Annotated in this window: 49 protein-coding genes (1 of these 49 only partly in view); 20 read left to right on the top strand and 29 right to left on the bottom strand. The window is 71.1% G+C overall.

The features are described 5' to 3' along the window. Positions 1 to 985: the 3' portion of an adenylate/guanylate cyclase domain-containing protein gene (locus tag ACZ4TR_RS42000; protein WP_465293774.1), read on the top strand. Its footprint begins 122 nt before the window's first position; only the last 985 of its 1107 coding nucleotides appear in the window; its start codon lies off the left edge, out of view; its stop codon occupies positions 983 to 985. A 483-nt stretch (positions 986 to 1468) separates the two neighbouring features. On the opposite strand, the gene paaE is transcribed toward ACZ4TR_RS42000, so the two are convergent. From paaE to paaZ, 6 genes are read right to left on the bottom strand one after another with little or no spacing between them, the layout of a single operon-like run. Continuing rightward, complete coding sequence (paaE, locus tag ACZ4TR_RS41995; protein WP_465293772.1) at positions 1469 to 2518, bottom strand: 1,2-phenylacetyl-CoA epoxidase subunit PaaE; 1050 nt, start codon at positions 2516 to 2518, stop codon at positions 1469 to 1471. A 1-nt stretch (position 2519) separates the two neighbouring features. Next, entirely contained in the window at positions 2520 to 3008 is a 489-nt protein-coding gene (gene paaD, locus ACZ4TR_RS41990; RefSeq protein WP_465293770.1) for a 1,2-phenylacetyl-CoA epoxidase subunit PaaD, read from the bottom strand. Further along, positions 3002 to 3859, bottom strand: coding sequence for a 1,2-phenylacetyl-CoA epoxidase subunit PaaC (paaC, locus tag ACZ4TR_RS41985; protein WP_465293768.1), 858 nt, complete (start codon positions 3857 to 3859; stop codon positions 3002 to 3004). Before paaC ends, paaD begins: the two co-directional genes overlap by 7 nt. Next, positions 3856 to 4170, bottom strand: a complete 315-nt coding sequence (gene paaB / locus ACZ4TR_RS41980) for a 1,2-phenylacetyl-CoA epoxidase subunit PaaB (protein WP_364513487.1) — start codon at positions 4168 to 4170, stop codon at positions 3856 to 3858. Before paaB ends, paaC begins: the two co-directional genes overlap by 4 nt. Positions 4171 to 4208: 38 nt before the next feature. Then, positions 4209 to 5144, bottom strand: coding sequence for a 1,2-phenylacetyl-CoA epoxidase subunit PaaA (paaA, locus tag ACZ4TR_RS41975; RefSeq protein ID WP_465293766.1), 936 nt, complete (start codon positions 5142 to 5144; stop codon positions 4209 to 4211). Beyond that, positions 5141 to 7171 (bottom strand): phenylacetic acid degradation bifunctional protein PaaZ, encoded by a 2031-nt coding sequence (gene paaZ, locus ACZ4TR_RS41970; protein ID WP_465293764.1) that lies wholly within the window; start codon positions 7169 to 7171, stop codon positions 5141 to 5143. Before paaZ ends, paaA begins: the two co-directional genes overlap by 4 nt. Positions 7172 to 7336: 165 nt before the next feature. Between paaZ and paaI the strand changes: the two genes are divergently transcribed. From paaI to ACZ4TR_RS41955, 3 genes are read left to right on the top strand one after another with little or no spacing between them, the layout of a single operon-like run. Then, entirely contained in the window at positions 7337 to 7753 is a 417-nt protein-coding gene (gene paaI / locus ACZ4TR_RS41965) for a hydroxyphenylacetyl-CoA thioesterase PaaI (RefSeq protein ID WP_465293762.1), read from the top strand. After that, the gene (paaK, locus tag ACZ4TR_RS41960; protein ID WP_465293760.1) at positions 7750 to 9027 is read left to right on the top strand and encodes a phenylacetate--CoA ligase PaaK; all 1278 of its coding nucleotides are present in this window, start codon (positions 7750 to 7752) and stop codon (positions 9025 to 9027) included. Before paaI ends, paaK begins: the two co-directional genes overlap by 4 nt. Further along, on the top strand, positions 9024 to 9617 hold the full coding sequence (locus ACZ4TR_RS41955) for a TetR/AcrR family transcriptional regulator (protein WP_465293758.1): 594 nt from the start codon (positions 9024 to 9026) through the stop codon (positions 9615 to 9617). Before paaK ends, ACZ4TR_RS41955 begins: the two co-directional genes overlap by 4 nt. A gap of 43 nt (positions 9618 to 9660) precedes the next feature. Here the strand turns inward: ACZ4TR_RS41955 and ACZ4TR_RS41950 are convergent, their stop codons facing one another. Further along, a complete protein-coding gene (locus ACZ4TR_RS41950) occupies positions 9661 to 9972 on the bottom strand; it encodes a hypothetical protein (RefSeq protein WP_364513358.1) in 312 nt (103 codons plus the stop codon). Between the two features lie 192 nt (positions 9973 to 10164). On the opposite strand from ACZ4TR_RS41950, the gene ACZ4TR_RS41945 reads away from it, so the two are divergent. Then, positions 10165 to 10836, top strand: a complete 672-nt coding sequence (locus ACZ4TR_RS41945) for a TetR/AcrR family transcriptional regulator (RefSeq protein WP_465293756.1) — start codon at positions 10165 to 10167, stop codon at positions 10834 to 10836. On the opposite strand, the gene ACZ4TR_RS41940 is transcribed toward ACZ4TR_RS41945, so the two are convergent. After that, a complete protein-coding gene (locus ACZ4TR_RS41940) occupies positions 10757 to 11812 on the bottom strand; it encodes an AraC family transcriptional regulator (protein ID WP_465293754.1) in 1056 nt (351 codons plus the stop codon). The genes ACZ4TR_RS41945 and ACZ4TR_RS41940 overlap by 80 nt on opposite strands. A 79-nt stretch (positions 11813 to 11891) precedes the next feature. Here ACZ4TR_RS41940 and ACZ4TR_RS41935 point away from each other — a divergent pair, with 79 nt between their 5' ends. From ACZ4TR_RS41935 to ACZ4TR_RS41915, 5 genes are all read left to right on the top strand, one after another. After that, entirely contained in the window at positions 11892 to 12989 is a 1098-nt protein-coding gene (locus ACZ4TR_RS41935) for a winged helix DNA-binding domain-containing protein (protein WP_465293752.1), read from the top strand. Between the two features lie 76 nt (positions 12990 to 13065). Further along, positions 13066 to 14529 carry a flavin-containing monooxygenase gene (locus tag ACZ4TR_RS41930; RefSeq protein ID WP_465293751.1) on the top strand — a complete coding sequence of 488 codons (1464 nt, stop codon included), beginning with the start codon at positions 13066 to 13068 and terminating at the stop codon, positions 14527 to 14529. Next, a complete protein-coding gene (locus tag ACZ4TR_RS41925) occupies positions 14529 to 16187 on the top strand; it encodes a GMC family oxidoreductase N-terminal domain-containing protein (protein WP_465293749.1) in 1659 nt (552 codons plus the stop codon). Before ACZ4TR_RS41930 ends, ACZ4TR_RS41925 begins: the two co-directional genes overlap by 1 nt. Before the next feature lie 434 nt (positions 16188 to 16621). Next, positions 16622 to 16942, top strand: a complete 321-nt coding sequence (locus ACZ4TR_RS41920) for a hypothetical protein (RefSeq protein ID WP_465293747.1) — start codon at positions 16622 to 16624, stop codon at positions 16940 to 16942. Between the two features lie 24 nt (positions 16943 to 16966). Continuing rightward, positions 16967 to 17407, top strand: coding sequence for a barstar family protein (locus tag ACZ4TR_RS41915; protein WP_465293745.1), 441 nt, complete (start codon positions 16967 to 16969; stop codon positions 17405 to 17407). A 49-nt stretch (positions 17408 to 17456) separates the two neighbouring features. Here ACZ4TR_RS41915 and ACZ4TR_RS41910 read toward each other — a convergent pair whose 3' ends face one another. Further along, entirely contained in the window at positions 17457 to 18926 is a 1470-nt protein-coding gene (locus tag ACZ4TR_RS41910; RefSeq protein ID WP_465293743.1) for a chitinase, read from the bottom strand. 150 nt (positions 18927 to 19076) lie between these two features. Here ACZ4TR_RS41910 and ACZ4TR_RS41905 point away from each other — a divergent pair, with 150 nt between their 5' ends. Next, positions 19077 to 21470, top strand: coding sequence for a Tex family protein (locus ACZ4TR_RS41905; protein ID WP_465293741.1), 2394 nt, complete (start codon positions 19077 to 19079; stop codon positions 21468 to 21470). Between the two features lie 300 nt (positions 21471 to 21770). On the opposite strand, the gene ACZ4TR_RS41900 is transcribed toward ACZ4TR_RS41905, so the two are convergent. From ACZ4TR_RS41900 to ACZ4TR_RS41880, 5 genes are all read right to left on the bottom strand, one after another. Further along, the gene (locus tag ACZ4TR_RS41900; RefSeq protein ID WP_465293739.1) at positions 21771 to 22373 is read right to left on the bottom strand and encodes an ArsR/SmtB family transcription factor; all 603 of its coding nucleotides are present in this window, start codon (positions 22371 to 22373) and stop codon (positions 21771 to 21773) included. A gap of 149 nt (positions 22374 to 22522) precedes the next feature. After that, complete coding sequence (locus ACZ4TR_RS41895; RefSeq protein ID WP_465293737.1) at positions 22523 to 22948, bottom strand: hypothetical protein; 426 nt, start codon at positions 22946 to 22948, stop codon at positions 22523 to 22525. Continuing rightward, positions 22945 to 23733 (bottom strand): 2-keto-4-pentenoate hydratase, encoded by a 789-nt coding sequence (locus ACZ4TR_RS41890; RefSeq protein WP_465293735.1) that lies wholly within the window; start codon positions 23731 to 23733, stop codon positions 22945 to 22947. The genes ACZ4TR_RS41895 and ACZ4TR_RS41890 overlap by 4 nt, the downstream gene beginning before the upstream one ends. After that, entirely contained in the window at positions 23730 to 24176 is a 447-nt protein-coding gene (locus ACZ4TR_RS41885) for a nitroreductase family deazaflavin-dependent oxidoreductase (RefSeq protein WP_465293733.1), read from the bottom strand. Before ACZ4TR_RS41885 ends, ACZ4TR_RS41890 begins: the two co-directional genes overlap by 4 nt. Further along, the gene (locus ACZ4TR_RS41880; protein WP_465293731.1) at positions 24176 to 25882 is read right to left on the bottom strand and encodes an acyl-CoA dehydrogenase; all 1707 of its coding nucleotides are present in this window, start codon (positions 25880 to 25882) and stop codon (positions 24176 to 24178) included. Before ACZ4TR_RS41880 ends, ACZ4TR_RS41885 begins: the two co-directional genes overlap by 1 nt. 237 nt (positions 25883 to 26119) lie before the next feature. Between ACZ4TR_RS41880 and ACZ4TR_RS41875 the strand changes: the two genes are divergently transcribed. After that, a complete protein-coding gene (locus ACZ4TR_RS41875; RefSeq protein ID WP_364513404.1) occupies positions 26120 to 27661 on the top strand; it encodes a DEAD/DEAH box helicase in 1542 nt (513 codons plus the stop codon). 110 nt (positions 27662 to 27771) lie between these two features. Then, on the top strand, positions 27772 to 28068 hold the full coding sequence (locus ACZ4TR_RS41870) for a hypothetical protein (protein ID WP_465293729.1): 297 nt from the start codon (positions 27772 to 27774) through the stop codon (positions 28066 to 28068). A gap of 1 nt (position 28069) precedes the next feature. Here the strand turns inward: ACZ4TR_RS41870 and ACZ4TR_RS41865 are convergent, their stop codons facing one another. The 3 genes from ACZ4TR_RS41865 to ACZ4TR_RS41855 are packed head-to-tail and all read right to left on the bottom strand — an operon-like array spanning position 28070 to position 30822. Continuing rightward, positions 28070 to 28963, bottom strand: a complete 894-nt coding sequence (locus tag ACZ4TR_RS41865; RefSeq protein WP_465293727.1) for an ABC transporter permease — start codon at positions 28961 to 28963, stop codon at positions 28070 to 28072. Then, complete coding sequence (locus ACZ4TR_RS41860; protein ID WP_465293725.1) at positions 28950 to 29741, bottom strand: ABC transporter ATP-binding protein; 792 nt, start codon at positions 29739 to 29741, stop codon at positions 28950 to 28952. Before ACZ4TR_RS41860 ends, ACZ4TR_RS41865 begins: the two co-directional genes overlap by 14 nt. Before the next feature lie 19 nt (positions 29742 to 29760). After that, positions 29761 to 30822 (bottom strand): ABC transporter substrate-binding protein, encoded by a 1062-nt coding sequence (locus ACZ4TR_RS41855; protein WP_465293723.1) that lies wholly within the window; start codon positions 30820 to 30822, stop codon positions 29761 to 29763. 230 nt (positions 30823 to 31052) lie between these two features. Between ACZ4TR_RS41855 and ACZ4TR_RS41850 the strand changes: the two genes are divergently transcribed. Further along, positions 31053 to 31439 (top strand): hypothetical protein, encoded by a 387-nt coding sequence (locus ACZ4TR_RS41850; RefSeq protein WP_364513416.1) that lies wholly within the window; start codon positions 31053 to 31055, stop codon positions 31437 to 31439. Between the two features lie 88 nt (positions 31440 to 31527). Here ACZ4TR_RS41850 and ACZ4TR_RS41845 read toward each other — a convergent pair whose 3' ends face one another. From ACZ4TR_RS41845 to ACZ4TR_RS41835, 3 genes are read right to left on the bottom strand one after another with little or no spacing between them, the layout of a single operon-like run. Further along, on the bottom strand, positions 31528 to 32523 hold the full coding sequence (locus tag ACZ4TR_RS41845) for an S-adenosylmethionine:tRNA ribosyltransferase-isomerase (protein ID WP_465293721.1): 996 nt from the start codon (positions 32521 to 32523) through the stop codon (positions 31528 to 31530). Further along, positions 32520 to 33185 carry an SDR family NAD(P)-dependent oxidoreductase gene (locus ACZ4TR_RS41840; protein ID WP_465293719.1) on the bottom strand — a complete coding sequence of 222 codons (666 nt, stop codon included), beginning with the start codon at positions 33183 to 33185 and terminating at the stop codon, positions 32520 to 32522. The genes ACZ4TR_RS41845 and ACZ4TR_RS41840 overlap by 4 nt, the downstream gene beginning before the upstream one ends. A 44-nt stretch (positions 33186 to 33229) precedes the next feature. Further along, entirely contained in the window at positions 33230 to 34597 is a 1368-nt protein-coding gene (locus tag ACZ4TR_RS41835; protein ID WP_465293717.1) for a purine-cytosine permease family protein, read from the bottom strand. A gap of 169 nt (positions 34598 to 34766) precedes the next feature. Here ACZ4TR_RS41835 and ACZ4TR_RS41830 point away from each other — a divergent pair, with 169 nt between their 5' ends. Continuing rightward, entirely contained in the window at positions 34767 to 36272 is a 1506-nt protein-coding gene (locus tag ACZ4TR_RS41830) for a sensor histidine kinase (RefSeq protein WP_465294125.1), read from the top strand. A 54-nt stretch (positions 36273 to 36326) separates the two neighbouring features. Here the strand turns inward: ACZ4TR_RS41830 and ACZ4TR_RS41825 are convergent, their stop codons facing one another. Beyond that, positions 36327 to 38258, bottom strand: coding sequence for a S53 family peptidase (locus ACZ4TR_RS41825; protein WP_465293715.1), 1932 nt, complete (start codon positions 38256 to 38258; stop codon positions 36327 to 36329). 303 nt (positions 38259 to 38561) lie between these two features. Further along, positions 38562 to 39704, bottom strand: coding sequence for an ROK family transcriptional regulator (locus tag ACZ4TR_RS41820; RefSeq protein WP_465293713.1), 1143 nt, complete (start codon positions 39702 to 39704; stop codon positions 38562 to 38564). A 58-nt stretch (positions 39705 to 39762) separates the two neighbouring features. Here ACZ4TR_RS41820 and ACZ4TR_RS41815 point away from each other — a divergent pair, with 58 nt between their 5' ends. Further along, the gene (locus ACZ4TR_RS41815) at positions 39763 to 41001 is read left to right on the top strand and encodes an amylo-alpha-1,6-glucosidase (protein WP_465293711.1); all 1239 of its coding nucleotides are present in this window, start codon (positions 39763 to 39765) and stop codon (positions 40999 to 41001) included. Here ACZ4TR_RS41815 and ACZ4TR_RS41810 read toward each other — a convergent pair. From ACZ4TR_RS41810 to ACZ4TR_RS41795, 4 genes are all read right to left on the bottom strand, one after another. After that, entirely contained in the window at positions 40980 to 41564 is a 585-nt protein-coding gene (locus tag ACZ4TR_RS41810; protein ID WP_465293709.1) for a discoidin domain-containing protein, read from the bottom strand. The two genes, ACZ4TR_RS41815 and ACZ4TR_RS41810, sit on opposite strands and share 22 nt — an antisense overlap. A 302-nt stretch (positions 41565 to 41866) precedes the next feature. Next, entirely contained in the window at positions 41867 to 42493 is a 627-nt protein-coding gene (locus tag ACZ4TR_RS41805) for a TetR family transcriptional regulator (RefSeq protein WP_364513460.1), read from the bottom strand. A gap of 24 nt (positions 42494 to 42517) precedes the next feature. Next, positions 42518 to 44089, bottom strand: a complete 1572-nt coding sequence (locus ACZ4TR_RS41800; protein ID WP_465293707.1) for an alkaline phosphatase D family protein — start codon at positions 44087 to 44089, stop codon at positions 42518 to 42520. Between the two features lie 35 nt (positions 44090 to 44124). Then, positions 44125 to 44781, bottom strand: coding sequence for an SH3 domain-containing protein (locus ACZ4TR_RS41795; protein WP_465293705.1), 657 nt, complete (start codon positions 44779 to 44781; stop codon positions 44125 to 44127). A 110-nt stretch (positions 44782 to 44891) separates the two neighbouring features. Here ACZ4TR_RS41795 and ACZ4TR_RS41790 point away from each other — a divergent pair, with 110 nt between their 5' ends. The 4 genes from ACZ4TR_RS41790 to ACZ4TR_RS41775 all read left to right on the top strand — a co-directional run bounded on the left by ACZ4TR_RS41790 (position 44892) and on the right by ACZ4TR_RS41775 (position 52108). Continuing rightward, the gene (locus ACZ4TR_RS41790; protein ID WP_465293703.1) at positions 44892 to 47825 is read left to right on the top strand and encodes an AfsR/SARP family transcriptional regulator; all 2934 of its coding nucleotides are present in this window, start codon (positions 44892 to 44894) and stop codon (positions 47823 to 47825) included. 78 nt (positions 47826 to 47903) lie between these two features. Next, positions 47904 to 49118 (top strand): hypothetical protein, encoded by a 1215-nt coding sequence (locus tag ACZ4TR_RS41785; RefSeq protein ID WP_465293701.1) that lies wholly within the window; start codon positions 47904 to 47906, stop codon positions 49116 to 49118. 505 nt (positions 49119 to 49623) lie between these two features. Next, on the top strand, positions 49624 to 50859 hold the full coding sequence (locus ACZ4TR_RS41780) for a glycoside hydrolase family protein (RefSeq protein WP_465293699.1): 1236 nt from the start codon (positions 49624 to 49626) through the stop codon (positions 50857 to 50859). A gap of 232 nt (positions 50860 to 51091) precedes the next feature. Next, positions 51092 to 52108 (top strand): autoinducer 2 ABC transporter substrate-binding protein, encoded by a 1017-nt coding sequence (locus tag ACZ4TR_RS41775; RefSeq protein WP_465293697.1) that lies wholly within the window; start codon positions 51092 to 51094, stop codon positions 52106 to 52108. On the opposite strand, the gene ACZ4TR_RS41770 is transcribed toward ACZ4TR_RS41775, so the two are convergent. From ACZ4TR_RS41770 to ACZ4TR_RS41760, 3 genes are all read right to left on the bottom strand, one after another. Further along, positions 52105 to 53670: an esterase-like activity of phytase family protein gene (locus tag ACZ4TR_RS41770; RefSeq protein WP_465293695.1), complete on the bottom strand. Its 1566-nt coding sequence runs from the start codon at positions 53668 to 53670 to the stop codon at positions 52105 to 52107. The genes ACZ4TR_RS41775 and ACZ4TR_RS41770 overlap by 4 nt on opposite strands. A gap of 397 nt (positions 53671 to 54067) precedes the next feature. Further along, positions 54068 to 55369: a DUF6923 family protein gene (locus ACZ4TR_RS41765; RefSeq protein WP_465293693.1), complete on the bottom strand. Its 1302-nt coding sequence runs from the start codon at positions 55367 to 55369 to the stop codon at positions 54068 to 54070. Beyond that, complete coding sequence (locus ACZ4TR_RS41760) at positions 55366 to 56130, bottom strand: bestrophin-like domain (RefSeq protein ID WP_465293691.1); 765 nt, start codon at positions 56128 to 56130, stop codon at positions 55366 to 55368. The genes ACZ4TR_RS41765 and ACZ4TR_RS41760 overlap by 4 nt, the downstream gene beginning before the upstream one ends. Positions 56131 to 56610: the final 480 nt, after the last annotated feature.

The following is a 56610-nucleotide window of genomic DNA, read 5'->3' as shown; positions in this document are numbered from 1 at the left end:
GCTTTGGCGCGCCCTGGGGTTCGCGACGGTGCGCGACGACGAGGTCGTCTTCACGGACGCGGACGTCGAGGCGATGCGGACGGCGGACCAGCTGGTCCAGTCGGGGCTGATCGACCCGAGCATCGAGGTGTCGGTGACGCGCGCGCTCGGGCAGCACCTGTCGCGGCTGGCCGAGTGGCAGGTCGACATGCTCTGGGAGCTGGTCAAGGAGCAGCCGGAGCTGGGCCGCAGCGAGCGCCAGGTGGCCCGCCTGGTCGACCGGCTGCTGCCGGAGCTCGAGCGGGTGCAGAACTTCGTCTGGCGCCGCCACCTGGCGGCGTACGCGGGGCGAGCGTTCGCGGCGGCGGGCGACAACGTCGAGGCGCGCACGGAAGTGGTCGGGTTCGTCGACATGGTCGGCTACACGCGCCTGACGCGCCAGATCGACGAAGAGGAGCTGAGCCGGGTCCTCGACGCGTTCGAGCTGCTCGCGGCGGAGACGATCGCCGAGCACCACGGCCGCGTGGTGAAGATGATCGGCGACGAGGTTCTGTTCGTCGCGGACGCGGCGGTCGACGCGGCGGAGATCGCCCTGGCGCTGACGGAGCGCACATCGGCGGACGAAAGCCTGCCGGCGGTCCGCGCGGGGATGGCTTCGGGCCGGATCCTGTCGCGCTTCGGCGACGTGTACGGCTCGGTGGTCAACCTGGCGGCCCGCCTGACCTCGGTGGCCCGCCCGGGCACGATCCTGGTGGACCGCGAGCTGGCTTCGGAGCTTTCGGAGGAGAAGGCGTACGAGCTGCGGCCCCGGAGGCCGGTGACGGTCCGGGGCTACAACCGCCTGCGCCCGGCGGCGCTGCGGCGGGCGAGTGAGGCGCCGACGGGGATGTTCGCGAGTTCGCAGCAGCTGGCGGCGGAGATGCTGGGGTTGACTGACCCGGCTACCGAGCCTGCGGGCGAAGAGACCGAGTCACGCTCTCGCCGCCGGCGGCGGCGTATTCGCTGACCTCGCGGCCCGGGGCAGGCGAGTCCGAAAGACCCCGGCTTCGCCCGAGTAAGAAAAGACCGAGCTGCTCTCTTCCGGCCGCCGACGGCGGCGTGCCCGCTGACCTCGCGGCCGCCGGCAGGCCCTTCCAGTGAGGTGCTCACGAAGGCGAAATGGCGCCGCTGGATCGCTGCGGCGGCGTACCGCTGGCCGCACAGCCACCTGGTAAACAGGCCCGGCCGCTCCCAGTGAGGTCCTCGCGAAGGTGAAAGGGCGCCCGCTGGATCGCTGTGGCGGCGGCTCGAACGTCTTGAATGACTCATTCCTGGCGTCGGATGAGATGAATGAGTCATTCAAGACACCGCAACCCGGCAGGCAGCCCCCGCCGCTCCCAGGGGGGCGTCCCCAGGCCAAGTCTACCGGCGCCACCCGACGGAACTCGGGAAAAAGCCGTTGGGCGGCACGGTTGTCCACAAGTCGGCCGGCCTGTGGACAACCAGGGCCTCAAGCGTCGAAGTCGACCGTGATCGTCTCCGAGACCGGGTAAGACTGGCATGTCAGCACGAAACCCGCCTCCACCTCCGCCTCCTCCAACGCGAAGTTGCGCCGCAGGTCGACCTTGCCCTCCGTGACCCGCGCCCGGCACGTGCCGCACACCCCGCCCTTGCACGCGAACGGCAGGTCCGGGCGGAAGCGCTGGGCACCGTCCAGTACCGAGGACGTCCGCGGCAACGTCGTCGTCGACGCGCGGCCGTCCAGGACCACGCGGACCTCCGACGACTCGCCCGCCACCGTCGGGTCGAGGTGCTCCACCGGTGTGGGTGGTGTGTCGACGTAGAACAGTTCCTGGTGCACCCGGGAAGCGGGGACGCCGAGCGAAACCAGAAGTTCACGGGCGCCGGAAACCATCTCGAAGGGGCCGCACAGCCACCAATGGTCCACAGAGGACACCGGAATCAACGATGAGAACAACGAGCGCAGCTTCGGCACGTCCAGGCGTCCCGTGAACAGCTCCGCCTCGCGGGGCTCGCGGGACAGCACGTGGATCAGCTCCAGCCGCGAGGGCGCCCGGTCCTTCAGGTCCGCCAGCTCGTCCGCGAACATCACCGTGTCCGTGCGGCGGTTGCCGTACAGCACCGTCACCGTGGCCGTCGAAAAGCGCAGCAGCGACGACACGATCGACAACACCGGGGTGATGCCCGAACCCGCCGCGATCAACACGTGGTGGCCGCCGGCGGACAGGTCCGGCGTGAACGATCCCGTGGGCGTGGCCACCTCGATCGTGTCGCCCGGGCGGACCTCGTTCACCAGCCAGGACGAGAACAACCCGTCCGGGACCAGCCGGACGCCGACCCGGGGTGCCGTGCCCGCCGCCGCGCAGATCGAGTACGAGCGGCGTTCGTCGCGGCCCTCCACCGATCGGCGCAGCGTCAGCGACTGACCCGGTTCGAACGCGAATTCGGCGGCCAAGGAATCGGGCACGTCGAACGTCACCGCGACCGCGTCCTCGCACAACCGCGTGACGTCCGCGACCTTCAGGGGGTGAAACGCCACCTCAGATCTCCTTGACCTGCTCGAACGGCTCGGCACACGCACGGCAGCGCCGCAGCGCCTTGCACGCCGTCGCACCGAAGCGGGACTGCTCTTCCGTGTCCTCGGACCCGCAATGGGGGCAAGAAACCCGCGACACGGGCGCCGACAGCGTCAGCGGGATCGGCCCCGACCGCCGCGGCGCCGCGCCCGGCGGGGCGATGCCCGCCGACGCCAGCTTCCGGCGCCCCGAAGGCGAAATCCAGTCCGACGACCACGCCGGCGACAGCTGCGTCCGGATCTCGACGTCCGCGAAGCCCGCCGAGACCAGCGCGTGCTCCAGGTCGTCGCGCATCGTGTCCATCGCCGGGCAGCCCGTGTACGTCGGCGTGATCGCGACGACCACGCGGCCGTCCACTTCGGACACCGAGCGCAGCACACCCAGGTCGGCCAGCGTCAGCATCGGCAGCTCGGGGTCGGTCACCGTCGCGGCGACCGCTTCCGCCGTCACCATTTCGCGTCCGGCATCGCCCGGGCGACGCTCTGCAGCTCCGCCAGCAGGAACCCCATCTGCTCGGTGTGGACGCCGTCGCGGCCCGTCCGGCCCGAAACCCCGGCCAGCTCGCCGGTCGACGGCCGAACCAAACCAGCCGCGGAAAGCGCCTGGTCCAGCACCGCATCGAACTCCGGCCGCAGCGTGGCCGCGTCCACCAGCTCGACCGGGTGCGTGCGGAACAGCTCCCCGACGTACGGCCAGACCGCGTCGAGCCCTTCCTGCATCCGCTCGTGCGACAACGGCGTCCCGTCGCCGAGGCGGACCAGCCACTGCGCCGCGTAGTCGCGGTGGTAGGTCACCTCCTTGACGCCCTTGTCCGCGATCGCCGCCAGCACGGGGTCCACCGACGGCACCAGCCGCTGCAGCAGCGCGAGGCGCCACGTCGAGAACACGAACAGCCGCGCGATCAGGTGCCCGAAGTGCCCGCCGCCGAGCTCCGCGAGCCGGACGTTGCGGAACTCGTTCTCCACGCGGGAGAACGCGAACGAGTCCTCCGTGCGCGAGGAACCGTCGGCCTTGCCGGCCCGCGCGAGCAACAGCCGCGCCTGGCCGAGCAGGTCGAGCGCGATGTTCGCGATGGCGACCTCGTCCTCCAGCTCGGGCGCGTTGGTGCACCACTCCTGCAGCCGGTGGGAGAAGATCAGCGCGTCGTCGCCCAGCATCAGGCAGTAGGCGGCCAGTGCGGCACCGTCGACCCCGGACGGCACCGAGGTGTCCACTCCGGACAGTGGGTCCTCGAAGCCGGTGCCGAACGCCCAGCGGGCGTCGTTCTCCTCGGTCAGCGACTCGTAGACGTTGTCGAAACTCATATGTGCGGCACCTCCTCGGGAATGTCGTAGAACGTCGGGTGCCGGTAGACCTTGTCCCCACTCGGCGCGAAGAACGGGTCCTTCTCGTCCGGTGACGACGCCGTGATGTCCGACGCGCGGACCACCCAGATCGACACGCCTTCGTTGCGGCGCGTGTAGAGGTCACGCGCGTGGTGCAGCGCCATCCGGTCGTCGGCCGCGTGCAGCGAGCCGACGTGCACGTGGTTCAGCCCGCGCTTGCCGCGGACGAACACTTCGTACAGCGGCCAGTCGTGCTTGACCGGGCCCGGCGCGGCGGGGACGCCTTCCAGCGGGACGGCCCCGTGGCCGCCTTCGGCAGTCAGGTCGGTCACTTGCGCTCCTCGTTCTTGGCCGCGTGCGCGACCGCGGCTTCGCGGACCCAGGCACCTTCGTCGTGCGCACGACGGCGGTGCGCGATCCGCGAAGCGTTGCACGGGCCGTTGCCCTTCAACACGTTCTTGAACTCGTCCCAGTCGACCGCGCCGAAGTCGTAGTGCCCGCGCTCGGCGTTCCAGCGCAGGTCCGGGTCCGGGAACGTGACACCCAGCGCGGCAGCCTGCGGCACCGACATGTCGACGAAGCGCTGCCGCAGCTCGTCGTTGGTGTGCCGCTTGACCTTCCACGCCATCGACTGCGCGGTGTTCGGCGAATCGGCGTCCGGCGGGCCGAACATCATCAGCGACGGCCACCACCAGCGGTTCACGGCCTCTTGGACCATTTCACGCTGCTGCGAAGTGCCCTTCATCATCGTCATCAGCAGCTCGTAACCCTGCCGCTGGTGGAACGACTCCTCCTTGCAGATGCGGATCATCGCCCGCGCGTACGGCCCGTAGGACGACCGGCACAGCGGCACCTGGTTGCAGATCGCCGCGCCGTCGACCAGCCAGCCGATCACGCCGACGTCGGCGAACGTCAGCGTCGGGTAGTTGAAGATCGACGAGTACTTCTGCTTTCCCGTGATCAGCTTGTCGGTCAGATCCGCGCGGTCGGCGCCCAGCGTCGCCGCCGCCGAGTACAGGTAGAGCCCGTGGCCGGCCTCGTCCTGGACCTTGGCCAGCAGGATCGCCTTGCGCCGCAACGACGGCGCCCGCGTGATCCAGTTGCCCTCCGGCTGCATGCCGATGATCTCCGAATGCGCGTGCTGCGCGATCTGCCGGATCATCGTCTTGCGGTAGCCCTCGGGCACCCAGTCGCGCGGTTCGATGCGCTGGTCACGCTCGATGGTGTGCTCGAAGTGTTCTTCCAGCGACACAGTGGCGGTCACGGCTGCTCCTTCGACACGAGGGTCAGGACGTCGTACTTGGCCACGGACTCGCCGTCGCCGTTGGTGACGTCGGCGTCCCAGCGGACCTCGCCGTACTCCTGGTCGATCCGCGGGGTGATCTGCTTGGCGGTCAGGGTCACGGTCAGCGAGTCGCCGACCTTGACCGGCGTCAGGAACCGCAGGTTCTCGAGGCCGTAGTTGGCCAGCACCGGGCCCGGCTCGGGCGAGACGAACAACCCCGCCGCGAACGAGACCACGAGGTAGCCGTGCGCGACGATCCCGCCGAACAGCGGGTTCGCCGCCGCGGCTTCGGGGTCGGTGTGGGCGTAGAACGTGTCGCCGGTGAACTCGGCGAAGTGGTCGACGTCCTCCTGGCTGACCGTGCGCGGCCCGGCGACGACCGAGTCACCGATGCGCAGCTCCGCCAGGGACTTCCGGAACGGGTGGACGTCGCCTTCGGTGCGCGGCGCGCCGGTGACCCAGCGGCCGGTGACCGCGCTCAAAACCGCAGGCGAGCCCTGCACGGCGGTGCGCTGCATGTGGTGCAGGACGCCGCGGATGCCGCCCATCTCCTCGCCGCCGCCGGCGCGGCCGGGACCGCCGTGGACCAGCTGCGGCATCGGCGAGCCGTGCCCGGTCGACTCCTTGGCGTCGTCGGCGTCCAGGACCAGCAGCCGGCCGTGGAACGGCGCCGCGCCGAGCACGACCTCGCGGACGAACTCCTTGTCGGCGCTGACGATCGACCCCGCCAGGCTGCCGCCACCGCGCGCGGCGAAGTCGACGACCTGCTCGGTGGACGTGTACGGCATGAGCGTCGAGACCGGGCCGAACGCCTCGACCTCGTGCGGCTCCGAGCGCTCCGGGTCCGCCTTGAGCAGCACCGGCGAGATGAACGCGCCACGCTCGGCGTCGGCGTCGACCACCGAGACCTTTTCGGGGTCGCCGAACACGACGCTCCCGGCGTCCAGCAGCGCCTTGAGCGACCGCCGGACCTCTTCGCGCTGCTCCAGGCTGGCCAGCGCGCCCATCCGGACGCCCTCGGCCGTGGGGTTGCCGACGGTGACCTTCGCGAGCCGCTCGGATGCGGCGGAGGCGACGTCGTCGAGCAGCGCGGCCGGGACGAACGCGCGGCGGATGGCGGTGCACTTCTGGCCCGCCTTGACCGTCATCTCCGAGGTCAGCTGCTTGACGAACAGGTCGAACTCCGTGGTCCCGCGCACCGCGTCCGGGCCGAGGATCGAGCAGTTCAGCGAGTCGGCCTCGGCGTTGAACCGCACCGAGTTCCGCACGATCGCCGGGTGCGCGCGCAGCTTCTGGGCGGTGGAGGCCGAGCCGGTGAAGGACACCAGGTCCTGCGCGGTGACGTGGTCCAGGAGGTCGCCGACGCTGCCGGCGACGAACTGCAGCGCCCCCTCGGGCAGGATGCCGGACTCGATGATCAGCTCGACCAGCCGCGCGGTCAGGTACGCCGTCGAGCTGGCCGGCTTGACCAGGCTCGGCACCCCGGCGAGGAAGGCGGGCGCGAACTTTTCCAGCGGCCCCCACACCGGGAAGTTGAACGCGTTGATCTGGACCGCGACGCCCCGCAGCGGGGTCGCGATGTGCTGGGCGACGAACGTGCCGCCGCGCGAGAGCGGCTCGACGGCACCCTCGACGTAGACGGTGTCGTTCGGCAGTTCGCGCTTGCCCTTCGAGCCGTAGCTGAAGAGGACGCCGATGCCGCCGTCGATGTCGAACTTCGAGTCACCCAGCGTCGCGCCGGTGCGCGCGGAAAGCGCGTACAGCTCCTCGCGGTGCTCTCGCAGGTGCGAGGCCAGCGCCTTCAGCAGGGCCGCGCGCTGGTGGAACGTCAGCTCGCGCAGCGCCGGACCACCGACAGCGCGGCCGTACTCCAGCGCGGCCGCGAAGTCGACGCCCGCCGAGGAGATGCGGGCGACCTCCTCGCCCGTGGCCGCGTCGTGCAGCGGGACACCTTCGTCCGCCGCCGTGTGCCAGCTCCCGGAGACGTAGCTGCGCAGCAGTGCCATCAGGTCCCTCTCGCCGAATTACCTACCGGACGTTCAGTTAATCGCATGGTAGCCGCCGGACTCGAAGATCGGAAGACCTCGGCGCTTGACACGGCCCCGACCACTGCCTTTACTGAGCGACACCGCGAGGTGACCGTCCATTCGGTCAGTCAGGAGAGCGAGCGCATGACCAACGCCGCCCACACGATGTTCGCCGCCGACGAGGCTTCGCGCGCGCTGGGCATCGAGCTGGTCGAAGCGGGCGACGGCCGGGCCGTGGCGACCATGACGATCACCCGCGCGATGGTCAACGGCCACGACATCGCCCACGGCGGGTACGTCTTCCTGCTCGCCGACACCGCCTTCGCCTGCGCCTGCAACACCCACGGGCCGGTGACGGTCGCCGCGGGCGCCGAGATCTCCTTCGTCGCGGCCGGCCGGCTCGGCGACCACCTCGTCGCCACGGCCACCGAGCGCACCCGCTACGGCCGCAACGGCATCTACGACGTCACCGTGCACCGGGAGACCCCCGGCGAACCCGAGGTCGTCGCCGAATTCCGCGGCCGCAGCCGCGTCCTCTCCGCGAAACGAGGCGAAGCATGATCGAGGCGAACATCTCCGCCGACGAGCTGGCCGCGCTCCAGCTCGAACGTCTGCAGTGGACACTCAGACACGCGTACACGAACGTGCCCGCGTACATGAAGAAGTTCGACGAGGCCGGCGTCCACCCGGACGACTGCAAAGAACTCGCCGACCTGGCGAAGTTCCCCTTCACGACGAAGCAGGACCTGCGGGAGAACTACCCGTTCGGCATGTTCGCCGTGCCGCAGGACCAGGTGCGGCGCATCCACGCCTCCAGCGGCACCACCGGCAAGGCCACCGTCGTCGGGTACACCGAGCAGGACATCGACACCTGGGCGACGGTGATGGCCCGGTCGATCCACGCCGCCGGCGGCCGCCCCGGGCACAAGGTGCACGTCGCGTACGGCTACGGCCTGTTCACCGGCGGGCTGGGCGCGCACTACGGCGCGGAAAAGCTGGGCTGCACCGTGATCCCGGCGTCCGGCGGCATGACGGCGCGCCAGGTGCAGCTGATCACCGACTTCCGGCCCGAGGTCATCATGGTGACGCCGTCGTACATGCTGACGCTGCTCGACGAGTTCGAGCGCCAGGGCGTCGACCCGCGGGCGAGTTCCCTGAAGGTCGGCATCTTCGGCGCCGAGCCGTGGACGGAGCAGATGCGCGCCGAGATCGAGGAACGGTTCGCGATCGACGCCGTCGACATCTACGGGCTGTCCGAGGTGATGGGGCCGGGCGTCGCGCAGGAGTGCGTCGAGACGAAGGACGGCCTGCACATCTGGGAGGACCACTTCTACCCCGAGGTGATCGACCCCTTCGACGAGCACGTCCTCGGCGGCGGCGAGACCGGCGAACTGGTGTTCACGTCGCTGACCAAGCAGGCGCTGCCGATCATCCGCTACCGCACCCGCGACCTCACGGCGCTGTCGCCCGGCACCGCGCGCCCGGCGTTCCGGCGGATGGACAAGGTCACCGGCCGCACCGACGACCTGATCATCCTGCGCGGGGTCAACGTCTTCCCGACGCAGATCGAGGAGATCGTGCTGCGGACGGCCGGGCTCAGCCCGCACTTCCAGCTCGTCCGGTCCACGCGCGGGCGGCTCGACCACCTGACCGTGCTGGTCGAGGCGCGCCACGACGCTTCGGCCGCTTCGCGGGAGCAGGCCGCTGCTTCGCTGATCGCCGGCGTGAAGGACGGCGTCGGCGTGACCGTGTCGGTGGACGTCGTCGACCCGGACACCCTGGAGCGGTCCATGGGCAAGATGCGGCGGATCATCGACCGGCGGGACAAGCCGTGACGACGCCCCGGCGCGGGCGGCCCGGCTACGACCTCGAATCGCTGCTGCAGGTGGCGGTGAAGCTGTTCAACGAGCGCGGGTACGACGGCACGAGCATGGAGGACCTCTCCCGCAAGCTCGGCATCACGAAGTCGGCGATCTACCACCACGTGCCCAGCAAGGAAGAACTGCTGCGGCTGGCAGTGGACCGGGCGCTGGACGGGCTGTTCGCGGTCGCGGCGGAAACGACCGAACTGGACGGGCGCGCGATCGACCGGCTGGAGCACCTGGTGCGCGGCAGTGTGCTGGTGCTCGCCGACCGGCTGCCGTTCGTGACGCTGCTGCTGCGCGTGCGCGGCAACACGAAGGTGGAGCGGGCGGCGCTGGCCCGCCGGCGCGAGTTCGACCTGCTGGTGACGGACCTGGTGAAGCAGGCGGAAGCGGAGGGCGACATCCGCCCGGACGTCGACCCGGCGGTGACGGCCCGGCTGATCTTCGGCATGGTCAACTCGCTGATCGAGTGGTACAAACCGCGCCGCGGCTCGTCGGCGGCCGAAGTGGCGGACACCGTGTGCAAGGTGGCGTTCGAAGGCCTGCGCACCGGGTCGTGAGTGAGAAACAGTGCTCTGACCCGGTTTCTCACTCACGACCGGTTCAGTCCTCCGCATTCTGGGGCGGACGCCCCGCTTGCCAGAGAAGGGCTTCGCGCAGCTGCTCGATCAAGCGCTCGTCGTCCGCTTCGGACGGGTCGACACCGAGGGGGAGCCAGCGCTCGGACACCTTCGACCCCTCGTCGTAGCCCGTGATCACGATTCCCGAGTACGACAACGACTCTTCGTCCGCGCAGTCCCCGTCGGGAAGGGGTTCGTCCGCTTCGAAGCACTCGTCGAAGCTGACGTGGCGATGCTGCAGGCGGACGCTCACCCAACGCCCGGCCGGCCGGATCGGCGCGTCTTCTTCGCTCATCTGCTCCCTGCCCGGTCGCGGGTCCCTGCCGTCTCGTCGCATCCGGACGCCGGGAAGTTACCGGTGGGTTGTTCCGGTTGCGTAACGACGAAGGACGGCGCGAAACACCCGTTGCCCGCCACCGGAGCCACTCTCTTGACGAGAAGTCAACTACTTGTTGACAGCGTGCCGATCCCCCGCGAGGCTGAGCGGATGACCAGTGGGACCCGGCCGCGGCGACGCCGCCTCGAACCGGCCGAACGGCGGGCGGAGATCCTCGCCGCCGCGCGGCGCCTGTTCGGCGCGGGCAGCTACGCGTCGGTGTCCACATCGGACATCGCCGAGGCGGCCGGGGTGGCGCGCCCGCTCATCAACCACTACTTCGGCGGCAAGCGCGAGCTGTACCTGGAAGTGGTGCGGCAGCTGATGATCGTGCCCGCGCCGGTCACCGAAGCGCTGCCGGACACCACGATGGAAGACCGGCTGTCGATCGGGGTCGAGCGGTGGATCGACGTCGTGGACCGCAACCGCGACGCCTGGCTGACCGTGATCGGCCCCGAGTCCGCGGGCCGCGACCCCGAGATCGAGCGGATCATGCTGGAGGCCGACGAGATCGCCGCCGACCGGGTGCTCGAAGCCGCGCTGATGACCGACGTCACCGACGGCCGCGAGGAACTGCGTGCGATGATCCGGTCGTTCGGCGGGATGCTGCGGGCCGCGTCGCGCGAATGGCTGATCCGCGGCACGCTCGACCGCGCGGCGCTGCGCACCTTTCTCACCGATTCGATCCTCAACCTGCTGAAGCTCACCTACCCGGCGGTGCTTGCCGAGCGGCCCGGAAGCGCCGGGCGAACGCCGCCGGCGTCATCCCGGTCCAGCGCTTGAACGCGTAGATGAAGCTGGACGCCTCGGCGTACCCGAGCCGGTACGCGACGTCCTCGACCGACAGAACGCCGGTGTCTAGTAGCTCCTCCGCCAGCGCCTGGCGGACCTCGTCGACGAGCGCGCGGTAGCTGGTGCCGGATTCGCTGAGCCGCCGCCGCAGCGTGCGCGTGCTGAGCGTCAGCTGGCGGGCGATCTCGTCCATCCCGGCGTCGACCCCGCCGAGCCGGACCAGCCGTTCCCGGACCTGCTGCGAGATGCCCGATCGCCGGCGTTTGCGCGCGACGAGCGCTTCGCACTGCGCGGCGCACAGCGCGACGGTCTGCTCGTTGGCCTGCGGCAGCGGCAGCGTCAGCAGCGCGGGGTCGAGCGTCGCGCGGCACGCGTCGGCGCCGAACCGCGGCACCACCCCGAACGCCGCCCGATAAGGCTCCACTGTGGACGGACCGTGCCGGAACGTCAGGTCGTCCAGCACGATCTCCGGCAGCAGGTCCCGCATGACCGAGAAGATCGCGGCCAGGTCGCGCAGCACGAGGAAGCGGGCGACGTCGGCGGGCACGCGGCGGTCGTCGAGCTCCAGCGTCAGCCGGCCGTCCTCCAGCTCGACGTGCGGGATGCAGAAGGCGAAGCTGAGGTCGAAGTAGCGCAGGGCGAACAACATCGCGTCCCGCAGGGTCGGGCTGCTGATGCAGGCGAACCCGAAGATGCCGAAGGTGGTGACGCGGTAGCGCCGCCCCAGCTCCAGGGCCGTGGCGTCCGAGCCGTCCAGCTCGACCAGAGCGCGGACGACGGCCAGTTCCTGACGCGCGTCGACCTGCACCGACGGGTCGGCCAGCAGCTCCGGCGACAGCGTGGTCGCGGCCAGGAGCCTCCCGGCTGGCAGGTCGCGGTCGGCGGCGAACCGGGTCATCAGCTCGATGCTCGCCGTGCCGCGCGGGAAGTCCCAGTCCCCGACGGCGGGCGCGGCGAGCTCGGCCATGGCCGGAAGTATGGATGACGGCCGTTCGGGCGTCGAATCGAGGACCGGAACTGTCCGGGGTGATCGTTAAAGTGACGGCGTGGAGACCTTGAGCAGGCGGGCCGTGAACCGCGCGACGCTGGAGCGCCAGCTGCTGCTGCGTCCCGCCGACATGTCCGCCCACGACGCCGTGGCGCACCTGGCCGGACTGCAGGCGCAGGCCCCGTTCCCGCCGTACTACGCGCTGTGGTCGCGGCTGCGCGGGTTCGAGCCGCAGGAGCTGGCCTCGCTGCTGGAGGAGCGGCGCGTGGTGCGGATCGCGCTGATGCGCGGCACGGTCCACCTGGTCACGGCGGCGGACGCGCTGGCGTGGCGGCCCGTGGTGCAGGTGCTCTACGACCGCGACCTGAAGACGAACACCCAGCACGCCCGAGAGCTGGCCGACCTCGACCACGTCGAAGTGGCCTCGGCGGCGCGGGAGCTGCTGGCCGCTTCGACGTTGTCCAGCACGGCGCTGGGAGCCGAGCTGGCGCGGCGGTGGCCGGACCGCGCTCCGGCGTCCCTCACGCACCTGGCGCGGGGCCGGCTGCCGCTGGTCCAGACGCCGCCGCGCGCGATCTGGGGCAAGGCGGGGCAGACGACGTACGCGTGTCTCGACGAGTGGGTGGGCGCGCCGCTCCCCGCGCCTTCGCCTGCTTCGCTCATTTCGCGGTACCTGCGGGCGTTCGGGCCGGCGACGGTGGCCGACGTGCAGGCGTGGGCGGGCATCACGCGCCTCGGCGAGGTGGCTTCGTCGATGGACCTCCGGCGGTATCGCGACGAGGACGGCCGGGAGCTGCTGGACCTGCCGGAGCTGTCCGTGCCGGACGAGGACGTCCCGGCGCCGCCCCGGCTGCTCGGGCCGTTCGACCAGCTGATCCTTTCGTACGCGGACCGGACGCGGGTGATCTCCGACGACTACCGCAAGCGCGTCATCACCCAGAACGGCCTGGTCAAGGGCACGCTGCTGGTCGGCGGCCAGGTACGCGGCTTCTGGGAGATCACGAAGGCGAAGAAGGCGGCGGCCGTCGACCTGTCGCCGTTCGAAAAGCTGGCGAAGCGCGACCTCGCGGCGTTGGAAAGCACCGCCGGCCGCCTGCTGACCTGGGCGGAGCCCGGCGCGGAGACCCGGGAGGTGCGCGTTCACCCGCCCGCGTGACGGGCTGGCCGGAATTCTCGATCGAGTGACCGTTCGTGGCCTGTTGTCACAGGCGTCCGCTGCGTAGCTTTTTCGCATGAGCAGTTCGGCGAAGGGGCCATCGGTGCTGATCGTGGGCACCGGGTTCGGCGGTATCGGGACGGCGATCGAGCTGAAGCGGGCCGGGTTCACCGACTTCACGATCCTGGAGAGCGCGGCCGAGCCCGGCGGCGTCTGGCGGGACAACACCTACCCCGGTGCCGCGTGCGACATCCCGTCGCCGCTCTATTCGTACTCGTTCGAGCCGAACCCGCGCTGGCCGAAGCGGTTCTCCTACCAGCCGGACATCCTGGCCTACCTGCGGCGCGTCATCACGAAGTACGGGCTCGAACCGCACATCCGGTACCGGACCGAGGTCACCGGGGCCGCGTTCGACGAGGAGCGCGGCGTCTGGCGCGTCGAGACCCACGGTGGCGAAACGTACGAGGCCACCGTCTTCGTGCCCGCCGTCGGCCAGCTGTCGCGGCCGGTGCTGCCCGACATCCCGGGCCGCGAGAGCTTCGCCGGCGACGCGTTCCACTCGGCGCGCTGGGACCACGACGTCGAGCTGGCCGGCAAGCGCGTCGCCGTCATCGGGACCGGCGCCAGCGCGGTCCAGTTCGTGCCCGAGCTGCGCAAGCACGCGAAGCACGTCACGGTCTTCCAGCGCACGCCGCCGTACGTCATGGCGAAGTCCGACCCGGCCTACCGGCGCTGGCAGCACTGGCTGTTCGAGCACCTGCCGCCCACGCAGCTGCTCGGCCGGCTGCGGATCTTCCTGCTCGCCGAATACGCGACGTACGCGATGACCAAGCACCCCGTGCTGGCGAAGATGTTCGAGCTGCGGACGGCGCAGCTGCGGCGTCGTCACATCAAGGACCCGGAGCTGCGCGCGAAACTCAAGCCGGCCTATCCCCTGGGCTGCAAGCGGATCCTGTTCACCAACGAGTACCTGCCCGCGCTGGCGCAGCCGGACGTCGACGTCGAGACGCGGCGGATCTCGTCGATCACGCCGCGGGGCGTGCGCGTCGAGGACGGGACCGAGCTCGAGGCGGACGTCCTGGTCTACGGCACCGGGTTCGCCGCGACGGAGTTCCTCGGCCGGATGGACGTCACGGGCCTCGGCGGCCGGTCGCTGCGGGACGCCTGGGCCGGCGGCGCGCGGGCGTACCTGGGCATGGCCGTGCCCGGGTTCCCGAACATGTTCTGCGTCTACGGCCCCAACACCAACCTCGGCGCCGGGTCCATCATCTACATGATCGAGCGGCAGGCGCGCTACATCCGCCAGGCGGCCGAACAGCTTTCGCGACCCGGCGTGTCCTATGTGGACGTGCGCGCCGACGTCGAAGAGCGTTACGACACGGAGGTGCAGAAGCGGCTGGGCGACAGCGTGTGGAGCGCCTGCACGAGCTGGTACCGGCAGGCCGACGGCCGGGTGACGACGAACTGGCCGGGCCTGGTCACCGAGTACGACCGCCGGACCCGGCGGCTCGACGTCGCGGACTTCCGGGTGGTGGCGTGATGGACTACGACGTCCTGGTGATCGGTTCGGGCTTCGGCGGGAGCGTCACGGCGCTGCGGCTGACCGAGAAGGGTTACCGCGTCGGCGTGCTCGAGACCGGCCGCCGGTTCGCCGACGACGAGTTCGCGAAGACGTCGTGGCGGCTGCGGAAGTACCTGTGGGCGCCCGCGCTGGGCTGCTTCGGCATCCAGCGGCTGACGCTGCTGAAGAACACGTTCGTGATGAGCGGTTCCGGCGTCGGCGGCGGTTCGCTGGTGTACGCGAACACGCTGTACGAGCCGCCGGACAAGTTCTACGCCGACCCGCAGTGGGCGCACATCACGGACTGGAAGGACGAGCTGGCGCCGTACTACGACCAGGCGAAACGGATGCTGGGCGTGGTCGAGAACCCGGCGACGACGGCCGCGGACCGCGTGCTCCAGGACGTCGCCGAGGACATGGGCATCGGGCACACGTACCGCCGCACGCCGGTGGGCGTCTACTTCGGACAGTCCGGGGTGGACCCGTTCTTCGGCGGCGCCGGTCCCCTGCGGTCCTCCTGCACGCTGTGCGGCGAATGCATGACCGGGTGCCGGGTGGGCGCGAAGAACACGACCGTGAAGAACTACCTGTACCTGGCGGAGCAGGCAGGCGCTTCGGTACACCCTCTCACGACGGCGATCTCGGTACGGCCGATTCCCGGCGGGTACGCGGTGGACACGCGGCGCACGGGCCGCCGTTCCCGCCGGACGTTCACGGCGACGCAGGTGGTGTTCTCGGCGGCGGCTCTGGGAACGCAACGGCTGCTGCACCGGATGCGGGACAACGGGACGCTGCCCTCGCTGTCACCCCGCCTGGGACTGCTGGCCCGCACGAACTCGGAGGCGGTGCTGGCGGCGCGGTCGCTGCGCCCGGACACGGACTACACGCGCGGTGTCGCGATCACGTCGTCGATCCACCCGGACGAGGTGACGCACGTGGAGCCGGTGCGGTACGGGCGCGGCAGCAACGTGATGGGCCTGATGGCGACGGTGCTGGTGGACGGGCAGCCGGGCCGCCGGCGCTGGGTGCTGGGGCTGCGGGAGCTGTGGCGTTCGCGGCGTGACCTGCTGCGCATCCACAGTCCGCGGCACTGGTCGGAGCGGATGATCGGGCTGCTGGTGATGCAGACTTCGGACAACTCCGTGACGACGTACACGAAGCGGGGCTTGTTCGGCCGCCGGATGACGACCCGCCAGGGTGCGGGATCGCCGTCACCGTCATGGATCCCGGCGGGGCACGAGGTGACGCGCCGGGTGGCCGCGAAGATCGGCGGGCTGCCGCAGGGGGCTTGGACGGACATGGCGAACATCCCGATCACGGGCCACTTCATCGGAGGCTGCACGATCGGGGACTCGGCTTCGTCGGGGGTGATCGATCCCTATCAGCGGGTGTACGGGTATCCGGGCCTGCACGTGGTGGACGGGTCGGCGGTCTCGGCGAACCTCGGGGTGAACCCGTCACTGACGATCACGGCCCAGGCCGAGCGGGCGATGGCGTTCTGGCCGAATCTCGGTGAGGCGGATCCGCGGCCGGCGTTGGGGTCTCCGTACCAGCGGGTGGCGGCGGTGGCGCCGAAGAACCCGGTGGTCCCGTCGGAGGCGCCGGGAGCCCTGCGGTTACCGATAACGCCGGTGTAGCAGTTCGCGGTCTCCCGACGACTCAGGGCAGGTGAACCGGCCGGAAGGCCGTGGCCTGTCCCCGAGAAGACCGGAGGGCCGGAAAGTGACCGTCGCCCGTGACCGCAGAACCGAGAGCCCACCGCCCCGCCGCTCCGCCGCTCCGAGGAGAAGTGGAAAACCGCCGGCCAGATCCTCGCAGTCGTGTCCGGCCTGCTGACGGTGGCCGCCAGCCTGCTGACCCTGCTCACGGTGAACGCCAACCACGAAAAGAGCCTCGCCCAGTCGACCGCCGCCGACCGAGGCAGCCAGCTGACTTCGGCACAGCAGGAGATCAGCAGCCTGCGGCAGCAGACGTCCCGGCCGAGCACCACCGCCGCATCCGTCACCGCCTCGGCACCGGCCGGTCAGCCGGAGCGGCACCACGGAAACGTCAGCATCGCGCGCGATTCACGGTGGACCTCGACAGCCCCGCGTCGGATCCGCAGTGGGGCACCACCGGCTCCTTCACCGGCAAGAACGACCTGAGCTTCAACGGTCGCGACTTCGGCTACGTCGGCTGGAGCACGACCGTGAAGCTCCCCGCCTCGACCATCGGCAGCTACGACTCGTGCCGAGACGAGACCGGATACGAAAACGGCCGCTACCCACTCGACGACCTGACGGCCGGACAGGGCTACTGCGTCAAGACCTCCGACGGGCGATTCGCGGCAGTCGTCCTGACCTCGGCGAGCGCGACGAAGGTCAGCTTCGACGTCACGACTTACGAGAAGTGAAGAGCGACCGGCCACAATGTCCCGATGTGGAACGAGCCCGGGCTGACCGTGCTGGACAAGGACGACAAGATCGCGGTGACCGGCGCCGTCCCGCCGCAAGGGGTGGTCGCCGTGGCCCGGATCGATGGTGCCGCCGCGCGGGGCGAGGACGACTTGTTCGGCCAGTTCTCGGACGCGCTGCGGTTCCCGGCGTACTTCGGCTGGAACTGGGACGCCCTCTCCGACTGCCTGCGCGATCTGAACTGGCTGCCGGCGGACCGGTACCTGGTCGTCATCGAGGAGCCGGCGAAGCTGCTCTCCGGTGACGCGGAAGCCCGGCGAACCCTCTTCGGGATCCTCGGGCGGGCCTCACGGGAGTGGGCGAACCCGCTGGGGAACCCGCGGAACGCCGGGATCCCGTTCCAGACGCTCCTGCTCGCGGCGGAAGCCGACGTCGAAGAGCTGCGGCGCGAACTGAGCGCGTGAAGAGGCCCTCCCGGACCGCGCTTCCGGGAGGGCCTTCCTCAGCGCACGGTCACGGCAGGCCCGCAAGCCCCGCCGAGACCGTGTTGGCGAACGCGTACCCCTGCGACGCGTCCCAGTTGATCGACCACGTCATCGCGCCGCGGATGGCCGGGTACGTCGTCGACGGCTTGAAGCTGCCACACGACGTTCCGCGCGCCAGGCAGTTCAGCGCCGACACCGTGTTGGCCGGTGCCTGGTAGCCGCCGCCCGCTGCCTGCGACGACGCCGGGAGGCCCAGGCCCACCTGGTCCGCGCGCAGGCCGCCCTGGAGCTGGATGCAGGCCAGCGCCGTCAGGAAGTCGACCGTGCCCTGGGCGTACACGCTGCCGTTGCAGCCCAGCATCGTGCCGGAGTTGTAGTACTGCATGTTGACGATCGTCAGGATGTCCTTGATGCCCAGCGCCAGCTGGAAGTAACCACCGGAAGTGGACTGCATGTCGATCGTCTGCGGCGCCATCGTGATGACCTTGCCGCCGCCGTTGTAGATGGTGCGCAGCGCCTGGCCCATGTACGTCGCGTTGATCCCGTTCTCGAGGTCGATGTCGACGCCGTCGAAGCCGTAGTTCGAGATCAGCGACTTGATCGAGTTGGCGAAGTTGTTCGCCGACGACGAGTCGCTCACGCTGATCGTGCCGTTCTGGCCGCCGACCGAGATGATGACCTTCTGGCCGCGTGCCTGGACCGTCTTGACGTCCGCCTTGAACTGCGCGTCCGTGTAGCCGCCGAGCTGCGACGACAGGCCCGAGTCGAGCGTGAAGCTCACCGCGCCCGGCGTGCCCGTGGCGTCCGCGAACGACACCGCGATGATGGTGTACTTCGTCGGGACGTCGGCCAGCTTCAGCGCCTTGGCGCCGTTGTAGAAGTTCTGCCAGTAACCGGTCAGGACGTGCTTCGGCAGGTCACTCTGGGTCGGCGGCGTGGTCGTCGTCGTGGTGGGCGGCGTCGTCGGAGTCGTGGGTGTGGTCGGCGTGGTCGGCGTCGTCGTCGGCGGGGTGCCTGGGCCGTCGAGGCTGACGTCGTCCGCGTAGTACGTCGGCTGGCCGTACCAGCCGTGCAGGTACACCGTCAGCGACGTGCTCGAGCCGGTCGTGAAGCTCAGCGACAGCTGCGAGTAGCCGCTGGTGCCCGGCGTCCACGTGCTGGTCGTCGCCGAACCGGAAACGCCCAGGTAGACGTAGCTGCCCTGGACCCACGCCGAGAGCTTGTACGCCGTGTTCGCCGAGACGGTGAGCGTCTGCGAGCACTGCGCGTTGTCCGACGACGTCGGCGTCGCGCTCAGGGCGCGGCTGCCGCTGTGGACCGGGGTGCTCACCGCGGTCGGCACCGCCGTGCACGTCCAGCCCGAGGTGCCGGACTCGAAGCCGGGATTGGCGAGGATGTTGGCGGCCGAGGCGCTCCCGGCGAGGACGAAAGTCACGCCGAGACACAGCGCGACCGCGGAAAGTAACGACAAGAGAGCGAGACGGGCTTGGGGGACCACGGGGCGACCTCCACTGGTCGTGAGGCAGGTCACCACAAAATGGACTAGACCAATCTGATTGTCAAGGAGCCCCATCCGAAAGTCGGGGTGGTCGGAACGGCAGAATGGGACGATCGGATCCACCAGAGGGCGAAGCAGGAGCGTGTTGCAGTGAGCGTGTCGGTCGAGCAGAAGATCGCCGAAGAACTGGGCGTGCGCGAAGGACAGGTCAAGGCCGCCGTCGACCTGCTCGACGGCGGCTCGACCGTGCCCTTCATCGCGCGGTACCGCAAGGAAGTCACCGGCATGCTCGACGACGCGCAGCTGCGCACGCTCGAAGAGCGCCTGCGCTACCTGCGGGAACTCGACGAGCGCCGGCTCGCCGTGCTCGAGTCCATCCGCAGCCAGGGGAAGCTGGACGAGGCTCTCGAGGCGTCGATCCTCGCCGCGGACACGAAGTCGCGGCTGGAGGACATCTACCTCCCGTTCAAGCCGAAGCGCCGCACGAAGGCCATGATCGCGCGCGAAGCGGGGCTCGAGCCGCTGGCCGACGGCCTGCTGAACGACCCGACGACGGACCCGCAGGCCGCGGCCGCCGTGTTCGTCGACGCGGACAAGGGCGTCGCGGACGCGCAGGCGGCCCTCGACGGCGCCCGCTCGATCCTCGTCGAGCGCTTCGCCGAAGACGCCGACCTCATCGGTGACCTGCGCGAGAAGATGTGGAGCCAGGGCCACCTGGTCGCCAAGGTCCGCGCGGGCAAGGAGGAGGAAGGGGCGAAGTTCTCCGACTACTTCGACTTCTCCGAGCCCTACACCAAGCTCCCCTCGCACCGGATCCTCGCGATGCTGCGCGGCGAGAAGGAGGAGGTCCTCGACCTCACCATGTCGCCGGACGAGCCCACCGACGAGCCGCAGGTCGGCCCGACCGACTACGAGACGCGCATCGCCGCGAAGTTCGGCATCACGCAGCAGGGCCGGCCGGGTGACAAGTGGCTCGGCGACACCGTCCGCTGGGCGTGGCGCACCAAGATCCTCCTGCACCTGGGCATCGACCTGCGGATGCGGCTGCGCCAGGCGGCCGAGGACGACGCCGTGCGCGTCTTCGCGGCCAACCTGCGCGACCTGCTGCTCGCCGCGCCGGCCGGCACCCGCGCCACGATGGGCCTCGACCCGGGCTTCCGCACCGGCGTCAAGGTGGCCGTCGTGGACGCGACCGGCAAGGTCGTCGACACCCACGTCATCTACCCGCACCAGCCGGCGAACAAGTGGGACCAGTCGATCGCCGAGCTCGCGGCGCTGGCGGCGCGGCACAAGGTCGACCTGATCTCGATCGGCAACGGCACGGCTTCGCGGGAGACGGACAAGCTCGCGATCGAGCTGATCAAGAAGCACCCCGAGCTGAAGCTGACGAAGGCGATCGTGTCCGAGGCGGGCGCGTCGGTGTACTCGGCGTCGGCGTTCGCTTCGGCGGAGCTGCCGAACATGGACGTCTCCCTGCGCGGCGCGGTCTCGATCGCGCGGCGGCTGCAGGACCCGCTGGCCGAGCTGGTGAAGATCGACCCGAAGTCGATCGGCGTCGGGCAGTACCAGCACGACCTGTCCGAGGTTTCGCTGTCCCGCTCGCTCGACGCGGTGGTCGAGGACTGCGTGAACGCGGTCGGCGTCGACGTCAACACGGCGTCCGCGCCGCTGCTGACCCGCGTCTCGGGCATCACGACGGGGCTGGCCGAGAACATCGTCTCCCACCGCGACACGAACGGGCCGTTCCGTTCCCGGATGGCGCTGAAGGAGGTCGCGCGCCTCGGCCCGAAGGCGTTCGAGCAGTGCGCGGGCTTCCTGCGCATCCCGGACGGCGACGACCCGCTCGACTCGTCGTCGGTGCACCCGGAGGCGTACCCGGTGGTGCGCCGGATCCTGTCGAAGACGGGCACGGACCTGCGGTCGCTGATCGGCAACACGCGGACGCTGTCGTCTTTGAAGGCGTCGGAGTTCGTGGACGAGACGTTCGGTCTCCCGACGGTGACGGACATCCTGGCCGAGCTGGACAAGCCGGGCCGCGACCCCCGCCCGGCGTTCAAGACGGCGACGTTCGCCGAGGGCGTGGACAAGATCGGCGACCTCAAGCCGGGGATGCGCCTGGAGGGCGTCGTCACGAACGTTGCGGCGTTCGGTGCGTTCATCGACGTCGGGGTGCACCAGGACGGGCTGGCGCACGTTTCGGCGCTGTCGAAGAACTTCGTGAAGGACCCGCGCGAGGTCGTGAAGCCCGGCGACATCGTGAAGGTCAAGGTGCTCGACGTCGACGTGCCGCGGAAGCGGATTTCGTTGACGCTGCGGCTGGACGACGAGCCGGGAGCGCCCGCCGGCAACCGCGGCGGTGGCGGCGGTCGTGACCGCGGCCAGGGCGGCGGCGGTGGCGGCGGTCAGCGTCGCGGCGGTTCGGGCGGCGGCGGTCAGCGCGGCGGTTCCGGCGGCGGCGGTGGCCGGGGCGGCAACTCCGGCTCCGGCTCCGGCGGCAGCGGCTCCATGGCGGACGCGCTGCGGCGGGCGGGGTTCGGCAAGTAGAACCTGGTTACCCACAGGCCGGCGGAGTTGTGGACAACTCCGCCGGCCTGTGACTTTTCCGGAGGTTTCGTCAGCGGGCGGCGATAGACTGGAGCCGGGACGTTCCCCCCTGGGAGTGGCGGGGGTGGGGCCGGTTGGCTGCCAGCCTCAGGCCGGTTTCGACGAGGAGCCAGCCGAGGCGTTGCCGCCGCGTTCCCGGGCGGCGGGGGCGGTTCACCCGGGCCGCTACCCCTCTCAGTTCGGTTTCTCGTTCGCGGACCAGGTCTTCCGCCATCAGGCAGTGCACCACGTTCGTCCCCCTCATTCGGACTTCGATGTGCCGGGTTCCTCGGGTTGCGCCTGCCACGGGAACGCCGACCAGTGCGCGATCACGTTGTGGTCGCCCGGCCTTGCGTCGCGGCGGTAGCGGTCGATCACCGCGTCGATCTCGTCGCTCATCGCCACCGTTTCCTCGGGCGTGAGGGACAACCTCGCGTCGCCGAAGACGGCCTTGTCGTACCACTGCTCCGTCCACCGCGGGAGCTCGCTCACGAACCGCGACTCCGCCTGGTAGCGCTGCTCGATCACGGACCGCAGGAACATGTCCAGGGGGCCGGCGAGGTCCGGGTCGCCGATGAAGTCGGCGGCCCGCATCCGCGTTGTCTCCTGCGCGGAGCGCCACCAGCGTTCGCGCTTGTTCCCGCGTTCGCTGTCTTCCTCGACCAAGCCGGCTTCGGCCAGCTGGCGCAGGTGCCAGCTCGTGGTTCCGGAACTTTCGCCGACCCGCTTTCCCAGCCCCGTGGCGGTGGCGGGACCGTCCGCCTGCAGCAGGTCGAGCATGCGCATCCGCAGGGGGTGGGCCAGCGCCCGGAGCATCCGCGCGTCGATCGGGCTTGACGACTCGGTCCGGCGATCCCTGGTCATGCCGCCACCCTAGACCGCAGAGAGTGCTTTGCAAAGATCTCTCTGCGGTTGTTCTGAGGTCAGGCCGGAACGGCCAGTCGTCGTCGGCTTCCCGGCGGAACCCGTCGAAGCGGAAGAAGCATCGTGGCCGGGTGCACCGACAAGACGGCTCAGCGCAGCGCGGCCAGACCGACCGCGAACAGCACCGCCGGCACCACCGCGGCCGCCGAGCTGATCAGCCCGGTGCCGCCGCGCCAGCCCACCGGGGACGCGTCGAGCACCAGCCGACGCACCAACGCCGCCTCGATCACCGCCGCCAGCAAAAAACCGAAGCCGACACTGAAGATCGCCGACGCGCCGACGAAGAACAGGCCTGATGTCGATGCCGCGCCCAGTGGGGCCGCGATCTCCCAGCGGACCAGCCCCGCCGCCACCGCGAGCAGCGCCAGCAGCAGCACGAACGCCACCAGGAAGCCGATCCGCGCCGTCGTCCGGTGCTGGGCGTGCGCGAACCACCAGAATCCCGCGTCGAGGACCAGGACCACCGCGGCGAGCGCCAGGAACCCGGCGCGGAACTCACCCTGGCGAGGGCTCATGACGGCGGTGGCGTGGACCGTTCACCGGCAAACCGGACCTCGACGCTGCCCAGCGCGCCGAAGTCCGCCCCGACGTGGCCACCCGCGTGGATCGGGCACGGTGGGGTCGCCGTCCCGGTCGTGACGACGTCGCCCGGGCGCAGCGAGCGGCCGTGACGCGCGAGCTCCATCGCCAGCCAGTGCAGCGCCAGCCGCGGATCGCCGAGTACCAGGCTGCCGCTGCCGCGGGAGAACTCTTCGCCGTCGACGTGCAGGACGACCGCCTGCCGCGGCAGCTCGAGGTCGCGCCAGCCCGGCACCCCGCGCCCTTCGACGAACCGGCCCGCGCACGCCACGTCGGCCAGCAGCTGCGGCCCGCCCGCGTGCTGGTGGTCGGTGTAGCGGCTGTCCGGCATCTCCAGCGCGAGGAACATCGTGTCGACGGCGTCGAGCACCGCGGTCAGCGACGGCGACAGGCCCGGGTCGGCCTTGAGCCGGAAGGCGAACTCGGGCTCGGCGACGCCCATGGTCATCGTGTCGGCCGGCACCGGCTCGCCCTCGGCGTGGCGGAACCGCTCGAACATCACGCCCGGCAGCGGCCCGGGGACGTCGAGGTACTGCCGGGCGTACGCGGTGGTCGCGGCGATCTTCCAGCCGGACACCGGGCCGGCCAGCTCGGCGAGCGCCGCCTGCGCGGCCATGCCCTCGGCGGCGTCGCGCGGGCGGGCGTCGTCCGGCAGCCCCTCGAGGCGTTTCCCGGTCCGCCACGCGTCCCAGATCAGCTCCGCCGCCCGCTCTCGGTTCACGCTCCTGATCTTGCCAACCGGAAGACCGGGTGTCGATCGGCTTCCGCGGCGAAGGCTTCGGCCGCGTCGCTGAGCTTCGCGTCGAAGAACGGCGCCGTCACGGGGATCTTGCGGACGTACGCGCGCAGGACCGGGCCGGCCGTCGCGGCGTCGGCCTCCTCGACCGTCCACGTCTCGCGCGTGCGGCCGCGCCGCAGCCGGGCGGTGGCGTCGGCGCGCAGGTTGTGCACCCAGCCGACCTGCCCGTACGGCGAGACGAGCCAGCGGTCGCCGCCGACCTCGAGGACGTTGACCGGCGTGGTCCGGTCGGCGCCGCTCTTGCGCCCCCGGGTGGTCAGCAGGTACCCGGTGCTCCCGGTGATCGGGATCCCGCGCTCCAGCAACGCCTTCACGACCACGTTCGCGGCTTTCCGCGTCACGCCGAGCCGATATCTCCTGGCCATCACGGGTGCATAGCGTAGACCCCGGAGAGCTCCCGGACCCGCGTCCAGACGTTCTCGAAGCGCTCGGCGTCCACCACCGGCTTGCGCAGCGCGGCCAGCGCGATGGCCTGCTGGGCCTCCGTCGAGCTCGCCTTGCCGTTGAGATCGACCGCCGCGGCGCTGAAGTCCTGCACCAGCACGGCGAAGATCTGGTCGACGACTTCGGTGTCCAGGCCGGTGATCCGCGCCTGCTCCAGGATCAGCTGGCCGTACACGATGAGCGTGAACAGCTCGGTCAGCGCGAGCCCGAAGTCGAGGTCGGCCTGCTGCGCCTCGTCGGGCGCGGCCTCGGTCAGCAGCTTGACCAAGTAGCCCGCCTGCTCGGTGAACAGCGCGACGTTCGGGATGTCCGCGGCTTCGGCGTACGCGGTCTTCCAGTCGTGGAACCGGACCTTCGACAGCCCGCGCGCCGGGCCCTGGCGGAAGAGGAACTCGTCGTCCGCGGCGTCGGTGCGGGTGCCGACCGGCGCGTACTCCTGCGGCGCGAAGAGGTACGCGGGCATGAACTTGGCGATCAGCGCGAGGTTCACCGCCACCGTGCCCTCGAGCTTGGGCAGGCCGTCGATGTCGTTCTTGGACATCGCGAGGTAGGTGTCGGCCTCGAAGCCCTTGGCCGCGACGACGTCGGCGACCAGGCCGATCACCTTCTGCGCCTCGGTCGTCACCTTCATCTTGGTGATCGGGTTGAAGAGCAGGTAGCGGCGGTCTTCGGCATTCGCGCTGCGGAAGTAGTCGACGGCGCGGTCGGAGAACAGCTTCATCGCGGTCAGCCGGGCGTAGGCCTCGACGAACTCGCGCCGCACGTGCGGGAAGTTCGTCACGGGCTTGCCGTACAGGACGCGGTTGTGCGCGTGCGTGATGGCCTCGTACAGCGAGTGCGTCGCCATGCCGATGCCGCCGAAGCACAGGTTGAACTTGCCGATGTTGACCGTGTTCAGCGCGGCGCTGAACGCCTCGGCGCCGACGTGCAGGATGTCGTCGGCGTGCACGGGGTAGTCCTCGAGCCGGAACTCGGCGACGTACATCTGCGACGGCACGACGTTCTTGACGACGTGGTAGTTCGGGTGTTCGGAGTCGGCGTAGAAGAAGACGTACTGGTCCGGGCCCTCGACGCCGTCGATGCGGCCGAAGACCGACACCGTGCGCGCGCAGTTGCCGTTGCCGATGTAGTACTTCGAGCCGGTCGCGCGGTAGCCGTCACCGTCGCGCGTGAGCACCAGGTCGGACGAGTAGATGTCGGCACCGTGGTCCTTTTCGGACAGTCCGAACGCGCCGACACCGCCGGCGTCCAGGGCGGCGGCCGCACGCTCACGCGCCGCGGAGTTGCCGCTCTGCCACACCGGGCCGAGCCCGAGGATCGTGACCTGCCACGGGTACCAATAATTCAGGCCGTAGAAGCCGAGGATTTCCGACAGCGCGGCGACGCGGGCGGTGTCCCAGCGCTTGTCCGGGTTGCCGCCGGCGTTCGCGGCCGGCGTCAGGAAGGTCGAGAACAGGCCTTCCTTGCCCGCGAACTCGAGGAAGTCCGCGTAGAAGGTGCGGGCGTGGTAGTCCTCGGTGAGTTTCGCCTTGCCCCGCTGCTCGAACCAGTCGATGGTCGCCCGCAGCAACCGGCGCGTTTCCGCGTCGAAGTGGGCCGGGTCGTACTCGTGCGGGTTCAGCAGCATGGGGTGAGCCTCCTCGATTACCGACGGGTAACTTAGCAAGGCTCCCAGAGTGCGGGCAATCTCACTGGGGGTACGTCACCCCGACCGGCTACACTGATCTTGCGGGCCGCTCAGTTCTGCCTCGGCCCGCTGCTGTTGTCGACTACCACGCGCCGCGGCCGTTGACCGGTCTGCGCCGGGCAGGACAACCCTTCTCAGGTAACGGAGACCAGGGCGCGCGTGCGCCCGCATGCACTTATGACGACTTTCGCTGAACTCGGCCTGCCCACCACCATCGTGGACGCGCTGGCCGCCCAGGGCGTGACCGAGCCCTTCCCCATCCAGGCGGCGACCCTGCCGCACACCCTCGCCGGGCGTGACGTGCTCGGCCGCGGCCGGACCGGCTCCGGCAAGACCTACGGCTTCGTGCTGCCCCTGCTGGCCCGTCTCTCGGCGGGCCCGACGCGGCGCAAGCCGGGCCGTCCGCGCGCGCTGATCCTGGCGCCGACCCGGGAGCTCGCGACGCAGATCGAGGCGTCGATCCTGCCGCTGGCCAAGCCGCTGGGCCTCAAGGCCACGACGATCTTCGGCGGCGTCTCGGCGAACCCGCAGATCACCCGGCTGCGCGACGGCGTCGACATCGTCGTCGCCTGCCCCGGCCGGCTCGCCGACCACATGCGCTCCGGGCACGTGAAGCTCGACGCCATCGAGATCACCGTCCTCGACGAGGCCGACCACATGGCCGACCTGGGCTTCCTGCCCGAGGTGCGCCGGATCATGGACGCCACGCCGTCGCGCGGGCAGCGGATGCTGTTCTCCGCGACCCTGGACAACGGCGTCGACGTGCTGGTCAAGCGCTTCATGAACGACCCGATCACGCACAGCGTCGACTCGGCGCAGTCGCCGGTCTCGACGATGGAGCACCACGTGCTGCACCTCGAGGAGACCCACCGGCTGCCGGTGCTGGTCGACCTGACCGCGGCCCCGGGCCGCACGCTGGTCTTCACGCGGACGAAGAGCCGCGCGAAGGCGCTGACGCGCAAGCTCGTGGCGTCCGGCGTCCCGGCGGTGGAGCTGCACGGCAACCTCGGCCAGAACGCGCGCACGCGCAACCTCGAGGCGTTCTCCTCGGGCGCGGCGAAGACCCTGGTCGCGACGGACATCGCGGCGCGCGGCATCCACGTCGACGACGTCCGGCTGGTCATCCACGCGGACCCGCCGGTCGAGCACAAGGCGTACCTGCACCGCTCGGGCCGCACGGCGCGCGCGGGCGCGTCCGGCACGGTCGTGACGCTGATGACGGACGCGCAGGTCCGCGACGTGCGCGACCTGACGCGCAAGGCCGGCATCAAGCCGACGACGACCCAGCTCGGCCCGGGTCACCCGCTGCTGGCGGAGCTGGCCCCGGGTGAGCGCTCGTTCACGGCGTCGCCGAAGCGGCCGCCGGTGGACGACCGGCCGAAGAAGGTCTCGGCGACCGGCGCGGCACCGGGTTCGGGCCGCGGCCGGCGGGGCGCTCCCGCCACGCCGAAGGAGAACCGCGGCGGACAGCGTTCCCGGGCGAACGGCCAGGCGCGGCGCGACGAGTCGCAGCAGCCGCGGTCGGAGCGTCAGGGTTCGGGCCGGTCGGGAGCCGCTTCGGGCGGTTCGCGGCGGTCCGGTGCTCCGGCGGCTACGGGCGGCGCTCGCCGCTCCGGTGCCCCGGCTGCTTCGGGCGGTCGCCGCGCGGGCTCCGGCTCGAGCGGTGGCGCCGCGGCGTTTTCGTCCGGCACCCGCGCGGGCGGGCGCCGGGGCCGCTGACCTGTCCTGCGAATGAACGAACGACGCGACCCCGGGCCCACGGTCCGGGGTCGCGTCGTTTCCGGCTTCACCAGGGGGCGGGTCCGCGGAGCCCGTGCCATGCTCTCGTGATGGAAGACACTGACCTGGTGCAGACCGGCATCGGCCTGCTGGCGTCGGTCTACCGGCTTCGCCAGAACCTCGAAGAGGGCGGCGAGCCGGGCACGAGCGGCTACCCCGAGCTGCTCGAAGGCGCGCTCGAGTACACCTCGACGACCGTCGGCGAGCTGGCCCAGCGCCAGGAGGCGATCATGCGCGGGCTGCTGATGGGGTTCGTCAAGGTCGTCGAGGCCTACGAGCGGGAGAACCCCGGGCCGGACGTCCTGCAGCTGCTCCAGCAGCTCTCGCTCGAGGTCGCGGTGGGGTGAGCTAGAGCGACGCGGTCAGCCCGCGGGCCCGCAGCACCGCGCGCTCCAGGGGCCGGAACACCAGCAGCTCGATCCCGATGCCGACCAGCAGGATCAGGAAGATCGCCGCGATCACCGTCTCGATGCTGTTCAGCGACGACCCCTGGTTCAGGTACGCGCCGAGCCCGACGCCCAGCTGCGGCGACAACGCGATCAGCTCCGCGGCCATCAGCGAGCGCCACGAGAACGCCCAGCCCTGCTTCAGCCCCGCCAGGAACCCCGGCAGCGCCGCGGGCAGCAGGATGTGCCGGGCCGACGAGAACCGGTTCGCGCCCATCACCTGGCCGACGCGCGGCAGGATCGGCGGGATCTGGTCGATGCCGGACACCAGGCCGTTGGCGATCGACGGCACCGAGCCGAGCAGGACGACGAAGTAGATCGCGCCGTCGTTGATGCCGAACCACAGGATCGCGGCCGGCACCCACGCCACCGACGGCAGGCTCTGCAGCCCCGTCAGCAGCGGCCCGATCGCCGCCCGGACCACGCGGACCTTCGCCACGACCAGGCCCAGCGGCGTGCCGATCACGACGCCGGCGACGAAGCCGAGCGCGGCGCGGTGGACCGACGTCCAGACGAAGCCGAACACCTGGCCGTCGACGACGCGGCTCCAGAACTCGTCCCACACCGCGAGGGGCGCGGGCAGCTGGGCCTCCGACCAGAACGCCGCCGCCCACAGGACCTGCCAGACCACGATCAGCAGGACGAGCGCGCCGACGGGCGGCAGGAAGCCCCAGGCGAACCGGTTCCAGAAGCCCGGGCGGCGGTCGCCGGCCGGGGTATCGAGCGAGTCCAGTCCGGCGCCGACCGCGTCCAGGTCGGCCGCGGCGTCCACTTCGGACCGGTCAAGCTGCGGCATGGGTGCTGATCACCTCTCGCAGGTGCCCGGTGATTTCTTCGGTCAGCTCCTCGGCGTCGGCCAGCGGCACGTCCGTCCACTCGCGCACGACCTTGCCCGGCCGCGACGACAGCAGCACGACCCGCTGCCCGAGCCGGACTGCCTCGCGCACGTCGTGAGTCACGAACAGCACCGACGTGCCGGTGCTGCGGTAGACGCGCAGCAGCTCGCCCTGCAGGACGTCGCGGGTGATGGCGTCGAGCGCGGCGAACGGCTCGTCCATCAGCAGCAGCGCCTGCTCCGGGTCGCCGCCGACGCGCAGGGTCGCGGCCAGCGCGCGGGCCAGCGCGACCCGCTGCCGCATCCCGCCGGACAGCTCGTGCGGGCGCTTGCCGCCCGCGCCGTTCAGCCGGACGAGGTCCAGCAGCTCGGCGGCCTTTCCGCGGCGCTCGGCGCGGCCGAAGCCCGCCAGCCGCAGCGGCAATTCGACGTTGCGGGCCGCGGTCAGCCACGGCATCAGCGCGGCCTCCTGGAACATGACCGCGGGCCGCGAGGTGTTCAGCGTGATCTTCCCCGCCGACGGCGCGTCGAGCCCCGCGACCAGGTTCAGCAGCGTGCTCTTGCCGCAGCCGGACGCGCCGAGCAGGCAGACGAACTCGCCGGGCGCGACGGTGAGGTCGACACCGTCGAGCGCGACGACCGCGCGGCCGGCCGGGCCGAACGTCTTGCGGACGCCGTCGAGCCGGACCGCGGTCGCGCCGGTGAAGCTGCTCCGGCCGGTCGGGAGGGTCGTGGTCATCGCAGGCTGCCTCTCCGGATCACTTGGCGAGTTCGGGAGCGTTCACGGCGGGCTGGTTCTTCTCCTTGAGGACCTCGTTCAGCGGACCGAAGTCGGCGAAGCCCTTCAACGCTACCGCCGACTTGACCACGCCCGCCGTCACCGAGTCCTGCGCGAGCTGCGGGAACTCGGCCGGGATCGGGTCGGTGGTCAGCTCGATGCCGGAGAACGCGCGGTCGATGACGCCCTGGCTGAGGCTGCTGCCGGCCAGCTCCTTGAGGGCGCCGTTGACGACGGTCTTCGCGTCCGCCGGGTTGGCCTTCGCCCAGTCGATCGCGGCCAGCTGGCCCTTCAGGACGGCCTTGACGGTGTCCGGGTGCTGCTGCAGGAACTCGCTGCGCACGATCACGACCGTGGTCGGGAAGCGGCCGCCCGGCCACAGGCTCTTCTCGTCGACGAGGACCTTCGCGCCGGCGTCGAGCACCAGCCGCGAGGACCACGGCTCGGGCAGCCAGCCGCCGTCGAGCTCGCCCTTCTTGAAGGCGTCGAGCGTCTTGGAGTTGTCCAGGTTGGTGATCTTGACCTGGTCGGTCAGCTGCTTGCCGGCCAGGAACTTCTTGAGCGCGACGTCCTGGGTGTTGGCCAGCTGCGGCGTGGCGATGGTCTTGCCCTTGAGCCCCTCGACGCTGGTGATGTCGGGCTTGACGACCAGCTGCGCGCCGCCCGAGACGGCGCCCGAGACCAGCTGGATGGTGCCCTTGGACTTGGTGAAGGCGTTGATCGCCGGGCCGGAGCCGATGAAGGCGATGTCGAGCGAGTTGCCCAGCAGCGCGTTGACCTCATCGGGGCCCGCGTTGAACGTCTGGGTGGTGAGCTTCGTCGAGCCCAGTTCTTGGGCGAAGAAGTCCTTCTTGACGCCGATCAGCGCGGGCGCGTGGGTGACGTTGGGAAAGAACCCGAGCCGCACCTCACCGGCCGCGCCGGCGTTCGCGGCCGGGGCAGTGGTGCTCTCCGCGGCGCGGGAACAGCCCGCGAGCACGCCCACGACGGTCAGGGCGGCCAGCGCCGAGGCCAGGAAGCGGGTTCTGTGGTGGGTGCGCACGTCGGCGTCGCCTTTCGGAGGTCGGTGTCGGGGCGAGGTTCGCACGGTCACCCACCAGGGCGCATAGCCATCCGCATCTCGGGAAACCCGGTGAGATTTCTTGACATCGGGAGCCGCTTGCGCCTATGGGCGACGGGGGATGGTCCCGGCATCTGAAACGGATGGGCGGTTTGGGCAACCCGTCGCATCACCCGGACGTGGTACAGGTGACGACGGATTCGGGAGGGAACATGACGAGCCGACGGGGCCAGGGAGCCACCGGCGTCCGCGTGGCGCTGGTCGTGCTGTTCATCGGAATGGGCCAGGCGACGTTCGAGTGGTTCAGGTCGCTCGGGATGGACACGGTGACCAGCCTGGTGGTCTGGGCGATCCCGGTCTTCACGGGAGCGGCGGTGACGCTGGTGCTGTGGCTGGCGTCGGACCGCGCGTTTTCCCTGCGCAACTGGCTGCCGGTGGCGGTGAGCATCCCGGTGTACCTGGGCGGGGCGTTCGGCCTGGTCACGGGCGAGGCGACCCTGGTGGCTTCGATCGTGACGGGGGTCGGGTTGGGGATCGCGGTGGTGGCGGTGACGGGATTGCTCCGGTCACGGCGGCGCGAGGAGCCGGTGCGCCGCTAGCGCCCCAATGTGGCGTTCGGTGCGTTCAACGCACCCAATGTGGCGTTCGGTGCGCTGGACGCAACCAACGCCACATTGGGGCGCTCGGTCAGCGGCGCAGGAGCAGGGACACGTCGCCGAACTCGTGCCACAGGTACCGGCGCTCCACCGCCGCGTCGTACGCGCGCTGAACCAAGTCCCTTCCCGCCACTGCCTCCAGCAACAGCAGGTGGGATGCGTCCGGTGCGTGCAGGCCCGTGATGATTCCGTCCACCACTCGCGCCGGGCGGTCCGGGCCCAGGACCAGGTTCGTCCAGCCCTCGGCCGCGCCCTCCGGCGCCGACTCCAGGGCCCGGGCCGCCGTCGTGCCCACCGCGATCACGCGGCCGCCTCGCGATCGCACCCAGGACACCAGCGCCGCCGTCGTCGGCGGGACCCGGAACCGCTCCGCCTGCGGTGGCTCGCCTGCCTCCGGCGAAGACACCCCCGTGTGCAGCACCAACGGCGCGAACAGCACGCCGTCCGTGACCAGGCGGGTCACCAGCGACGCGGAAAACGGCCGCGCCGCCGAGGGCATCTCCGCGCTGCCCGGCTCGCGGGCGAACACCGTCTGGTAGTCCGACAGCGGCCACTCCCGCGGCACGTACCCGTACCGGATCGGCCGACCCGCCGCCGAGAGGAAAGCCAACCCCTCGACCGACACCTCCGCCCGCCACAGCCGCGCGTTGCCCGGCGCGGCCGGAGCCACCAGCGTCAGCGACGCTCCCCCGGGCAGCTCCAGCCGCTCCCCCGGCCGGCCATCGAGCAACGGCCCCCCGGGCGCGCGCAGCTCGACGACCCACGTGCCGTCATCCAGCGCCGTCGAGAAGTGGACGACCACCGGACGTCCCCCGCGCACCGCGTCGACCGCCGCCGGCAGCGTCCCCGACGTGTTCACCACCAGCAGGTCCCCGGGGCGCAGGTGCGAACCCAGGGACGAGAACACCGTGTGGTGGACGCCCGCAGGCGACGCGACCAGCAAGCGGACCTCGTCCCTCGCCAGGCCGCGCGCCTCGGGCGGGGCCGAGGCCGACAGCTCGTCCGGCAGGTCGAACCGGATGTTCATGCGCTCACCAGCAGGTCCGCCGCCCGGTAGCGGCCGCTGGGCGGACGTTCGTCCAGCAACCGGAGGAACGCCGGGACCGCGGACGACGGCAGCGGCCGGTCGGAGATGTCCTCGCCCGGGAACGCGCGCTGGTGCATCGCCGTGCGCAGGTCCCCCGGGTCGACCGCGTACACCGCGAGGTCCGGGTTCTCCGCGCCGAGCACGGCCGTGACCTGGTCGAGCGCGGCCTTCGCCGAGCCGTAGCCGCCCCAGCCTTCGTACGCCTCGACGGCGGCGTCCGAGCTGACATTGATGATCGCGCCGCGAGAAAGAGCCGGCAGGAGCAGCTGCGTCAGGGCGAGCGGCGCGAAGACGTTCACGCGGTAGACGTTTTCCAGTTCCGCCAGGGGATAGCTCCCCAGAGACGGCAGCGGGCTGACGCCCAGGGAACTCGCGTTGTTGACGAGCAGGTCCAGGGAAGGACAGGCGTCGGCCAGTGCAGCGCGGTGGGCCGGGTCGGTGACGTCGCCGGGGACGGCCGTGAAGCCGATCTCGTGCGCGGCCGAACCCAAAGCGGCCGCGTCCCGGCCGTCGCCGATGACTGTCCACTTGCGACTCACCAGGGCGGCGGCCAGGGCTCGGCCCAGACCCGCGGACGCACCGGTGACGAGTGCGGTTGGCATGGTTCCTCCTTCGAGGGGTACCACACCATCGTCAAACCTCTACATTACTCGATGTCAACCGAAGCCCGGCCGCGCAGCAGGAAGTACGCTGCCAGCGAAACGACCAGCCCGACGTAGTACGCGAGATCCGCGCCGTGCAGCGCCGACGCGACCGGTCCGGTGTAGAGGGACGTGTTCATGAACGGCACCGCCGCCCCGAACCCCACGACGAACGCCACGAGCGCCGCCCAGGGGCGCACGGAAACGGCCGCCAGGACGTCGACGCGCCGGCCGCGGCGGGTCCGCGCGAGCCAGTCCGGGATGACGACGCCGAGGAACGGCGGGATCCAGTAGCTGACGAACAGCAGCACGTTCTGGAACTTGGCCGACAGGTCGCCGCTGTGCATCCAGAGGATCAGCGCGAACGCGAGCACCGTGACGACCACCGCCGACACCGGGCGCCGCAGCCGGACCCCGACGGTCTGCAGGGCCAGCGAGCCGCTGTAGTCGTTCATCGCGTTCGACGAAACCGCCGCGAGCGCGATCACCGCCAGCGCGAGCGCGCCCAGGAATCCGCCGCCGAGCAAGGCGGCGACCCCGGGCGCCGTCTGGTCACCCAGCGACGAACCCAACGCGAGCCCGAGGCCTTCGCCGATCGCGTACGACGCCGTCAGGCCGAGCAGCGTCGCCCAGAACACCGAGCGCGACGACGTCGCGGCCGGCAGGTAGCGGCTGAAGTCCGAGGCGTAGGGCGCCCAGGAGATCGCCAAGGACAGCGTGATCGTCGTGAACAGCACGACACTGCCCGCCAGGTCGGCGCCCGAGGCCGTGTCGGCGGTCGCGATCCGGTGTCCGGAAAGGACCTTCACGGCGAGCGCGGCGAACGCGAGCACCAGCAGCACGCTCATCACCGCCTGGACGCGGTGGATCAGGGCGTAGCCGAACACGCCGAGCGCGCACTGCAGCACCAGCACGATCAGCACCGCGGCCCAGAACGGCAGCCCGGTCAGCTCGGCCAGTGCCTCCCCGCCGAACAGGCCGACCAGCGCGTCCCAGGCGATCGAGCCGAGCCACTGGACGAGCCCCGGCAGCACGACGCCGCCGCCGAAGGGCAGCCGGGCGAGCGGCAGCTGGCCGGTGCCGGTACGCGGCCCCCAGGTGGACAGGTACGCCACCGGCAGCGACCCGAGCACGGTGCCGGCGAGCATCGCGGCCAGGCCCGTCCAGAACCCGAGGCCGTACGCCGCGGCGAGCGTGCCGGTGAACACCGCCGTCATGGTCAGGTTCGGCGCGAACCACACGCTGAACAGGCGCCACGGCCGCCCGAACCGGTTGCCCTCCGGCACCGGCGCGATGCCGTGGGTTTCGATCGCCAGGTCACGGCCTCCGGTGGGCATGCGCCCGCCGAAGACCTCCGCACCCAGTCCGTTCATGTGCTGCCTCCTGTCCCGCTCACCCTAAAGCGCACCCGCGTGGTGTAACGCGACGGCCCGAACGGGCGAATCACGGTTGGCCGTTGCCGGACCGCCGTACCCACCCGCCAGGATTGCCCGGCGAGGCCACCGGGAGGGTTGCGTGGTCCAGCATCCGCGGACGCTCGCGATGACCGGCCTGCTGGCCGCCGGTTTCGCGCTCGGCGTCACGACGTCGACCCTCAAGGCGGCCGACGGGTCCCACTCCGCGCTCGACACAGCGCTCAGCACCGCGACGGGGTTCCTGTTCCTGCTCGCCGGCGCGGTCGCGCACGTGCGGCGCCCGGCGAACCCGATCGGCGTGCTCCTCGCGCTCGCCGGCGTCGCGGTCTTCCTCGAAGACCTGCAGTTCGCCCGGGACCCGGTGCTGCACGCGATCGCCGTGCCGCTGCGCGCCGCCGCCGGCCCGGTGATCGCGCACCTCGTGCTCGCCTTTCCCCACGGGAAGCTCCGGTCGCGGTGGGAACGGCTGCTCGTCGCCGCGTCCTACCTGGTGGCGTGCGGCCTGGGGTTGCTCGGACTCCTGGCCCGCGACGACCCGCGTGACCTGCCGGCGGTTTCCGTCCGCGTGCTGGAGCTCGCGGCCACGGCGATCGGCGCCGGGGTGATCGTCGTGCTGCTCCACCGGTGGCTGACCGGAGGGGCGCCGCAGCGGCGGCTGCTGTCGCCGGTGCTCACGATCGCGCTGTCCGGCGCGCTCGCGTCGGGGGCCGGCACCGCGCTCGGCGACGGCCACCCGCTGTCGGAACCGTTGCTGCAGGTCTACCGGGTCCTGTTCTGCCTGTGGCCACTGGCGTTCCTGGCCGGCGTGCTGCGGGCCCACGTCGGCAACGCGGAGATGATCCGGCTGCTGCTGGAGCGCGACGGCACCGGCCTGGCGGCGCTGGTGCAGGACGACGAGGTGTGGAAGGACAGCCGGTCGATCGACGCGCTGAACGCGGCGGCCGGGCTGGTGCTGGACAACCAGCGGCTGACGGCGGAGCTCGAGCGGCGGCTGGCCGAGGTGCGGGCGTCGCGGGCCCGGCTCGTCGCGGCGGGCGACGAGGAGCGCCGCCGCCTGGAGCGCGACCTGCACGACGGCGCTCAGCAGCGGCTGGTCAGCGTGGTGCTGCTGCTGCGGATGGCGGGCCGGCGCTACGGCGGTGCGCTGCCGGCGGACGTCCGGGCGCTGCTGTCCGGCGCGGTCGACGAGCTGCAGACCGCGATCACCGAGCTGCGCGAACTGGCCCGCGGCATCCGCCCGGCGATCCTCACCGAAGCGGGCCTGGTCCCGGCGGTGCGCTCGCTGGCCGACCGGATCCCGATGGAGGTGGCGCTCGCGGTGGGCGCGGTGCCCCGGCTGGACGCGGCCGTCGAGGCGACGGCGTACTTCGTGGCGTCCGAGGCGCTGACGAACGCGTTGAAGCACGCGGAGGCCGACCACGTGGACGTGCGGATCGCGGTCGAGGGGACGCAGCTGCGGGTCGAGGTGACCGACCCGGGCGTCGGTGGCGCCGACGTCGAGGGCGGCACGGGCCTGGCGGGGCTCCGCGACCGCGTCCAGGCCCTCGGCGGCGAGCTCGAGGTCCGCAGTGACGCCGGCGGGACGACGGTCCGCGCGGTCATCCCGCTCGCCGAGACCCCCGGAAAGCCGTGAAGGCCTCCTTACCGGCCGAAGAAGCCGGTAAGGAGGCCTTCACGGACCTTGCTGCTAGACGAGCAACAGGAACAGCAGCCCGTTGGGCGTGCCGAGACCCGTCACGTCGTCGTAGCCCGGGGTCGTGTGGATCGTCAGACCCTGGTAGTCGAGCGTGCGCACCGAGGTGAGCAGGCCGTCCGAAGCGTCGACCGAGTTCGCGTAGTCGACGCGCTCCACCGCGGCATCCACGTGCTTCACGTCGCTGATCGCCGCGGTGCGGGAGGTCAGCTTGTAGATCACGGGGTTGATGAAGCCGTGGTGGAAGTGGTCGAAGCTGTCGGCCACCGCCATGATGCCGGCGAACACCGGCGACGCGAGGCTCGTGCCGCCGATCCGGTATTGGTCGTAGTAGGCGCCGTCCGGGAAGGTCTGCGTCTGGCCGACCAGGAAGCCGGTGTTCGGGTCGCCGACCGCGGAGATGTCCGGGACGACCCGGCCCTTCTTGTGGCCGACCTGGTTCTTGGTCGACAGCGCGTCCGGCACGACGCCCTTCTGGTAGAAGGGCTGCTCGAACAGGCGGCTGGTGCCGCCACCGGAACCGCTGGTGTAGGCGGCCGGGCCGTAGACGCCGTTGGTCAGCGTCGACTTGCTGGTCTCCCAGCCGGTCTCGAAGATCCGCTTGCCGTCCTTGCCGATCGCGATGGACGTGCCGCCGACCGCGGTGATCCACGGCGCCGAGGCGGAGAAGTCCGGCGACGGCGTGCCGAGGCGCGCGACCTCGTCACCGTTGTCACCCGAGGAGAAGTAGACGCCGATGCCCTCGAGCACCGCCTGCAGCGAGATCTGGTTGAACACCTTGACCTCGTCGGCCGGGATGTCCTCGCCGGTGTCGCCGTAGGAGTTCGACACGATGTCGGCCTTGTGGCCGGCGATCACGTAGTTCAGCGCCACGTCGAGGGCGTTGTCCTCGCAGGACTCCCCGCCGACGTACAGGATGTCCGCGCCCGGTGCGAGACCGTGGGCGGCCTCGACGTCGAGCGTCTCCTCGCCGTACCAGCCCGCCGCGTCACACTGGTCCGGCGGCTCGAGGACCGGGTTCGCCGGGAAGACGTGCTGCTTGAACTGGCTCTGCTTCAGCGGGTGCTGCGGGTCGTTCTTCTTCGCGTAGGTGCTCGCGTCGGCGTAGATGGTCGGCGAGGCGAACGCGTCGACGATGGCGATCGTGGTGCCCTTGCCGTCCGCGCCGACCTTGTCGACGCCGTAGGCCGACCGCAGCTGCGCCGGGGTGTAGCCGCACGGGGCGTAGGGCAGGTGCTGGCCGTTGTAGGCGGGGTCGGTGGTGTCGACCTTCTCGCCGTAGTAGGCGCTGCACGGCCGCGCGTTGCGGAAGCCGGGGCCGGGCGCGACGTCGGACGGCGTCCCGGAACCGGTGGCGTGGTCCGGCTTGAACAGGTTGGTCGCCTGGTCGACGCCGACGACACCGAGGACGTCGGCCGCCAGGTTCGCGGGCACCGACAGGTTCTTGTCGGCGGCGCGGAGGGTCTGGCCCTTGACCTTGTACTTGCCCAGCTTGACGCCGAACGCGTTCTGCGTCTGGCCGGCGGTGCCGGTGGCCTCGACGTAGGCGCGGTTCGACGGGACGTCACCGATGCTGAACCCGCTGCCGGTCAGCCACGACTTGACGGCGTTCACCGTCGCGTCGCCGGCGGCGAACCGGTCCCGCACCTGCTCGGGGCTGAGGTACTGCCGGTAGGTCTTGCTGTCCGGATCGGACACGGCCTGCGCCAGCGCCTCGGCGCCGGCGTTGTCGCGCTGGTTCAGGTAGACCCGGAAGCTCAGCTTGGACGCGGGCGCCGTGTCGGCGACCTTCGCCTGCGCGTTCGCCCACAACGGGTGCGACTGCGGAATGTCCTGACGCCCCTGCGCGGACGCCGTCGCCGGCAGGGCGCCGGTCAGGCCGCCCACCACCGCGAGCGAAAGGAGCAGGGTGGAGCTTCTTCGCACAGAAATCTCCCTCTTCGAAAGCGGCCCCCAGGAAATGGGCCTGGAACACCGGACGAGACTAGATCGGTGTTCCGCTCGCGGGGAAGTACTTGCGGAACCGTTATCTGGTCGCGAATTCACGGGTCCCGGCGCGTGGTACGGAAATCCGATTTGTCGCTCGGATTACGCGAGGATTAATACCCGATGAGAGGTAAGTCCGGTTCGTGCCCGTATTGCGGAACACGCGAGCTGGTCGGCCACCACCTACGAAAGTCGGTTGCTCCGTCCACTCGGGACAGTCCGCCGGTGACGGCAGTTCGGCCGTCAGGCGCGCGCTTCGAGCCGCCGGTCCACCGCCGCGGGCGCGAACTCGGCCTCGACGACCATCGCCACCGCCCCGGCGAGCGCTTCGCCGCGGCCGCCGATTTCGACGCGCAGGTTGCGCGTCGAGCGGGGCAGTGCGCGCCGGTAGAGCACTTCGCGGACACCGGCCACGAAATGCGGCTCGGCGAGGTCGCCGGCGATCACCAGCACGCCCGGGTTGACCACGCAGACCAGCGTCGCGAGTACCTCCCCCACCTCGCGGCCGGCCTCCTCGGCGAGCCGCACCGCCGCCGGTTCGCCCGCCAGGATCCGCTCACGGACGCCCGAACCCGACGTCGTCGGCAGGCCCAGCTCCGTCAGCCGGGCGGCCAGCGCACCGCCGCCGGCGACCGCCGCCAGGCAGCCGAGCGAGCCGCACAGGCAGCGCGCGTCCGGGTGCCCCGGCAGCCGGACGTGCCCGATGTCGCCCGCCCCGCCGTCGATACCGCGGTACACCTCGCCGCCGATCACCATGCCGGCGCCGATCCCGGTGGACGCCTTGACCACGACCAGCGCGGCCGTGTCCGGGTACCGGGCGCGGTGCTCGCCCAGCGCCATCAGGTTCGCGTCGTTGTCGACCAGCACCGGGGCGCCGAAGCGGACCCCGAGGTGGGCGTCGATCGGGTAGCCGTCCCAGCCGGGCATGATCGGCGGCTGCGTGACGCGGCCGCGCCCGGGCTCGACCGGGCCCGGCACGGAAATCCCCACCCCGCACACCGGCCGGTCCACCCCGGCCAGCATCTCCCCGAACCACTCCGCGATCCGGCCGAGCACCGGCTCCGGCCCGTCGGCGACGCGCAGGTCGCCCGCGCGGTGGGCCAGCCGGCGTCCCGCCAGGTCGGTGAGCGCGGCCTCGGCGTGCATCGTGTCGACGCTCGCGGCGAGGACGACGGCGTGCCGCTCGTCGAACCGCAGCTGCCGGGCCGGGCGGCCGCCGGTCGAATCCTCCTGGCCGCCCTCGGCCAGCAGGCCCGCCCCCTGGAGCCGGTCCAGCCGCGCGGTGAGCGTCGTGCGGGACAGCCCGCTGCGCGTGAGCAGGGCTTTGCGTGTGGTCGCCTGCCCGGTCCTGACCAGCTGCAACAGCTCGCCGGCGCTGGTCGTCATCGCCCTCCCTCGGACTTCTGTCCATTGACAATACACAAGTCGGAGATAGATTGGACATATGGACGTAACATGGGGACGGGCCGCGGCTGTCCTGGACGGCAACTGGCTCGGCTCGTCGACCGTGCCGTCGCGCTCGCTCTACCCGCACCAGTGGAGCTGGGACTCGGCGTTCATCGCACTCGGCCTGCGGCACCTGTCCCCCGCGCGAGCGCGTCGCGAACTGCTGACGCTGTTCTCCGCGCAGTGGCGCGACGGCCGCGTCCCGCACATCCTCTTCAACCCCGGCACCCCGCCCGAGGCGTACTTCCCGGGCCCGGACTTCTGGCGCGCGCGGCGGACGTCGGGGCTGGTCCAGCCGCCGGTGCACGCGCGGGCGGTGCTGGCGGTGCACGAGACCGAGCCCGATCGCACGTTCCTCGCCACGCTGTACCCGAAGCTGCGGGCCTGGCACGAGTACCTGCGGGTGTCGCGGGACGCCGGCGGGCGCGGGCTGGCGGCGATCGTGCACCCGTGGGAGTCCGGGATGGACAACAGCCCGGCCTGGGACGGCCCGCTCGCCCGCGTCACGCCGTCGGCCGGGTTCGTCCGCCGCGACCTGCAGCACGGCGACGCCGCCGACCGGCCGAGCGACGAGGACTACGGCCGGTACGTCCGGCTCGCCGCGGACTACCGCGACCGGGGCTACCAGGACTTCGGCGACTTCGTCGTGGAGGACCCCGGCTTCAACGCGATCCTGGCCGACGCCGAACTGGCGCTGGCCGAGATCGCCGATGAGCTGGGCCTGCCCGCGGCCGCCGCCACGCACCGCGAGTCCGCGGCGCGCGTCGCGAAGGCAATGCAGGAAACGTTGTGGGACAAGGACTTCTTCTTCGCCCGCGACGTCCGGACCGGCTCGCTGACCCGCGCACACACGTGCGCGGGCCTGCTGCCGCTGCTGCTGCCGGACCTGGCCGCCGCCCCGGCCCTGCTGGCGACGGCCACCGGGCCCCGGTTCCGGCTCGGGCGCGGGCACGGCATCCCGAGCCACGACCTGACCGCACCGGACTTCGACCCGGGCCGCTACTGGCGCGGCCCGTCGTGGGCCAACGTCGGCTGGCTGGTCCGCCAGGGGCTGCTGCGCCACGGCGAGCACGCGCTGGCCGGCCACCTGCGTGACGACCTCGTCTCGACGGCCGCGCGGACGGACTTCGCGGAGTACGTCGACCCGCTGACCGGGGCCGGACACGGTGCCCGGTCGTTCGGCTGGACCGCGGCGCTGACCCTGGACCTCCTCGCTCAGCCCGCCGCCGTCGCGTAGTCCGAGCCCAGCCAGGTCTCGTCGATGCGGAGCCGCCTGTAGCGCGTGCTGTCGCTCGATGCCGCGTACGTGCTTGTCAGGCGGAGGCGGACGTACCTGGCCGTCACCGCGGTAAGGTCGACGAACTGGACGCCGCGGTGACTCGGGAGCGTGCCGGACTTCACCGCGCTGCCCCAGTTCTTGCCGTCGCCCGACACGAACACCTGGTACGCCTTGATGCGCGCGGACTGTTCGGTGTCCGACCGGGCGTAGCTGACCGAGTCCTCCCGCTGGTTGACGCCGAGGTAAAGGACCTTCTTCGCCGACCCGAGGTCGTAGTCGAGGGTGACCGGGAGAGTCTTGTTGCTGTCGAAGTACGTCAGGTAATCGCCGTCGCTCGCCGCCTGTCCACTGTGGTCACTCGCGGACGCGCTCGCCTTGAGTGTCACCGTCTTCGGGTCGTACGTGCCCGTGCGGTTCCCTGACGTGAAACGGACGGTGCCGCCGGGCGCGGAGGTGGCGACGCCGGAACCGGCCACTACCAGTCCCACGACCGCGCAGGAGATCAGCAGGAATCTTTTCACCGTGAACCGCCTTTGTCATGAATCGAGAAACGCTCGGCATGACGGCGGAACACTCAGCGTACGAGTCCCGCTAGCGGGGTGTCAAGATCGCCGGAAAAGCCCGACGGCACCGTAACCCGGGGGACCCGCGCCACCCCCAGTGGGACGCGGGTCCCCCCGGCGTTCGTGTGGACGGAAAGCGGTGGGGACACCGGGCGGACACCGGTGTCCTTTCGGGATTTTCGCAGTCTACCTTCGAGGAGCCCGCCGAAAACGTGCGTTCGTCATGGTCCGGACCATGAATCCGGCATGATCCGGGCGGCTCAAGCGAATCCTACGCCGGACGTCAGCAGGTGGAACGCCCGTTCGGCCGCCGCGACGGCCTCCGGGTGCCGCCGGGCCGCGGTGACGCCGGCCGCGACCGCGTCCATGTTCGCCGTGGCCAGCGTCCGGCGGACGGCCGCGATCTGCGCGGCGGCCAGCCCGGCGTCGAGGGCCGGGACACCGGCCTCGGCGAGCGCCTCGGCCAGCGCCGCCTCCCCCGCGGACGTGAACTCGGCCAGCCGCGCCACCAGCGCCGGCGTGCCGGTGACCAGCCGGAACACCTCGAGCACCGCGGGCTCGTCGCAGAGGCCCGTGACCGGCGACCGCTCTTCGAGCCCCCGCAGGAACGCCTCCCGCAGCGCCGACAGGGCGCCCTGCCCGGGCCGCCGGGCGCGGACGACGTCCGCCGCGTCGGTCTCGTGGTCGGCGAACCGGTGCAGCACCAGGTCCTCCTTCGTCGGGAAGTAGGCGAAGAGGGTCCGCTTGGACACCTCGGCCACCCGCGCCACCTCGGCGACCCCGACGGCGTCGAACCCGCGCTCGGTGAAGAGCCCGATGGCCGCCGTCGAGATCGCCGCCCGCGTGCGGAGCTTCTTGCGCTCGCGCAGGCCCAGTTCTTCGGTCACGTCACTCAGCGTAGCGCCCCGGTGTCAGGCCTTCTGCAGGCCAGGCCGTCCTGCTTGCACTACGTAGCTGACGTCGTTCTTGATCACGACCGACGCCGGGTCGTAGACGCTCGTGTCGGAGGTGGTCATGAAGTCCGCCCGCATCTGCGCCGGCGTGGTCGTGACGCGGACGTACCCGCGCTCGCCCTTGCAGTACTTGACGTGCGGGTTGTTCGCCAGCCAGGCCGCGCTCGGCGGGCTCGCGGTGTCGCTGTTGCTGGTCACCGACGTCGTGACCAGCTCCGAGCCGATGAGCGGGTCGCTGTGGTCGAAGTAGTCGAGCCGCAGGTCGGCGGCCCAGTGCCGGTGGACGTCGCCGGTGAGCACGACCGGGTTGGCGACCTTCCGGTCGACCCAGCCCTGCTGGATCCGGTTCCGGGAGGCCTCGTAGCCCTGCCAGGAGTCGGGGCTTTCGCAGGTGGCCTTGTTGCCGTCGCCGTCCCGCGTGGCGAAGAAGACCTGCTGGCCGAGGAAGTCCCAGGTGGCCGGGTGCGACTCGAACTGCTTGAGCAGCCAGGCTTCCTCCGTGCTGCCGAGGATGCTGCGCGAGGTGCTGCGCATGTCCGTGCAGGACGGGCCGGCGTCGCCGGACGGGTCGGCGACCTGGGCGTTGCGGTACTGGCGCGTGTCGAGCATGTGGAACCGGGCCAGGTTGCCCCAGACGAACTGCCGGTACAGCTGGATCGACGAGCCGTTCGGCTTCGCGGTCGAGCGGATCGGGGTGTGCTCGTAGAACGCCTGGAACCCGGCGGCCTTGCGCACGGCGGGCGCGGGCGAGGTGGTGCCGTTCCAGTTGTTCATGACCTCGTGGTCGTCGAAGACGACGATCCACGGCGCGATCGCGTGCGCGGCCTGCAGGTCGGCGTCGGTCTTGTGCTGCCCGTGGCGGGCGCGGTAGAGCGCGAGCGTGGTCGCGTCGTCGGCGACGGCGAGGCTGCGCGGGTTGCGCTCCGCCGCGGCGCGGCCCGACTTCTTCTCGTAGATGTAGTCGCCGAGGAACAGCACCAGGTCCGGATCGTCGGCCACGACGCCCTTGTACGCGTGGTAGTAGCCCTCCTCCCAGTGCTGGCAGGAGGTGAAGCAGTACTTGAGCTGGTTGACCGTGGCCCCGGCGGCGGGCGCGGTGCGCGTGCGGCCGACCGGCGAGATGTAGCCGGAGCTCTTGAAGCGGTAGAAGTACTCGCGCGCCGGCTGCAGGCCCACCGGTTCGATGTGGACGCTGTGCGCGGACGCGCGGACCGCGTTCACCGAGCCGTTCTGCACGATCGAGGTGAACGCCTCGTCGTTCGCGATCTCCCATTCGACCGCGTAGGTGGCGTCCGGCATGCCGCCGTAGCCGTCGGCGTTGAGCGGCGCGGGCGCGAGTCTCGTCCAGAGCACCACGCTGTCGGGAAGCGGATCGCCGGAGGCGACGCCGAGCTGGAAGGGGTCGTGGACGGCGGGGGCGGCCGCCGTGGTGCGGGCGTTCGCCCAGGACGGCAGCGCCGCCGACGCCGCGGTGGCGGTGACCGCGGCGAGCCCGCCGAGCAGGACCTTGCGCCGGTTGACCTGAACCATGTCGGAAATGCCTTTCGGGGGAAGGGGAGCCGCGGTCAGGCCGCGAAGTCGGTGATGCCGTCGGAGCAGGACTTCAGGTCCGGTTTGGCGGTCGTGTAGTTGGCGACGCAGACCTTGTAGAACACCCAGCCGCCGTGCGGGACCGTGACGGCCTTGTCGACCTTCGTGCCCTCGCCGGTGGAGTTCCAGACGTAGAACGGCCCGGCGCCGCCCTTGAGCCAGTACGCGACGACGGCGGAGTAGCCGTCGGCGTCCGTGTCGTAGACCAGGAAGTGCGAGTCGGACGAGCGGTACTGCCCTTCGCCCGCGCAGGCGTCGGCGCACTGGCCGCTGCCCGAGCCGACGCCGCAGTCGGGCGCGATCCGCTGGTCCGAACCGGTGTAGACGTAGGTGTCCGAGATGTACCCGCCGAGCGCGGGCACGTAGTCCCACAACGTGCTCGTGCCGTAGGTCCCGGTCACCGAGGAACCGGTGATCTGGCAGTCGATGGTGACCGACGCGCCGTTCGCGACGGTCTTGACGGCCGTGGCTCCCGCGGTGGGTGCCCGGCGGACGTTGAGCGGGTCGCCGGCGGTCTTGACGGTGCCGGTCGCCGCGGCGGACGCCTCGATCGCGCCACCCACCGCGAGCGCGCCGACCGTCGCGAGGACGATCACTGATCCGGCCATCCGCCGGAGGTTCGAACGCTTCATGGCGGGAGCGTGACCCCGGCTCGTACACGACGCGTACAAAGCGTCCCGGCGTGCGCAGACACTCCGAATGGATCTAGCCCGCGAGGTCGGACGCGCCCTAGCATCCGGCTATGGGGGAACTCATCGGGCAGGTTGAGGCCACCTCGCTTACCATCCGCGTCCTCGGTCCGCTGGAGGTCACCGCTTCCGGACGGGTGATCCCGCTCGGCGGTCCGAAGCCCCGGCTGCTGCTGGCCGCGCTGGCGCTGCAGCCGAACGTCGTCGTGTCCGCCGACGTGCTGGTCGAGGTGCTGTGGCCGGAATCGGCCCCGCGCTCGGCCGCGGCGAACATCCGCACGTACGTCCATTCGCTGCGCAGACGCTTCGCCGAGACCGATCCCGGCCTCGGCGACCGGATCAGCAGCCGGGCCTCCGGCTACCTGCTGACCGCGTCGCCGGAAGAACTGGACCACCTCGCGTTCACGGCCTTGGCCGGTGAGGCGCGCGAAGCGTTCGATCGAGGCGACGCCGAAAGCGCTCTCAAGCTGCTCGATCGCGCCGAAGCGCTGTGGCGCGGCGAAGTCCTCGAAGGACTCCCGCACGACCACAGCTGGGGCGCGAGCGTCGCCCGGCTCGCCGAACTCCGCCTGTCGGTGCAGGAACAGCGCCTGCGGGCGCGGATCGACCTCGGCCGCGGCGGCGAGGCCGTCGCCGAACTCCGCGGCCTGGTCACCGAACACCCGCTGCGCGAAGAGCTCTGGGCACAGCTGATCGTCGCGCTGCGCGCCGCCGGCCGGACCGCGGACGCCGTCGAGGCGTACGAATCGGCCGAGCGGGTGCTGCGCGAGGAGCTCGGCGCCGAACCGGGCGCCCGGCTGCGGGAGCTGCGCGCGACGCTCGTGACCGAAAGCGTGCCCGCCGGGCGCCCGGCGGAGTTCGTCCCGGTCTGCCAGCTGCCGCTCGACCTGCCGGACTTCACCGGCCGCGACGACGTCATCCGCGAGGTCGTCGGCCTGATGCGCGAGCGCGCGGACTCGGGGACGCCCGCGGTGGTCGTGCTCTCCGGCGCCCCCGGCGTCGGGAAGTCGGCGGTCGCCGTCCGGGTCGCGCACGCCGTGCGCGACGACTTCCCCGACGGCCAGCTGCACGTCGACCTGGCCGGCACGTCGTCGTCACCGCGGGCACCGATGGGCGTGCTCGCGGAACTGCTGCGGGCGCTGGGCATCCCGGACGCCGGCCTGCCGCGGGAACCGGCCGAACGCTCGGCGCTGCTGCGCTCGCGGCTGGCCGGGCGCCGGATGTGCATCGTGCTCGACGACGCCGGCAGCGCCGCCCAGGTCCGGCCGCTGCTGCCCGGGGCCGGCGCGTGCGCGGTGCTGGTGACCAGCCGGCTGCGGCTGCCCGGGCTCCCCGGGGCGACGCCGGTCGACGTCGACCTCCTGCCCGAGGCCGAAGCCGCGCGGCTGCTGCGGGGCATCGTCGGCGCCGAGCGGGTGGCCGCCGAACCGGAGAGCGCCGCGGCGATCCTGCGTCAGTGCGGGCACCTGCCGCTGGCGATCCGGGTGGCCGGCGCGAAGCTGACGAACCGGCCGGGCTGGACGCTGCGGCTGCTGGCCGACCGGCTGCGCGACGAGCGCCGCCGGCTCGACGAGCTGCGCGTCGGCGATCTCGCCGTCCGCGCGAGCGTGACGCTGTCCTACGACCTGCTGCCGATGTCGGCGGCCACGGCGTTCCGCGGGCTCGGGCTGCTCGGGCCGGTGCAGTTCCCGGCGTGGGCGGTCGCGGCCGTGCTGGGCCGCCGTGAGGCGGAGGACGTCCTCGACGTGCTGGTCGACGGCCACCTCGTCGAGCTCGTCGGGTCCGATTCGGCCGGGCAGCCGCGCTACCGGCTTCACGACCTCTTGCGCGTGTACGCGGTGGAGCTGGCGGAGCAGAGTGACGCGGCGAAGACGCGCGCGGCGCTTCGGCGTGTTCTCGAGGGGTACCTGGCGCTGGCACTCGAAGCCGCGCGCCGGATGCCGCTGCACTTCTTCGGCATGTACTGCGACGAGGAGCTGCCGCGGCCGGCGGTGCCCGCGCACGTGCTGCCGGACGACCCCGCGGTGTGGTTCGCCGCCGAACGGCACACGAGCGTCGCGGCGGTTTCGCTGGCCGCCGAGCACGGCTTCGACGACCTGGCCTGGCAGCTGGCGTCGGCGTTGACGCCGTACTTCGACCTGCGCGGGCACCAGGACGACTGGCACAGCACGCACACGATCGCCCTGGCGGCGGCCCGCCGGACGGGTTCGCTGCGCGCGGAGGCGATCGTGCAGCGCAACCTCGGCCAGTACCTGCTCTACCAGGACGAGTACGCCGGTTCGCGGGTGGCGTTCGCCGAGTCGAAGGCCCTGTTCGAGCGGGTCGGCGACGCGCAGGGCGTGGCGATCGCGCTGACCGGGCTGGCCACGATCCTGCGCATCAACGGCGAAGACGGCCTGGCGCTCGACCACTGTCACGAGGCGCTGAAGCTGTTCGCGGAGGAAGGCGACCCGAACGGCGAAGCGGTGGCTCGTCTCGGCGCGGGCGCGGTCTGGATGTCGCGCGGCTGCTACGCGGCGGCGAAGCGCTGGTTCACCGACGCGCTGGAACTGTCGGCGGCGATCGGCGACCGCCACCGCGAGGCGCACGCGTACAAGCGGCTGGGGTTGCTGTTCCAGCACCAGGGCAACCTGGCCGCGGCCCGCGAGCACGTCGACCAGGCGATCGCGATCTTCACCGAACTGGGTGACGACCACTGTGTCGGTTATGCCAACCAGAACCTCGGGGAGCTGTGCCTGCACAGCGGCGATTTCGCACACGCTCAGCTGCTGCTGGTGAACTCGCTTTCGGTGCACCGCCGGAACGGTGACCGGCGGTCGGAAGCGGAGGTGTCCCAGCTGCTCGGTGAGCTGCACCGGGCGTTGTCGCAGCCGGAACGGTCCCGGGACTACTCGGAGCGCGCGCTGGCGATCTGGCGCGAGCTTTCGTCGCGGCCGCCGGAGCCCGTGACCTCGGTGGAGGAGCCGCCGCACATCGCTTCCGCCTGATGCTTGTACGGATCATGTACGCCGCCCCGCCAGTCTTTCGCCACGTTCGAGTGAACGAGTGCGAGAGGAGAACCGGGGATGATCCGGATCAAGAAAGCCGGCCGCGTGACCGCGGCGGTTCTGGCCGCCGGGGCGGTGACGGCGCTGGCCGGAGCCCCCGCCGAGGCCGCCATCAACACCACCTGGACCGCCGATCTGTCCACCGTGGACACTGATGACGTCAATGTCGCCGCCGCCGGCGGAACGCTGACGCTGGCCGACGCCGCCTGGCACAGAACCGCGCGGGTGGTGGCCGGCAGCGAAGGCAGCCTCATCACCGCCGAGCACGCGCTGGCCACGCCGGCCAACCGCGTCAGCGCGGACCTGACCGCCGACGCGCCGAAGGGCACCAGCGTCGAGGTCGACGTCCGCGGCCGGACCGGCGCGGACGACTGGACCGAGTGGACGCCCGCGGGCATCACGTTCAAGACGACGGTCAGCTCCGTGCAGGTGCGCGTCAGCCTGCACAGCACCACCGACGGCGTCCGCCCGTCGGTCCGCGGCGTCGCGCTCAGCGCGGACAGCGCTCCGCAGGTCAACGCGCTGGCCGCGACGACGCCGCTGACCTACAAGGTGTACGGCACCCGCGAAGGGCTCGTCGGCGGCACCACCGCCAACGGCCACCAGATCGTCAGCCACGACCACTTCGTCTCGTTCCCGTCGGGCAAGTCCGTGTCCCCCAAGGGCACCGGCAACTACACCGCGAAGGTGTGCCGCACCGACGGCAGCAAGTGCGAGTACGCGCCGGTGTGGGAGATCGGCCCGTGGAACGAGCGCGACGACTACTGGAACCCGGCGTCGGTCCGGTCGGAGTTCAAGGACCTTCCGCAGGGCACGCCCGAAGCGCAGGCCGCGTACCTGCAGGGCTACAACGGCAAGAAGGACGACTCCGGCCGCACGGTCCAGAACCCGGCGGGCATCGACCTCGCCGACGGCGTGTTCTGGGACGGCCTCGGCATGTCGGACAACGGCTACGTGAACGTCACGTACCTGTGGACCGGCACCGGCCCGACGGGCACGGTGAAGACCGCGGGCGACCCGATGAACGTCCGGGCGAGCGCGAGCACCTCGGCGGCGATCAAGGGCATCGCAGCGAACTACGCCAAGGTGAACATCGAGTGCTACGTCCTGGGCGACAGCGTCACCGGCACGTTCGGCACGAGCACGATCTGGGACCGGATCGGCCCGGGCAACTACGTGTCGGACACGTACCTGCAGACGGGTTCCGACGAACCGGTCGCGCCCCTGTGCTGACCAGCGGCTCGAGTGAGCCCCGAGGTTCGCGTGGTTGACTGCCCTCACCCCCGCGAAAAAAGCGAAGGCCCGGCGTCCCCCGCCGGGCCTTCGCCCTTTCCCGCGCCCCACCCGGATCCACCGACAGGCGTGGGTTGAAGGGCGCCTTCACCGCATGTGACGTTGCGGCCCAGGGTCGTGGGAGGGCGCTGGCAGCGGATCCGGGCCCGATGCAGTGAATGACTCATTCCTGGCGCCTGGCGCCAGGAATGAGTCATTCACTGCGATCACAGCGCTCGGCGTTCGGATCGCGGGGCCGGACGCCGGGCTGCTGAACGCAACTTCGCCGGGACCCCGACACCGGACGCGGGGAAAGAGCCGTTCATGACATCCCTGCCGATATCCCGGCGAGCGGGACATCAATTCACAACCGTGAACAACTATCCGCCGGGTGTACAAGCGCCACTCCGTTGTGAAAAACTTCCGGGCACCTGGAACATTTCCCCACACGGAATGGCGGGCACCTGTGAGCGTTACCCGGAGAACCCTGCTGACCACCGCGGCCGGCGCCGCGGTGGCGGCGAGCGCCAGCACCTCCACGGCCGCGGCCGCAAGCACTTCAACCCCCCTTGACCAGGCATCCGTCACCCGGACGCTCCGCCAAGCGGCCGACTACGCGGTGGCCAAGCTCCGCGCGGTCGCCCCCGGCGTCACCGCGTTTCCGGTCGGCACGAAGTTCGAGAAATGGACCTATTCGCAGAATGGCGACTGGGTCGGCGGATTCTGGCCCGGCCAGTTGTGGCTGGCCTGGCTGTACAGCGGCGACGAACAATTCAAGACCCTCGCCCTGGCGTCCGCGGAGAAACTCGCGCCGCGCCAGAACGACACCGGTACGCACGATCTCGGTTTCCTCTTCTACCCGTCGTGGGTGACCGCGTGGCGGCTCACCGGGGACGACAAGTGGCGGGCCGGCGCGGTGCAGGCCGCGTCGTCGCTGATCAAGCGATACAACCCGGCCGGGAGGTTCATCCGCGCCTGGGGTGCGCTGAGCGACCCGAAGGACGCGGGCCGCGTCATCATGGACACGATGATGAACCTCGATCTGCTGGCCTTCGCGAGCAAGCAGACGGGCGATCCGCGGTACCTCGAAATCGCCGTGGCGCACGCGAAGACCGCGCAGGAGAACTTCGTCCGCCCGGACGGGTCGACCCCGCACGTCTTCGACTTCGACCCGGTCACCGGCGCGCCGGTCGGGCCCGGCACCGTGCAGGGCTACAGCCCGGCGTCGTGCTGGTCGCGCGGGCAGGCGTGGGGCGTCTACGGGTTCACGACGATCCACCGCCGCACCGGTGACGCCGAGTTCCTGGCCACCGCCCGGAAACTCGCGGACTTCGCGCTGGCCCACCTGACGCCCGACCACGTGCCGGTGTGGGACTACCTCGCGCCGCAGGCCCCGAACGACATCAAGGACGCCTCCGCCGGCGTCATCATGGCCTGCGGTCTGCTCGACCTCGCGGAGATCACCCACCGTTCGCAGTACCGGGACAGCGCGCTGCGCATCCTCTCGGCGATCTCGCAGACGTGTCTCACGACGAAGTCCACCCGGGCCGAGGCGAGCGTCGCGCGCTGCACCCGCAACCGGCCGGCCGAGGACGGCATCGAGGTGTCGCTCCCCTACGCCGACTACTACCTGCTGGAAGGCATCCTGCGGGTGCTCGACCGGCAGAAGGTGGACCGCGCCGTCGACCTCTCCGGCGTCTGACGCAGGCGCCAAGGGAGGCCGCCACCTCCCTCGGTGACTTTTAGTCACATGACAATTACTTTCGGTGGTCGATACCGCCGACCAGGCGAATCCCGCCAGAAACCCACGGAGTAGAACTCGCTTCCGTAACCCTTTGCGCACATCCCGTTGACCACCGTTACGCGGAGCCCTACCTTCCCCTTTGGTCTCCACCATGCGCAGACCGTTCGAAAGTCCTGAGGAATGGGTGGGGATGCGAGGGCCGACGAAGACGTCCCGGCTGGTCGCGACGCTGCTGCTGGGTGCGGCGCTCGCGCTCGGCGGCTGCTCGGAACAGCTGGGCAGCGCCCCCGCGCCGACTGCGACGCGGATCGCGTTCGTGCCCAAGATCGACGGCATCCCGTACTTCCAGGCGATGAACGCCGGCGGCCTCGAAGCGGCGAAGCAGCTGGGCGTGCAATGGTCCACGGTCGGCCCGAAGACCGTCGACCCCGCCGCGCAGGTCACCATCATGCGCCAGCTCATCGCGCAGAAGTTCGACGTCATCGTCGTCGCGCCGAACGACCCCGCCGCGCTCGCCCCGGCCATCGCGGAGGCGCGGGCGAAGGGCATCCACGTGCTCACATCGGACACCGACGCGCCCGGCACGCAACGCGAGGTGTTCGTCAACCAGGCCAGCGCCGAGGGCATCGGCGCCGCGCTCACCGACGCGCTGATGAAGCGGACCGGCGGCACCGGCAAGTACGCGATCGTCTCGTGCGGCCCGGCCGCGGCGAACCTCAACACCTGGATCTCGGTCCAGAAGGAGTACACGGCCACGCACTACCCGAAGGCGCAGGTCGTCGAGACCGTGTACGCGGGTGAGGACCAGGACACCGCGGCGAACCTGGCCAAGCAGCTGATGACCCGCCACCCGGACCTCACCGGCCTGGTCGGCGAGTGCACGACTTCCGCGCCCGGCGTCGCGAAGGCGGTCCGCGAACAGCAGAAGATCGGACAGGTGTTCACCGTCGGTGTCGGGACGCCGCAGTCGATCAAGCCGTTCCTGCTCGACGGCTCGTGCTCGGAGTCGGTGCTGTGGAACGTCGAGTCGCTCGGCTGGCTGACCGCGTGGACGGCGAAGCAGGTCGCCGACGGCAAGCCGCTGAGCGCGTTCAACAAGGTGAGCCTGGAGTTGCCGGCGGTGAAGTACGACGCCGCGTCGAAGACCGTCCTGCTGGGCGATCCACTGCTCATCACCGCCGACAACGTCGACCAGTTCAAGTACTAGCGCACGTCGATCGTCACCGTCGCGGTGCTCGTCGCCGCCGGGAGCTTCGTCGTGTCGACCACGAGGTACTCGCCGTCGTCCTGGCGGCCGTCCGGCAGCGTCTTCGGGTGCAGCGCGTACGGCGGCGCCGCGTTCGTCACGCCGTCGATGCCGAAGTCGTTGTCGTTGCCGATCACGACCGTGCGGCCGCCATCGGTCGTCGCGACGCCCTCGACCTTGTCGTGCCCGAAGAAGCCGCCGCTCGGGTCCAGGCCGGTGACCAGGGCGCCGAGGTCGAGGTACAGCTTCTTGGCCACCGGCCGGATCCCGGCGGCGGCGAGCTCCTTCGTCGCCTCGGCCGTGGTGTCCTTACCGACGTAGGCGTCGATGCTCTTCCCGCCGACGAGCAGGCCGCCCCTGAGCGCGTCGTACCCCGCGGCCCGCGGGCCGACGTCGGTGGCACCGGCCAGGTCGATTTCGTAGAGCTTCTTGTACGCGCCGGGCTCCATCTTGCCGTCGCGCTCGTCCACCAGGAAGCGCGTCGCCGAGAGCGCGGTGATCTCGCTGACCGCGGTGCCGGTGGTGTCCGGGTCGTCGAGCAGGTAGAGGTACTCGTGCGTGGCGCGGGTGCGCAAGTCGACGGTGACGATCCGCAGCGTGGTGACGTTGCCCGGCTTCTTCGTCAGGTCCGGCTGCTGCAGCGCCGACTGCATGACGCCGACGAGCGTCCGGCCGTCCGGGGTCAGCGCGAGGCCTTCCATGCCCTTGTTGGGCACGCGGTACTTGAGCTCGGCGGGCAGCGAGCCGTCGAAGGGTGAAAGCCGCTCGAGCGCGCGGCCGTCGCGGCCGAAGTGGGTGAGGAAGGGGCCGTACTCGTCAGAGACCCAGAAGGTACCGTCCTGCTGCGCGACGAGGCCTTCGGAGTCGTAACCGTTCGCCGACTTCGGCAGGACGTTCCCGGCCAGGTCGACGATCTTCTCGCCGGTGTCGGCGAGCGGGCTGACCTGGCCGTTGTAGGGGGTGCCGTCCTGGGCGCGCAACGGGACGGTCTTCTCCAGCACGGCCTTCCCGGCGCGGAGCCGGAACTTCCCGATGGCGGGGGTGAACGCCGGTAGCGGCTCGATCTTGCCGCCATCGGGGGCGTCGACGTTCGGGCCGCGGTCGGTGAGGCCGTAGAACTCGTCCTTTTCGCCGGGTACGGGGGTGAGCGCGGAGCCGTACGCGCCACCCTTGAGCTGGACACCGCCGATGGTGGCGAGGGGTTTCAGGCTGGTCGGGTAGAGCTTGACGGCGTCGGAAACGGTGTAGGTGAAGGAATCCCGGCCGGTGAAGCCGGGCGCGGGGGTGTAGCGGAGGGTGCCGTCGGCGGCGAGGTCGACGTTCCCGTGCGCGGCGGCGGTGTGCCGGACGACGGCGGTGCCGCGGTCGTTGCCCAGCAGACCGGCGGTCAGGGTCCGCCCGGCGTGGGTGCGGAGGTGGTCGTCCGCGGCCCGTGGCCCGTGGTCGTGCGCTTCCGCCGGACCGGCGGCCAGCGGCAGTGCCAGCACCCCGGCGACCAGGGCCGGCGTTACTGAACCGACCAAAAGCAGGCCGGCCCTCGAGCGGTAAGTGCCATTGCCACGAAAGCCATCCGGCCGTGACTGTGGTCGGTTCGGTAACCAACGGCGCAGTACCCGCTTCATCCCGTTTCTCCTTCTCCGGCGCGTGGACCGCGCCGGAGAGGGAGTCTTCGTGGCCGAAGTGGACGGGGGGTTGGCTTCGAGGAGGCCGGGGCGTCAACGGTGGCGCCGGAGGGTGTGGCGGTCGCCTCGCCCGGGCGGATCGGCGGTTGCCCGCCCGAGCAGATCGCCTCGGCGGGGTCGGGGCGATCCCGGCCAAGCTGCGGCGCGACGGCCCAACCCTGCGGTCAGCGGGTCTGCCGCGGCTGGTCGTGAGTGGGAAACCGGGTCAGAACACTGTTTCCCACTCACGACCCGGGGGTCAGCGGTGCCGGCGGCCGTGGGCCACCGCTGCGCCGCCGCCCAGGACCAGGATCAGCGCCGTCAGGCCCCAGCGGCGTTTCTCCTGCGTCTTCACCGCCGTGCCCTCGACCACCGGCTCCGGCTTCTCCGTCGGCTGGGCGTGCCGCTTCGACGGGGGCGGGGCCGGGGGCGGCTCCACAGCTCTCGGCGTGGGCGTGACCACCGGGGCCGCGGTAGGTGCCGGGGTCGGGGCCGGCGCCACCGCCTGCTCGACCGGTAGCGGCCGCGGCGGTGGCGGAGGCTCCGGTGTGGTCGGCGTCGTCGAAGGTGGTGGCGGCGAATTCGGAGGTATCGACGGAGGCGGAGACGAATTCGGCGGCACGGAAGGAGCCGGGGATTCCGAGGTGGTCGTGGGAGGAGGCGGGAGCGGCGGAGGCGGCGCGGCCTCGGCGATGCACCCGGCCGCGTCCCCGCTCACCAGCGCCGGTCCGGTCGACACTTCCACCGCCGGGCCCGAACCGTCCCGCGGCAACCGGTACGTCACGCTCCGGTGCCCGTCCCGGTTCGCGGTCGCGTAGATCGCTTCCGGCCCCAGCACCACCGACCCGTACGCGCCCCCGCGCGGGAAGCGCAGCCCCGGCACCACCGCGACCTTCCCCGTCGACGGGTCCAGCGTCACCACCGAATCGTCCCCGCGCGACGTCGTCGACACCCCGTACAACAGGCCCGACGCCGAGTCGTACGCGAAGTCGTCCACCCCCACCGCGAGCGACACCGGCCGCAACGGCGTCCGGCGCACCACCCGCACGTAGTCCGCGGACGCCGGGTCGATGTCCACTGTGTACAGATCGCTGTCCTGCCGCACGTACCAGCGGTTCCCGGCGATCGCGCCCGCCGTCGCTCCGGTGACCTGGCTCCACACCGGACGCTGCGCGCCCGCGCGGCCGACCACGCCGAGGTCCGTCACCGTGCCCGACGCGTCGATGCGCACCGCGTGCGCACCGTGCTCGTACCGGCCGCGGCGCGTCCCGTCGGCGACGCCGTACACCACGCCCTGCGCGGCGGAGTACCCCATCGCGTTGATCCAGTATCCCACCTGGGTCAGGCGTTTCGTCGCGCCGTCGGGCAGGGACAGCAGCCGCAACGTCGTCGGCGCGCCGTCGCGTTCGTTCTCCGCCTGCAGGATCGTGCAGGTCTCCTGGGCCTGGGCCGCCGGACGGCGAGACGACGCGGGCGCGAGCCAGCCCGTCGCCGCCAGCACGGCCGAGACCGCCGCGGCCACGCCGAGCATCGCCGCCCAGCGGGCCCTCTTGCCGGTCAAGCCAGCCTTTCCAGCGCGCCCGTGAACGCCTCCGGCGAGATCCTCGCGCCCCCGCTGAACGGGTTCTGCAGCTGGTAGATGGCGAACAGCAGCAACGTGATCGTGCCGGCCAGGGTGGAGACGATGATGACGTGCGCGGCCAGCCGCGTGCCGCCGAACAGGTTGGGCAGCAGGACCGCCGTGATCAGGCTGCCGAGGATCAGCGCGAACCAGACGACCGCCCCGACCCCGCCGCCGCCCGCGTTGTTCAGCCGCTGGGTGCGGGCCTGGTAGACCGCCCAGAGCTGGTTGCTCGCCTCGGTCTTGCGGTCGATCTGCCAGTCGCCGTCGACCTCGGCGGCCGCGACGGCCTGGCGCATCTGGTCCAGCTGCGTCCAGCCCGTGGCCGGGATTTCACCGCCGTCGCTCAGGCGTGGCCACTCCTGCTGCTCGACGGTCCGCGCGTACGCGACCGCGAGCTGGTGCACGCGGTCCTTCGTTTCGGCCGGCAGTGCGTCGGCCGCCCACGTCGCCGCGATCAGGCTGTCCGCTTCGGTCTGCGCGTCCTGGGTCGCGCCGCCGACCGAGTCGAACAGCGAGATGAGGACGAACGCGACCAGCACGGCGTGCAGCCCGCCGACGATGGTGAACACCTGACCCGCCGCGTCGTTGTTGTCCGGCCGTCCCTCGTCCCAGCCGAAGCGACGCACCAGGTACGCGATCACGCCCCCGACGAGGGCCGCGCCGGCCACCCAGAGCCCGCCGGCCACGAAGATGTTCATCCACGTCCTTTCCCATGAGACGGATTCACCGCCGGATCGCCCAAGTTAGCCACCCATTTCCGAGCGGACAACCGATCATTGTTCGATTCATCCGAGTGGCCTCACCCAGGCCGCGACCATAGCCGGTTCGGCGCAGTTCACCGACGCCGGGGCACCCGTACCACTCCCCACCGCGACGACGGATTCCCCTTACGAGCCAGGAATTTTCCCGACCGGGTGACGACTTGGAACAGCGGGTGATGTCCAGGGCGGCACAATGTCCGAAATGGTCGAGCGTCGAACAGGTGGTTCTCCGTCGGGACCCGATCGTGTCATTGTGCACGCGGAGGCCGTTGCTATGTTGATTTTCGTTGCCAGTCCTGGGCAATCCCGGCCTACGAAATGAATTGGGTGGTTCTCGCTGTGACTGTCACCGACCCGGTGGACACCGACCAGGCACCGCTGAGCCTCGGACGGGCCGCGGCCCGCACCCTGGCCACG

This window comes from Amycolatopsis sp. NPDC028719, from assembly GCF_055565395.1.
This window is presented reverse-complemented; position numbering and strand designations above follow the sequence as displayed.

Coding starts and splice junctions, on each gene's coding strand:
- paaD (WP_465293770.1), bottom strand. CDS start 3,008: ATGGTGACGGCGGAAGCGGTCGCCGCGACGGTGACCGACCCCGAGCTG.
- paaC (WP_465293768.1), bottom strand. CDS start 3,859: ATGAGTTTCGACAACGTCTACGAGTCGCTGACCGAGGAGAACGACGCC.
- paaZ (WP_465293764.1), bottom strand. CDS start 7,171: ATGGCACTGCTGCGCAGCTACGTCTCCGGGAGCTGGCACACGGCGGCG.
- paaI (WP_465293762.1), top strand. CDS start 7,337: ATGACCAACGCCGCCCACACGATGTTCGCCGCCGACGAGGCTTCGCGC.
- paaK (WP_465293760.1), top strand. CDS start 7,750: ATGATCGAGGCGAACATCTCCGCCGACGAGCTGGCCGCGCTCCAGCTC.
- ACZ4TR_RS41950 (WP_364513358.1), bottom strand. CDS start 9,972: ATGAGCGAAGAAGACGCGCCGATCCGGCCGGCCGGGCGTTGGGTGAGC.
- ACZ4TR_RS41945 (WP_465293756.1), top strand. CDS start 10,165: ATGACCAGTGGGACCCGGCCGCGGCGACGCCGCCTCGAACCGGCCGAA.
- ACZ4TR_RS41940 (WP_465293754.1), bottom strand. CDS start 11,812: ATGGCCGAGCTCGCCGCGCCCGCCGTCGGGGACTGGGACTTCCCGCGC.
- ACZ4TR_RS41930 (WP_465293751.1), top strand. CDS start 13,066: ATGAGCAGTTCGGCGAAGGGGCCATCGGTGCTGATCGTGGGCACCGGG.
- ACZ4TR_RS41925 (WP_465293749.1), top strand. CDS start 14,529: ATGGACTACGACGTCCTGGTGATCGGTTCGGGCTTCGGCGGGAGCGTC.
- ACZ4TR_RS41915 (WP_465293745.1), top strand. CDS start 16,967: ATGTGGAACGAGCCCGGGCTGACCGTGCTGGACAAGGACGACAAGATC.
- ACZ4TR_RS41900 (WP_465293739.1), bottom strand. CDS start 22,373: ATGACCAGGGATCGCCGGACCGAGTCGTCAAGCCCGATCGACGCGCGG.
- ACZ4TR_RS41895 (WP_465293737.1), bottom strand. CDS start 22,948: ATGAGCCCTCGCCAGGGTGAGTTCCGCGCCGGGTTCCTGGCGCTCGCC.
- ACZ4TR_RS41885 (WP_465293733.1), bottom strand. CDS start 24,176: ATGGCCAGGAGATATCGGCTCGGCGTGACGCGGAAAGCCGCGAACGTG.
- ACZ4TR_RS41880 (WP_465293731.1), bottom strand. CDS start 25,882: ATGCTGCTGAACCCGCACGAGTACGACCCGGCCCACTTCGACGCGGAA.
- ACZ4TR_RS41875 (WP_364513404.1), top strand. CDS start 26,120: ATGACGACTTTCGCTGAACTCGGCCTGCCCACCACCATCGTGGACGCG.
- ACZ4TR_RS41870 (WP_465293729.1), top strand. CDS start 27,772: ATGGAAGACACTGACCTGGTGCAGACCGGCATCGGCCTGCTGGCGTCG.
- ACZ4TR_RS41865 (WP_465293727.1), bottom strand. CDS start 28,963: ATGCCGCAGCTTGACCGGTCCGAAGTGGACGCCGCGGCCGACCTGGAC.
- ACZ4TR_RS41860 (WP_465293725.1), bottom strand. CDS start 29,741: ATGACCACGACCCTCCCGACCGGCCGGAGCAGCTTCACCGGCGCGACC.
- ACZ4TR_RS41850 (WP_364513416.1), top strand. CDS start 31,053: ATGACGAGCCGACGGGGCCAGGGAGCCACCGGCGTCCGCGTGGCGCTG.
- ACZ4TR_RS41845 (WP_465293721.1), bottom strand. CDS start 32,523: ATGAACATCCGGTTCGACCTGCCGGACGAGCTGTCGGCCTCGGCCCCG.
- ACZ4TR_RS41840 (WP_465293719.1), bottom strand. CDS start 33,185: ATGCCAACCGCACTCGTCACCGGTGCGTCCGCGGGTCTGGGCCGAGCC.
- ACZ4TR_RS41835 (WP_465293717.1), bottom strand. CDS start 34,597: ATGAACGGACTGGGTGCGGAGGTCTTCGGCGGGCGCATGCCCACCGGA.
- ACZ4TR_RS41830 (WP_465294125.1), top strand. CDS start 34,767: ATGACCGGCCTGCTGGCCGCCGGTTTCGCGCTCGGCGTCACGACGTCG.
- ACZ4TR_RS41820 (WP_465293713.1), bottom strand. CDS start 39,704: ATGACGACCAGCGCCGGCGAGCTGTTGCAGCTGGTCAGGACCGGGCAG.
- ACZ4TR_RS41815 (WP_465293711.1), top strand. CDS start 39,763: ATGGACGTAACATGGGGACGGGCCGCGGCTGTCCTGGACGGCAACTGG.
- ACZ4TR_RS41800 (WP_465293707.1), bottom strand. CDS start 44,089: ATGGTTCAGGTCAACCGGCGCAAGGTCCTGCTCGGCGGGCTCGCCGCG.
- ACZ4TR_RS41795 (WP_465293705.1), bottom strand. CDS start 44,781: ATGAAGCGTTCGAACCTCCGGCGGATGGCCGGATCAGTGATCGTCCTC.
- ACZ4TR_RS41790 (WP_465293703.1), top strand. CDS start 44,892: ATGGGGGAACTCATCGGGCAGGTTGAGGCCACCTCGCTTACCATCCGC.
- ACZ4TR_RS41785 (WP_465293701.1), top strand. CDS start 47,904: ATGATCCGGATCAAGAAAGCCGGCCGCGTGACCGCGGCGGTTCTGGCC.
- ACZ4TR_RS41775 (WP_465293697.1), top strand. CDS start 51,092: ATGCGAGGGCCGACGAAGACGTCCCGGCTGGTCGCGACGCTGCTGCTG.
- ACZ4TR_RS41760 (WP_465293691.1), bottom strand. CDS start 56,130: ATGAACATCTTCGTGGCCGGCGGGCTCTGGGTGGCCGGCGCGGCCCTC.